A 56,713-nucleotide genomic window follows, 5' to 3' on the forward strand; every position below is an offset into this window, starting at 1 on the left:
CGTGGCTGCTGGCCCACCCCCGGTTCCACCTGCACTTCACACCCACCGGATCGTCCTGGCTCAACCTGGTGGAGCGATGGTTCGCCGAGCTGACGAATAAACAGATACGGCGAGGCGTCCACAAGACTGTCCAGGCCCTGGAGCAGGACATCCGGACCTGGATCGCCGCCTGGAACACCGAACCCAGGCCCTACGTCTGGACCAAGACCGCGAACGAGATCCTCGAACGCCTCGCCTCATATCTGAATAGAATTCCTGACTCAGAAGACTAGGGCAGGGGCGACATGGAGGGTTTGGAAAGTGAACTCATGCCGAATCGAGGGTTTGAAAGTCCAACTCACTGGGCTATGTTACCGACGAGTGTCGGTCCACTTCTCCAACCCAGGAGCTTGTCATGCGTGACGCGGTCATCGTCGAAGCCGTTCGGACCCCGATGGGGAAGGGCAAGGCGGGCGGAGCCCTCTCCCACGTCCACCCCGTCGCCCTCCTCTCGCACACGCTGCGCGCCCTCGTCGAACGCAGCGGCATCGACCCCGCCCTCGTCGACGACGTGATCGGCGGCACCGTCGACCAGGTCGGCGAGCAGGCCATGAACACCACCCGGTACGCCTGGCTCGGCGCCGGATTCCCCGACTCCGTGCCCGCCACCACCGTCGACCGGCAGTGCGGCTCCTCCCAGCAGGCCGTCCAATTCGCCGCCCAGGGCGTGATGTCCGGCGCCTACGACATCGCCATCGCCTGCGGGGTCGAGTCCATGAGCCGGGTCCCCATGTGGTCCAACGTGCCGCCCGGCGCCGACCCCTTCGGGCCCGGCGTCGCCGAGCGCTACCCCGAGGGCCTCGTCCCGCAGGGCGTCAGCGCCGAGCTCATCGCCGCGAAGTGGTCGATCGACCGCGAGGCCATGGACGCGTTCGCCACCGGATCGCACACCAAGGCGGCCCGTGCCTGGGCGGCCGGACTCTTCGACGCGGAGGTCGTGCCGTACGAGAACGTCCGCCGTGACGAGTCGGTGCGCCCCGCGACCACGCCCGAGATCCTCGCCGGCCTCCGTCCCGCCTTCGAGGACCCCGGCTTCGCCGCCCGCTTCCCGCAGATCGACTGGTCCGTCACCGCGGGCAACAGCAGCCCCACCAACGACGGCGCCTCCGCCGTGCTCGTCATGGCCGCCGACACCGCCCGGAGCCTCGGCCTGCGCCCCCTCGCGCGGCTGCACGGCTTCGCCGTCACCGGCTCCGACCCGCTGCTCATGCTCACCGGCGTCATCCCGGCCACCGAGAAGGTGCTGCGCCGCTCCGGCCTCGGGCTCGCCGACATCGACCTCTTCGAGATCAACGAGGCCTTCGCCAGCGTCGTCCTCGCCTGGCAGCAGGAGACCGGCGCCGACCCGGCCAAGGTGAACGTCCACGGCGGGGCCATCGCCCTCGGCCACCCCCTCGGCGCCAGCGGCACCCGCCTCACCACCACCCTCCTCCACGCCCTGCGGGCCCGCGGCGGCCGCTACGGACTCCAGGCGATGTGCGAGGCCGGCGGCCTCGCCAACGCGATGATCGTCGAAGCGCTCTGACGCCGGCGCCCGCCCGCGCCCCGGAGCCTCAGCGGGCGCTGCCCACCGGCTCCGGTTCCGCGGCGGGAACCGGAGCGGGGGCGCGCAGGCCGTGCCGCTTGCGCCAGGCCACGACCGCCCCGGCGAGACCCGAGAGGACGATGAACCCGGCCGAGAAGAGGAAGGCCGGCGAGCCGGGCGCGTCGGCCTGGGCGCCCGCGACCACGTACGCCGCCGTGTTCGGCACCGTGCCCAGCGCCGTCGCGAGGAGGAACGGCACGTACCCCATGCGGGAGACCGCCGCGCAGTAGTTGGCCGCCGCGAACGGCACACCGGGGAACAGGCGGATGGCCAGCATCGAGCGGAAACCGTGCCGGCTCAGCTGCCCGTCCGCCGCGGTCAGCCAGCGGCCGCGCAGCAGCGGGCGCAGCGCGTCCTGCCCCAGGTACCGCCCGAGCGTGAAGGAGATGCCCGCGCCCAGCACCGTCCCCGCGACGGCGGCCGTCAGGCCGAACGCCGAGCCGAAGAGCGCACCCGCCGCCAGGTTGAGCACCGGCCGCGGCACGAAGGCCGCCGTGCACACCCCGTACGCGAGACCGAAGAGCAGCACCGCCCCGGCGCCGTCGGTCCGCGCCGGCCAGCCCGAGGCGAGCAGCCGCTGCGGTTCGTAGGCCACCACGAGGGCCGCCGCCGTGAGCAGCAGCAGCGCGAGCAGGGAGAGCCGCGCGCGGGGCGAGAGCAGGGCCCGGGAGCAGCGGACGGCGAGGGAGCCCGGCGGCCGGGGGACGGGGGCGAGCATTCGGGGAGAGTAACGGACGCGTCCGTATGATCGCCGTAATGTGCGCCATGTCCGTCCGGGCCGAGCCCGCAGCCCGCGCCGTCACCGGGAGCGCCTCATGACCGACCGTGGCCTGACCGAGAGGGCCCCTCATGGCCGACCGCGCCGTCACCGGGAGGGCCTTCATGACCGACCGCGCCCTGACCGAAAGAGCCTCATGACCGACCGTGCCCCCGTCGGCCCCGCCGCTCCCGGCGACCCGGCGCTCCCCGGCGGCACCACGCCGCCGCCCGAGAGCGCCCTCGCCGACACCGTCCTGGACCGGCTCACCGCGGTCTACCCCGCCGCCGGGAACCCGTTCCGGGCGCAGGAGATGGTCGCGTACATGAAGGGTGTGGCCCCGTTCCTCGGGGTGCGCACGCCCGAGCGCCGGGCCCTGTCCCGTACGGTCCTCGACGGCACCCCGCGCCCCGACGAGCGCGACTGCGCCGCCATCGCCCTGCGCTGCTTCGCCCTGCCCGAGCGCGAGTACCACTACTTCGCCGTCGACTACCTGCGCCGCCACGTGAAGCGCTGTTCGTCGGGCTTCCTTCCCGTCGCCCACCGGCTCGTCACCACCGTCTCCTGGTGGGACACCGTCGACCACCTCGCCGCCCACGTCGTCGGCCCCCTCGTCGCCGCCGACCCCTCCCTCGCGGACCGCATGGACGAGTGGGTCGAGGACGACGACCTGTGGGTCGCCCGCACCGCGCTCCTGCACCAGCTCCGCTTCAAGGAGGACACCGACGCCGACCGGCTGTACGCCTACTGCCTGCGCCGCTCCGCCGACACGGACTTCTTCCTCCGCAAGGCGATCGGCTGGAGCCTCCGCGAGTACGGGAAGACCGCCCCCGCCGAAGTCCGCGCCTTCGTCGCCGCTCACGAGGCCCGGCTGTCCCCGCTCTCCGTCCGCGAAGCCCTCAAGAACCTCTGACCGGCCCTGCCGCGGAACTCCGCCCGGAGGCGGAGCGGTCGGCGGGCAGCGGCACAATGAGGGCGTGAACGAGCACATTCCCGTTATTCGCGAGGTCGATCAGGGCACCGCGCGCCTCATGCCCGACGTGGACCGGGAGCGTGCCTGGCTGCTGACGGTCGACGGCGCTCCGCAGTCGTACGTGGACCTGGACGACCCGGCGCACCTGGAGTTCGAGTACGCGCGGCGACTGGCCCATGTCGTCGACGGCACCGCGGACGAGGGCGAGCCGCTGGACGTCCTGCACCTGGGGGGCGGGGGCCTGTCCCTGCCGCGGTACGTCGCCGTCACCCGGCCCGGCTCGCGCCAGGACGTGGTCGAGGCGGACCGGGGCCTGCTCGACCTGGTCGCCGAGCACCTGCCGCTGGCGGAGGGGTCCGGGGTCACCGTGCACGGGGCGGACGCCCGGGGCTGGCTCGAGGCGGCGCCCGCGGCGTCGGCCGATGTGATCGTGGGCGACGTCTTCGGGGGTTCGCGGGTGCCCGCGCACCTCACGTCCGTGGAGTACGCGCGCGAGGTGCGGCGGGTCCTGAGGCCGGGAGGTGTCTACGCCGCCAACCTGGCCGACGGGGCGCCGTTCGCGTTCCTCCGCTCGCAGATCGCGACCTTCGAGGCCGTCTTCCCCGAGCTGGCGCTGGTCGCCGAGCCGGCCGTGCTGCGCGGCCGGCGCTTCGGGAACGCCGTACTCGTCGCCTCGGGCAGGGAGATCGACATCGCACACCTCGCCCGCCGGGTGGCGGCGGACGCCTTCCCCGCGCGCGTGGAGCACGGCGCGTCCCTGGACCGGTTCGCCAAGGGAGCGGAACCGGTCAGGGACGCCGGGGCCGTGCCGTCACCCGTCCCCCCGGACGGCGCGTTCGGCATCGGCTGAGGTTTCTCCCCGGGGCCGTCCCGGCTCAGGGGCCCTGCCGGGCGCCCGGGCTCTCGGCCGAGGGCTCCAGCGGGGGGCCCGCGACCTCCTTCGTGTGCGGACGCCGGGTCAGGTTGCGTACGTCCGGCACCAGGAGGACGAGGGCGGTGACGAGCACCATGAGGGCCGCCGCGCCCCACAGCGCCTGGCTGCGGCCGAAGGCGGTCTCCGCCGGGCCCGCGAGCGCGGTGGAGACCGGCAGGAGGGCCGTCGAGCCGAACCAGTCGTAGGCGGAGACGCGGGACAGTTTGTCCTCCGGGATCTCCTGGTGCATGGTCGTCATCCACGACACGCCGAAGACCTCGATGGCCATGCCGCTGACGAACATCGCGACCGTCAGCCCCGCCGCGTCCAGGGGTACGGCGAGCGCCGCCGAGGGCAGCGCGATCGGGAAGACGCACAGCGTTCCGACGAAGAGGAGCCGGCGGGGCTTCCACCGGGTCATCAGCACGGCGCCCGCGACGGTCCCGACGCCGAACGCGGCGAGGGCGAGCCCCCAGGGCTGCGAGCCGCCCAGGTGGTCCCGGGCGACCAGCGGCCCGAACACCGAGTCGACCGCGCCGATCAGGGCGACCACCACCGAGAACTGCGCCACGATCGACCAGAGCCAGGGCCGGCTGATGAACTCCCGCCAGCCTTCCCGCAGATCGGCGAAGAGGCCGCCGCTCGGCGCGCGCTCCGGGATGCCCTTCACGTCGAGGAACGCACGGAGGCCGCCCGCCACGGCGAACGCGAGCGCGTCGATGGCCAGGACCCACCCGGGGCCCACGAACGCGACCAGCGCACCGCCGAGGGCGGCCCCGCCGATGCTCGCGCCGTGCATGGCCATCCGGTAGACGGCGAAGGCGCGGCTCGCCTGCTCCCCGGTGACGCTGGCCATCAGCATGCCCTCGGCCGCCGGGTTGAAGAAGGCCTGGCCGGTGCCGCACAGCGCGGTGAGCGCCATCATCTGCCAGATCTGCGCCTGGCCGGAGAGGACGAGTGCCGCGAAGGCGGCCTGGGACACGCAGTTGAGGGCGTTGGCGGCGACCATCACCCGGTGGCGGGGTATCCGGTCCGCCACGGCGCCGCCGATGAGCAGGAAGAGGACGAGCGGGAGGAAGCGGGCCATCGCCACGAGGCCCACGTCGCCCGGGTCGCCGCCGGCGTCGAAGACCGCCCAGGTCGTGGCGATCAGCGCGCCGTTCGCGCCGAGGTTGGTCACGATCGTGGCGGCGGTCAGCAGGACGTAGTTGCGGCCCGCCCATTCGGGGCGCCGGGTACGGGTACGGCCGGGGGAGGCGGGGGAGTCGGCGGGATTCGTCACCCCGGGACTATCCCTGCCGCCTCACCTTCCTGCCAAACCGATATCCGGACGGGGCCGGTGGAGGACCGGACGGGGCCGTCGGGAACCCGGGGCGAACCGCCGGGAACCCGACGCGACCGTCAGGAAATGTGCATGCCGGTCGGGAGTCCGGAGCGACCGTCAGGAACCGAGTAGGGCGGTCGGGAACCCGACGCGACCGTCAGGAACCGCGCATGCCGGTCAGGAGTCCGGAACGACCGTCAGGAGCCGGAGAGCCGGACCGTGGAGAGGATCTTCTGGATGGTGGCGTCGGGCAGTTCGTCCTTGACGCCGTCCGCCCCGTAGAGGACCCAGGTGGTGAAGTCGCCCGCCGCGTTCTTGAACGTGAAGGCGATCGACTTGCCGTCCGACTCGCACTTGTTGCGCTTCTTGACGTTCGGCGCCACGGCCGTCGCCATGTGCCCGGTGAGACCGGACTTGGTCGTGTACGCCACGGGCTTGGTGATCTTGATGGTGCTCTGCGGCATGTGCTGCGCGTAACCGCCCCACACCCACGTGCCCGCCTCGCTGCGCGCCGCGTCGGAGGTGCTCTTCGCGCCCTGGCCGCCCTTGGTGCCGGCGGTGCTCAGGCCCCAGGTCTCCTCGGTGCCGTTCTTGTCGGTGTCGTAGGTGCACCACTTGCTCTTGTAGCGCGTGGGGCTGGACATGGTGACGAGCGGGGTGCCGTCGTTCTTCTTCTCGTCGTCGAAGTACGTGATCATCCCCGGCTTCAGCACCTCCCACTCCGGCGGTACGTCGAAGAGGGTGCCGTGCTTGGGGTTGTAGACGACCTTCCAGCCCGGAATCGTCGGCTGCTGGGCGGCGCCGTCGCGCGGGTTCTCGATCGACGGTGAGGCGGTGGGCGCGGTCGTCGGGTCCGTCGGGGCGCCGGTCGTCACGGGCGGCTTGAGGTCGTCGGCGTTCGGCTTCTTGTCGTCGTCCTTGCCGAGCACGAGGTAGCCGGTGACGCCGGCGGCGACGACCACCGCGGTCGCGGCGACGATCGCCACGAGCGTCGTCTGCTTCTTCTTCCCGTCGCCGGGGCCGCCGGGCTGTCCGGGGCCGGGTACCGCGTACTGCGGCGCCGTCGGCTGCTGGTACGGGTTCGGCTGTCCGTAGCCGGGCTGCTGGGCGTATCCCTGCTGCGGGTACCCCGGCGGCTGCTGCGGGTACCCCGGCTGCGTCGGCGGCTGCTGGTACGGGTTGGGCTGCTGGTACCCCGACTGCTGGTAGGGGTTCTGATTCTGGTCCTGCGGGTTCTGCTCGCCCCCGGGCGGCTGCTGTCCTGGCCACATGGCCAGTAACCATAGAGGGGTGGGGGCGGCCGGGCCACGAGAGGGATGGCCAAGGCTGCTACTCGCGGGTAACATCACGGGTCATGAGCGCAGACCAGATGACCGTCGGCGAGATGCTCGCCGCGACGGTTCCCATGGCCGGAACCCTCAACCTGGAGTTCCTGGAGACCACCGCCGAGCGCGCCGTCGTGCGCCTGCCGGACCAGCCCGCCTACCACAACCACGTCGGCGGTCCGCACGCCGGAGCGATGTTCACCCTGGCCGAGTCCGCCAGCGGCGCCATCGTGCTCGCCGCCTTCGGCGACCAGCTGAGCCGTGCCGTCCCGCTCGCCGTCAGCGCCGAGATCGGCTACAAGAAGCTGGCCATGGGCGTCGTCACGGCCACCGCCACCCTCGGCCGCCCCGCCGCCGACGTCGTCGCCGAACTCGACGCCGGGCAGCGCCCGGAGTTCCCGGTGCGGATCGACATCACCCGCGAGGACGGCGCCGTCACCGGCGAGATGACCGTCGTGTGGACCCTCCGCCCGAGCGCCTGACCCGGCTCGCCGCGCGCCGCCCCCGCACCCTTCGAGTGCGGGGGCGGCCGTCTTCCGGCCTCGGGTGACCCAGCCCTCACCGTGGGCGTCGAGGTCGGTCCGTGCTGACCGGATAGGCTGCTGTGGCGTGCCCGACGCGGTGCACGCCGGGCGGCCGACACGGGAGGAACCGCGTTGCACGTGCAGGAATGGCTGGAGACGATCCCGGCGGTCGCGATCTACGCACTGGTGGGCGTGGTGATCGGCCTGGAGAGCCTGGGCATCCCGCTGCCCGGCGAGATCGTGCTCGTGAGCTCGGCGCTGCTCGCCTCTCAGCACGGCGAGATCAACCCCTACGTCCTCGGCGCCTGCGCCACGGCCGGCGCGATCATCGGCGACTCGATCGGCTACGCCATCGGCCGCAAGGGCGGCCGACCACTCCTCGCCTGGCTCGGGAAGAGGTTCCCCAAGCACTTCAGCGAGGCCAACATCGGGCTCGCCGAGCAGTCCTTCCAGAAGTGGGGCATGTGGGCGGTCTTCTTCGGCCGCTTCATCGCCCTGCTGCGCATCTTCGCCGGACCGCTCGCCGGCGTCCTGCACATGCCGTACTGGAAGTTCCTCATCGCCAACGTCCTCGGCGGGATCCTGTGGGCCGGCGGCACCACGGCCGTCATCTACTCGGTCGGCGTCGTCGCCGAGGCATGGCTCAAGCGCTTCTCCTGGCTCGGCCTGGTGCTCGCCGTGCTGATCGGCATCGCCTCGATGCTGGTCGTCAAGAACCGCGCCAAGAAGGCGGCGGCGCAGCGGGCCGCATCCGCCGAGGCGGAGCCGGTCCCGGTCGCGGACTGACCCCGGAGCCCGCACGGCGGAGGGCGGCACCCGGTGCGGGTGCCGCCCTCCGCCGCATCGAGGCTCAGGCGTCGAAGGCCTCGGCGTGGCCCTTCGCGAGCAGCAGGTACATCTCGGCGTTCAGCTTGATGCCCTCCTTCTCCTCGTCGGTGAGCGGGCGGCGCACCTTCGCCGGGACGCCCGCCACCAGCGAGCCCGGCGGGATCTCCATCCCCTGCGGGACCAGCGCCTGGGCGGCGATGAGGGAGCCGGCACCGATCCGGGCGCCGTTGAGGACCGTCGCGCCCATCCCGACGAGCACGTCGTCCTCGATGACGCAGCCGTGCACGGTGGCGTTGTGGCCGACGGTCACCCGGTCGCCGATGGAGACGGGGAAGCCGGGATCGACGTGCACGGTGCTGTTGTCCTGGATGTTGGAGTCCTCGCCGATCGCGATGGGACCGCAGTCCGCCCGCAGCACGGTGTGGTACCAGACGCTGGCGCGGGCGCCGAGCGTGACCTCGCCGAGCACCACGGAGGTCGGGGCGGTGAACGCGGTCGGGTCGATCAGCGGCTCCTTGCCGCCCACACCCTTGATCAACGCCTCTGTCATGGTTCGCTCCTGATCGTCAGCCGTGGTGTCGCGCCCGGGGGAACCCCCCGGCCGCAGCCTATTCCGTGCTCATGACGGACATCACAGCGCACCGCAGTGATCAGGCAGGACGGCGCCGACTACGGTGGCCGGGTGCCCAGGAACAGAAACACGTTCTCATCCCTCGCCGCCTGGCGGCGCCGGGTCGTCGCCCGCGCCGTGCAGGGCGGCTGGCGCTGGGCGCAGCAGGCCGGCTCCGTCACCGCCGAGCACCCCGGGCGGCTGCGCTTCCGCCGGCTCGGCGCGGGCACCCGGCTCGCCTTCCCGCAGGGCACGGTCTTCGGCGAGCGGTGGATCGAGATCGGCGAGTGCTGCATCATCGCCGAGCAGGTCACGCTGACGGCGGGCATGCTGCCCGACCTCGACCTGGGCACGGAGACCGTCCTGACCCTCGGCGACGGGGTCGTCCTCGGTCGCGGCAGCCACGTCATCGCCGACACGACGGTGACCATCGGCTCGAACACCTACTGCGGCCCGTACGTCTACATCACGTCGACCAACCACAGCTACGACGACCCCGACGAGCCCATCGGCCGCCAGTGGCCGCGCTCGGAACCGGTCTCGATCGGCCCCGGCTGCTGGCTCGGCACGGGAGCGGTGATCCTGCCGGGCGCGCGGATCGGCCGCAACGTGGTCGTCGCGGCCGGCGCGGTCGTCCGCGGCGAGGTCCCTGACCACTCGGTCGTGGCGGGGGCCCCGGCCCGGGTGGTCCGCAGCTGGGACCCCGAGAAGGGGTGGCAGCCGCCACTGCGGACCCCGACCCCCAGGCCGATCCCCGAGGACGTGACCCCGGAACAGCTCGCCGCGCTCGCGGCATGGGAAGCCGAACAGACGACCACGTCCTCCTGAACGAGTCACTCCGAACGCCGACGACGTGTCACGTGCTCAGGAGCGCGTGGGTTACGCGGCACGCCGTGCGAACGCGCGGGACGCGCGCCGGCGCTCGGGGTCGAACGCGTCGACCGCGCCCGCGCCCTCGTCGCCCGGGCCGCTGTTCCAGCCGCCGATCTTGCGGGCGACGCCCTTCAGACGCGGGTGGCCGGGCTTGACCGCGATCTCGAAGTGGGACTCCTTCGGCGTCGTGAAGTCGCCGCCCCAGGCGACGACGCCGTCGAGCTCGGCGAGGATGTCCCGGACGACGATCAGCTCGTTCGGGTACAGGTTGCCCTTGGAGCCGACGGGGTACCACGTGGGGCGGATCGCCAGTGCGCTGCCGGACAGGTAGTTCGACTCGTACGGCTCCGCCACCGCCCGGTCGCGGGTCCAGCCGTGCACGTCGCCGGTGCGCAGCGCGTCGATCTCGTAGTGGAATCGCCGGGCCACGTGCAGCAGGACGGTGGCGGCGTCGCCGTCGGCGAGCGAGACGTGCAGGCCGCTGCCCTCGATGGTGAAGGTGTTCGCGTGGGCGAGGACGGGCCAGCCGCTCCTGGACGCCGTCGACTGCCACGTGCGGCTGTCGGCCAGGGCCGGGGCGGCTCCGCCGAATTCGACCAGCGTCGCGGCGATCGCGACACCGGAGGTGGCGCCGATGAACCGGCGCCGTGAGAGCCCGATCAGGTTCATGACTGGTGCTCCTTTCTGGACGGGCTGAGAAGACGAGCGACCGCGAATCGCAGCAGGACGACGAGTGCGGCCAGGGCGATGACAGCGAAGATCACGATGGTCGGGTTGACCCACCCGGGCACCAGGTCGTAGTCCGCGTTGCACTTGTTGTGCAGGGGGAAGAGCTTTCCGAACTCCTCCGCACGGGCCTTCCGGTAGGCCTCGTCGTAGTTCTCGTGGCGCATGTAGAGGCAGGTCTTGCGGGTGTCGAGACCTCCCGCGAAAAGTCCCCAGAGCCACGACATCAGGCCGGCGCAGAGCGAGACGGAGAACACGCGCACCCACCACACGGGGTGCCGCCATTTTCCGTCCCGCAGCCCGCCGGCGATGCGGAAGAGGTTCCATAGGTTCCACAGCGTCCATCCGAGGAGAAGGAGGGCGCCGAGGGGTACGAGGATGTGCTTCATGCCGCTGTTCTCGCTGATCGTTACCGGGCGGACCGCGCTCGTGCGGCCTTGAGATAGTTCGAGTGGTTCGCCCGGAGCGTCGCCACGCTGCTCGTCTCCATTCCCATGCGGGCGAGCAGCGCGTCGACGAAGCCCTGCTCGAACCTCTGGAGCTTGTCGAAGCCGCCCGGGAGGTTCTGGTAATCGGCCGGGAACGCCGCGCCGGCATAGCCGATGAGGTACGCCTGGGCGACGGAGAGCGTTCCGTCCAGAGCGGTCAGGGCATTATGGGCGGAGGTCTTGCAGTCCGTGGCGTTGCCCCACCGCCCGGTGAAGTAGTTGTTGAAGCGGCGCAGACCGCCACCACCGTTGTAGTGGGCCTTCATGGCGTCGACGATGTTCCTGCCGCCTCGCACGGCCTGTGCGAGCAGGTACCCGTCGGCGTCCTCGATGAGGTCGTTGAAGCCGAACGAGGAGGAGACGCCCGGGACACCGAGCCTGGCGTGGGCGAACGCCAGCGGATCGGCGTACTGCTGTTCGGAGTTGCGCCAGTCGGCCCAGAACGTCATCAGGTCACCGGCCCAGCCGCCGACGTCGCCGCCGTTGGCGGACTTCTTGTTGTCCGGCTGGGCGGTCAGCAGGTGGGCGTTGGCCGTGGCCATCATGTGCTCGGAGCCGAGCTGGTACCCGGTGAAGGGGTCGGTGAAGAACTGGGTGATGCTCATGCCCTTGGAGTTGCAGAAGTCGACGAATCCGCCGTCGTAGCCGCCGATGAGGTACCACCAGCCGAGCTTGTTGGCCGTGTCCTTGTTGCCGTACGCGGAGTGACGGATGTACTCCATGACCAGCTGGCTCTGCTTCTGGCCGGTGGCGCCGTACTGGCCCGCCAGGTCGTACAGCTTCTGGACATAGGCGATGAAACCGTCCGCCGGGCCGCCCGTCTGGTTCACCGAGGAGACGCCGGCGTCGAGCCCGGAGGCGACGTCGTTGTCCAGGTCGAACGAGTCGGTGCCGTTGGTGACCTTGAACTCCTTGATCTGGTTGAACGCCCAGTTCCGCGGAATGGGGAAACCGAGGTTCCCGGAGAATCCCCAGGACATGCCGGAGACGAAGGAGAACCGGGCGAACGTCTTGTCGCTGACGGTGCTGCAGACATTCCGCGATCCGTAGACGCCGTGCGTGTACTTCTTGCCCTGGCTGGCGAGGGCCGCCTGCACGCCCTGGAAGTACGGCACGATGGCGCTGGCGATCTCCTCGCTGGTCGCGTCGTAGTCGACGGCGAAGTAGATCGTGGTGCCCCGGTTGAAGCCGTATCCGTCGGCACATTTCTGGGCGTTCAGCCCGTGCTGGTAACCGGTGGTGTAGGAGAAGTCCGAAACCTTGCGGGCGTTGTCCTGGTAGATCGGGAAGACCTTGAGCCCGGCGCGGAAGATGGTGTCCAGTTCCCCCGGCTTGATCTCCTTGTCGAGCGTGGAACCCGGCGGGTCGAATATGTAGCGTCCGACGAACCGGTATCCGTTGTCGAACAGCCACTTGGCGCGTGACGCGGTGATCTCGAACCGGGTGTCCGACGCGGTCGCCTTGCGGTCGGGATCGCCCATGGACACCAGGAGCTGCGCCCATGTCGCGTAATCGCCGGTGCGGTTGTCTGTGAGCTTGTTGAACTTCTGGAACACGCTGACCCAGTCGCCGAGCTTGGAGTCGAACGTGGAGCGCCACGTCGTGACGACAGGGTCGCCGATGGCGTCGAAGGTCGGGGAGTTGAAGAGGCACGCGGCGGAGAACAGCTGGACGAAGACTCCGGACGCCCCCTCGGAGAGGGTGTGGGACCGCAGTCCCGCCTGCGTCGCGGGGCCGAAACTGCCGTTCGGCGCGGCGATGCCCAGCTCGTACTGGAGGGCGATCATCAGCGACTTCTGGACGTCGCGGGAGTAGATCCCGTCACAGGGCCCGATGTTGTAGGCGTCCTTGGCCCAGTAACGGCTGTTCAGCCACTGCTGGACCGTCCGGATCCCGTCGCTTCCGCCGGCCACGACGACATAGGCGTCCATGTTGAGAAGGGCCTTGGCGACCTTGGCGTTGATGACGCCCGCGCCGCCGATTCCCATGTCGCCGCGGAGCTTCGACACGGCATCACGGGTGACGCCGGTGAACCAGCCTTCGCTCTTGGGCTCGACGGCCCAGTATCCCTTGCACCACATGGCGAACTGGAGGATCGCGACGATGTTCCGGTTCTTGTCCCACCCGAAGCCGATGTCGCCGAGCGCGGCCATCTTGGAGTAGGTGGTCGGGCCGAACGAGGCCACGACCGGGGTGATTCCGAGTTCCTTCTGCAGGCCCATGACCAAGGAGTTCATGGTCCCCCAGCCCGTGCGTCCGTCCTCGGGGCATGGCACGTATCCGGCGACACCCGAATAAGTGGAGTTCACCCACTTCTGGGCCCGGAGAACTTGCTCGTCCGCCACAGTTTCATTCCTTTCGTACGTACGGGAGCGGACGTGACGTGGTGTCGGCGCGGTAGCGCTTCCACCGGTCGATGCGGGTTGGTCGATCCCCGCACAAGAGAAATCCGTGCTCCGCCCCCGTGTTGGATTTCCCGGATTCCGAATCTATCCATGCCCCGGTGGCCTGGACGAGTGATCTTCCGGCCACACGGTGCCGGCTACGAAGCGCCTCGGGCTCTGAACGACGCCACCGTCGCCAGGCGCTCCGGTGCGAACGCGTCGATCGTGCCGGCCCCCTCACCGGGAGTGTCCCGCCACTCACGCAGCTTGCGAGCCACGTTCCGCACCTTCGGGTGGGTCGGCCCGAGAGCCAGCTCGAAGTGCGACTCGTGCGGGGTCGCCAGGTCGCCGCCCCAGGCGACGACGCCGTCGAGCTCGGCCAGGATGTCCCGCACCACGACCTGCTCGTGCGGGTACAGCCCGCCGCCGACACCGAGCGGGTAGGCGTCCCGGCGGATGGATATCGCCGTGCCGGACAGGTAGTTCGACTCGTGCGGCAGGCGGATCCTGCGGGTCGTGGAGTGGCCCGTCACGTCCCCCACGCGCAGCTCGTCGATCTCGTAGTGGAAGCGGCGGGCGACATGGAGCAGGAGCGTCGCCGCGTCGCCCTCGGCCAGCTGGACGGAGCGACCGCTGCCCTCGATGGGGTGCGCGGCGGCCGCGTCGAGGATCTTCCAGCCGTTGGCCGAACGGGTGCCGCGCCAGTTGGTCGGCTTCGGTACCGGGCCGGCCGTGGCGCCCGGGACGGCGGCCGCCGCCGGGGTGAGGTCAAGCAGGCCGAGGGCGGTGGCCCCGGCCAGACCGCCGGCGGCGCCGAGCACACGGCGCCTGCTCAGATCGTTCATCACGTGCCCTTCTTGTCGCTACGGCGCCGGACGACGGCCAGTCGTACGGCGTAGGCCAGGCAGAGGACCGCCAGCGCGGGCAGCACGGCCAGGGTCGGGTTGACCCAGGCCGGGACGAGGTCGTATCCGGCGTTGCACTTGTCGTGCAGCGGGTACCACCGCGTGTACTCCTCGAAGTTCGCGCTCCGGTAGAGCGCGTCGTAGGTCTCGCCCGCCCGGTGGCAGGCCTCCTCCGGGTCGAGCGAGGCGCCGGCCAGCGAGCCGACGAGGTACGTGACCCCCGTGGCCGCCAGGAGCAGTAACGCGCTCCAGACGAACCAGCCGGGGCTGCGGCGCCATGTCCCGGAGAACAACGGTCGGCTCCAGAAGAAGAGCCCGGCCAGGAGGGGGATGAGGATGGGGAGGAGGAGGATCACCATGGGCCAAGCCTGCACGTGCGGCGTGCCGCACCGGCCCTATCGCGCCACCTCGCCGTGGTCGCGCCTATCGGCCGGCCCCTCGCTGTGCCGCACGCTGGTCCGCCTGCTTGCGGTAGGTGGCGAGGTTCTGCTTGAACTGGGCGGCCAGGCTGTTCTCCAGGCCGATCAGGGAGAGCTGACGGTCGGTGAACCCCTGGCAGAACAGGGCGAGCTTCTCGGTGTTGCCCGGCAGCAGGACGTAGTCCGCGGGGAGCGCGGCGCCGGCGCCCGTGATGAGCGCGAGGCGGGCCAGGTTCACGGTGGTGTCGGCGGGGCCGGCGAGGACGTCCCAGCAGCAGGCGCGGCAGTCGGTGCCGTTGCCCCAGCGCCGGTCGAAGTGGCTGCGGAAGCGGCGCAGGCCGCCGCCGTTGTTGTAGTGGGCGTTCATCCAGTCGAGGATGTTCCCGCCGCCGTCGACGTGCTTGGCCAGCAGGTAGCCGTCGACGTCCTCGATCATGTCCGTGTAGCCGAAGCTGGAGACCTGGCCGGGGATGGCCAGCTTGGCCTGGGTGAACGTGAGCGGCGAGGCGTACTCGTCGACGTGGTTCCGCCAGTCCGCCCAGAAGGTCATGATGTCGCCGCCCCAGCCGGCGATGTCGCCGCCGACGGCCTCCTTCTTGTCGGACGGGTCCGAGTTGACCAGGAAGCCGTTGGCCGTGGCCATCAGGTGGGTGGCGTCGAGCTGGTAGCCCGTGATGGGGTCCGTGAAGGTGTTGAGGACCGACTCGCCGCGGGCCTTGCAGTAGGCGACGAAGCCGTCGTCGTAGCTGTCCGCCAGCCACCACCACTTCACGCCCTGGTACTTCTCGTGGCGGATGAACTCCATCACGAGACGGCTGGCGTTGGTGCCGACGTTGTTCGCCGTCTTGTAGGCGTTGGCGTGGTTGAGGAGCCGCTGCACGTAGGCGATGTAGCCGTCGGCCGGGCCGCCCGTCTCGTTGACGGAGCCCACGCCGGGCTCGCCGTTCTCCCGCCAGACGTCCCGGTCCAGGTCGAAGACGTCCGACCCGTTGGTGACCTGGAACTCCTTGATCTGGTTGATGGCCCAGTTGGAGGGCAGGGGGTAGCCGAGGTTGCCGGAGAAGCCCCAGGACATGCCGGAGACGAAGGAGAAGCGCGCCCCGGTCTTGGCGGTGACGTTGATACAGACGTTGCGGGAGCCGTAGACCCCGTGGAGGTACTTCTTGCCCTTGCTCGCGAGCCCGGCCACCACGCCGTTGAAGTAGGCGACGACGCCCTGCGGCTGCCCGTCGATCTCCCACTGCTGGGCGTCGTAGTCGACGGCGAAGTAGATCGTGGTGCCCCGGTTGAAGCCGTAGCCGGTGGCCAGCTCGTGTGCGTTGAGGGCGTGCTGGAAGCCCTGGCTGTAGGTGAAGTCGGAGAGCTGGCGGGCGTTGTCCTGGTAGATCGGGAAGACCCGCAGGCCGGCGCCGAAGATGGTCTGCAGCTCGCCCGGCTTGATCTCCTTGTCGAGGGTGGACCCCGGCGGGTCGTACAGGTAGCGGCCGACCATCCGGTAGCCGTTGTCGTACAGCCAGCGGGCCCGGGAGGGCGTGATCTCGAACCGGGTGTCCGAGGCGGTCGCCGTACGGTCCGCGTTGCCCATGGAGACCAGGAGCTGCGCCCAGGTGTCGAACTCGCCCACGCCGTAGGAGGCGTCGCCCTTCCGGTACAGCTGCGCGAACTCCTGGAAGATCTGGACGAACTCCCTGGTCTTCGAGTCGAAGGTGCTCTTGAAGGTCGTCCGGACCTCTTGGTCGTCCAGGCCGCGCAGGATCACCGGCTCGTTGAAGACACAGGCGGCGGTGAAGAGCTCCACGAAGATTCCGGAGTCGCCCTCGCGCACGGGGTGGGACCGCAGGCCGGCCTGGGTGCCGGGGCCGAAGTTGCCGCTGGGGGTGAGGCCCAGCTCGTACTGGATGGCGATGACCAGGGACTTCTGTACGTCCCGGGAGTAGATGCCGTCGCAAGGGCCGATCGAGTAGGCGTCCTTCAGCCAGTAGCGGCTGTTGAGCCACTGCTGGATGTTGCGGATCTTCTCGGTGCCGCCGGCCACGACGACGTACGCGTCCATGTTCAGGATGCACTTGAAGATCTTCGGCGTCACCTGGCCGCCCGCGGTCCCGGTGCCGCCGTCCGGCAGGCCCATGTTGACCCGGAGGGACTTGACCGCCTCGGTGGTGACCGCGCCGAACTCGCCGAAACCGTTGGCGCCCCAGTAGCCCTTGCAGAACAGGCCGTGCTGGATGATCCGCACGATGTTGGAGTTCTGGTTCCAGCCGAAACCGATGTCGCCGAGCGCCTGGACCTTGGCCATCGTGGTGGGGCCGAAGCTCGCCACCACCGGCGTGATGCCCAGTTCGTGCTGGAGGCCCATGATCAAGGAGTTCATGGTCGACCAGCCGGTTCTGCCGTCCTCCGGGCACCGTACATAGCCGGCCACGGCGCCGTAGGTCGCGTTGACCCACTTCTGGGCGTCGAGCACCTTCTCGTCAGCCACGGGATTCCCCCAACGGTCCGCTGCACGCGCCGGGTCGCGAAGCCTCACGACACGGGCCGGCAGTTCTGGAAAGAGCCAGGTGAACCTAAGCCGGTTGCCGCGCGGCTGCAAAGGGGATTCGGCCGCCGTGGCGCTCTTCTAACTCTCTTTTCTCGCAGGAGGGTTGAGGACCGATCGGGACCGGAAGGGGTGCTGCTCGGCCAGTCGTCGCGGGGCAGGAGAGGGCGGCCTTCGAGGCGCTCGATCCCTCGATGCCGCTGGGGGTGGGGGAGGTGGCGGGCGCCGGGCGCGCGTCGCACCCGCCGGGCGTGGGCAGGGTTCCGGCCACGCCGCGGCGGGGCGCGAGAGTGGGAGAAGAGAGCACGGAGTGCCAGATCCACGGGATGTGACGTTGGTCACGCCCGAATCGAGAGGGTGGGGTGGCCGATCAGGCCGCGACCAGCAGGACCGTGCCGCCCAGGGCGAGGAGCGCGCCGACGGCCTGGATCGAGCGGAGGCGTTCCTTGAGGAACGCGAAGGCCGCGAAGGCGGTGACGACGGGGTAGAGGCTGGCGAGGACCGCCGCGAGGGCGACCGGGCCCTGCTGGGCGGCGAGGGCGTACGTGCCGTTGGCGGCGACGTCGGCTAGGCCGACGAACGCGAGGGCCGGCAGCGCCGCGCGGATGATCCCGGGGCCGCCTTCGGGCAGCGCCCGGCCGCCGCGCTTCACCGACGCGTACAGGGCGCCGCCGCCGACCAGGACGTTGGTGACGCGCTGGACGAAGAGGGCCAGGAAGAGGCCGGTGAGGGTCGTGGAGGCCTCGGCGATGAGCGCCATGACCGAGCCGAAGCCGAAGGCCGCGACCAGGGTCAGCAAAACCGCCTGGCGCTGGACCGGCGCCCCGCGCAGTTCGGGGCCGCCGGCGAGTATCACGCCGAAGACCGCCACGCCGATGCCGGCGAACTGGAGCAGCCCCGGCCGGTCGCCGAGGAGGAGGCCCACGGAGACCGGGACGACCACGCCGAGCGAGCCGAGCGGCGAGACGACGCCCATGGGGCCGAGCGCGAGCGCCTTGTAGAAGGCGAGCATGGCCGCGGGTCCGACGACGCCGGCCCCGACGGCGTACCAGAGCTGCGGTCCGGCCTCGCTCCAGGCTCCGGTGGAGAGGACGATCGCGCCGAGGACGAGGACGGCGAGGACCTGGGAGACGACGACGACCGTGAGGGCGGGGATCCGCCGGGTGAGCAGCCCGCCGCCGAAGTCGGCGAGGCCCCAGAGCAGGCTGGTGGCCAGGGCGAACAGGGCGGTCATGGATCCTCGCAGTCGCGTACGGCAGGACGCAGTACAGTGCAGTGAACAATCGGGTACACCCCACCGTAGTTCAGTCCATTGAACTCTGTCATCCAAAATATTGGACGGAAATGTGTCGGACCTCGACCAGCTCACGCAGTCGCTCGCCCGGAACCTGAAGCGCTGGCGCAAGGAGCGGGGCTTCACCCTGGACGCGCTCGCCGCGCGGGCGGGCGTCAGCCGGGGCATGATCATCCAGATCGAGCAGGCCCGGACGAACCCCAGCGTGGGCACCACGGTCAAGCTGGCCGACGCGCTCGGCGTCTCCATCACGACCCTCCTCGACTACGAGCAGGGCCCCCAGGTCCGGCTCGTCCCGCCCGGCCAGGCCGTCCGCATGTGGTCCACCTCCACCGGCAGCCACACCACCCTGCTGGTCGGCACCGAGGCCCGCGGCCCGCTGGAACTCTGGTCCTGGACCCTCATGCCGGGCGACGGCAGCGCCTCCGACCCGCACCCGGACGGTACGACCGAGCTCCTGCACGTCACCGCCGGAGTCCTCACCCTCGTCGTGGACGGCGAGGAGCACACGCTGCCGGCCGGCACCTCCGCCGTCTTCGAGGCGAACGTGGCGCACGTCTACCGCAACGACGGCGACGAGCCCGTCGAGATGACGATGGCCGTCTCCATCCCGCCCGTACGCTGAGACGCCCGTCCGCCGCCCGCCCCGGGTCGTCAGCGTGGCGTGCATGCGCGCACCCGTCGGAGACTTCGCGACGCCCGGCCCGCCCCCGAACGCCGACTTCACCACGCAGGCGGCGAGGGCCGGCGTCAACGGCGTCGTCCCGCGACCGGTCAGCCCAGGCGCGGGATCTCGATCGCGGGGCAGCGGTCCATGACCATGTCGAGGCCCGCCGCGCGGGTGCGGGCGAAGGCGTCGTCGTCGATGACGTCCAGCTGGAACCAGACCGCCTTGGCGCCGATCCCCACCGCCTCGTCGGCGATCCCGCCCGCCTGGTCGCTGTTCACGAACACGTCGACGACGTCCACCGGGAACGGGATGTCGGCGAGGGAGGCGTACCCCTGCTCGCCGTGGACCGTCTCCGCCTTCGGATGGACCGGGACGATCCGCTTGCCGAAGCGCTGGAGGACCGCCGCCACGCCGTACGCGGCCCGCGCCTGGTTGGAGGAGAGCCCCACCACCGCCCAGGTGTCGCCGGTGGACGTCAGGATCCGCCGTACCGTCTCCGCCGCGGAGTACCCGCTCGGCTCCGTGGTCGCTGTGTCGACGCTCATCGTTACTGCTGCCTCTCCTCGGCGCGGTCCGTCCCCCAGGGGAACGAGCCGCGCCGCGCGGTGATTCCCGCCGGGACCCTCAGCCGTCCCAGGCGCGCCGTTCGGCCTCGCGCGGGGCCTCGACCAGGGACGGAGCGCCCGGGCCGAAGGCCATGACCGGCCGGGCGGGATCCCAGGCCCGCCAGCCGGGGTCGCCGGTCGCGGCGAAGGCCACCCAGGCCGCGTGCATCGCCGCGGCCAGGGCGGGGGGCGCGTCAGGGCCCGTCAGCGCCCGGGTCTCCGGCAGGTCGAGCGTGTCGAAGACGAAGCCGAGCTCCAGCGCGTGACAGGCCCCGAGGCCGAGGACCGGCGAGCGCCAGCCGAACTCGTACAGATACGTGCCCCCGGGTGCGCCGGAGCGCAGGCGGGCATCCGCGAGCCGGTTCAGCGGTATCCGCAGCAGCTTGTCCGTCGCGAGCGCGCCGAGCACCTCGCCGGGCTTCTCCCGCGTACGGCCCGCCCGGTACACCCGGGCCGTACGCGACGGCACCCTCGTCTTCCACAGCACGAGCCGCTGCGCGAGGGGCCCCACCCGGTCGACGACCCCGCCCGGCACGAACCAGAGCCGGTACTCCTCGGTGGTCGTGCCCATCAGGACGTCCACCCCGGCCGATGCCCCGGCCGCGAGCGCGTCCGCCGGATCCCGCGGCAGGACCTCGCCGTCCACGGCGATCTGGAAGGAGTACCCGCCCGTCAGCGGCGAGCCCTTGCCGGTCACCTCCGTCTGCGCCGCGAGCAGCCGCTCCGGGTTTACGCGCGCGAGTGCCTCCGCCGTCGCCGGCACCTTGAGCCGCGCGGCCACCGCCTCCGTGGTCCGGCGCGCGCGGTCGAGCGGCAGTGCCATCGGGGCGCCGCTCTGCAGCACCGCCCGCCGGAACAGGCCCTCGGCGAGCGGCGAGGCGAGGAGCGCGGCGATCGAGATCGCGCCCGCCGACTCGCCGAACACCGTCACCCGCTCCGGATCGCCGCCGAAGGCCGTGATGTTCGCCCGCACCCAGGCGAGCGCGGCGATCTGGTCGCGCAGGCCCAGGTTGGCGGGCGCGTCGGGGAAGACCCCGAACCCCTCGACGCCGAGCCGGTAGTTGAGCGAGACGAGCACCACGCCGTCGCGGGCGAACGCGGTGCCGTCGTAGACGGGGACCGACGAGGAGCCGTGGATCAGGGAACCGCCGTGGATCCACACCATCACCGGCCGCCCGCCCTCCGGCGCGGCCGGCGCCGAACCCTCCCACGGAGCCCACACGTTGAGGTTCAGACAGCCGTCGCCCACCACCTCGGGGTCGGGAAGGAGCGCGTCCAGCGGCGGGGAGTACGGGCGCTTGGGCGCCGTAGGACCGAACGCCGTGGCCTCCCGCACCCCGTCCCAGGGTTCGGCCGGCTCCGGCCCCCGGAAACGCAGCTCACCCACGGGCGGCCGGGCATAGGGGATGCCGAGGAAGGCGGCCACCCCGCCCTTCAGGGAACCGCGCAGCACGCCGCCGCGCGTGCGGGCCTCGGGACCGTACTCCGACACCGATTCAGGCCTTTCTCGTGGTCGACGGTGACGCGAAGGCAGGGCGGCGCGCAGGGGGTGTCCCGCCGATCAGGCCCGGCGAGCCGGCCGGGACCTTCCGGACAGGGCCTGACTCCGCTCCACCAGTGCGCGCTTGAGGACCTTGCCCGTCGGGCCGAGCGGCAGCTCGTCGACGAAGCGCACGATCCGGGGGTACTTGTGGCGGCCGAGCCGCTCGCGGGACCAGTCGACGAGCTCGTCCTCGGAGAGCGGGGCGGCGTTCTCCCGGCGTACCACCACCGCGCACACCTCCTCGCCCTTCGCCTCGTCGGGGACGCCGATCACCGCGACCTCCGCGACCGACGGATGGCGGACGAGCACCTCCTCGACCTCCCGCGGGTAGATGTTGAAGCCGCCGCGGATCACCAGGTCCTTCTTCCGGTCCACGATCCGCAGGAAGCCGTCCTCGTCTCGGGTGCCGAGGTCGCCCGTGCGGAACCAGCCGTCGACGACCGCCGCGGCCGTCGCCTCCGGGTCGTCGAGGTATCCGGCGAAGACGTTGTGCCCGCGCACCACGACCTCGCCGACCTCGCCGTCCGCGAGCAGCCGGACCTCCCCGTCGACGGCCGCGTCCGCGACGCCCACCTCGACACCCCACACCGGATGCCCGACCGTCCCCGGCCGGCGGCCCAGGTGCGGCTGGTTGAAGGTGGCGACCGGCGAGGTCTCCGTCAGGCCGTACCCCTCGAGGACCTGGGTGCGGAAGGCCTCCTCGAAGCGTTCCAGGACGGCGACCGGCAGCGCCGCTCCGCCCGACACGGCGGCGCGCAGGGCCGTGGGCCGCAGCTCCGAAGCCGCCGCGGCCTCCACCAGGGCGTGGTACATCGTGGGGACGCCCATGAAGACCGTCACGCCCTCGTCGGCGAGCACCCGGAGCGCCGCGGGACCGCTGAACCGGGGCATGAGCACCAGCGTCGCGCCCTGGCGGAGAGTGCCGTTCATCGCACACGTCTGGCCGTAGCTGTGGAACAGCGGCAGACAGCCGAGGACCACGTCGCCGGCGCCCAGACCGAGCAGGTCCTGGGAGGTCACGGAGGCGTTCATGACGATGTTGAGATGCGTGAGCAGGGCGCCCTTGGGGCGGCCCGTCGTGCCGCTCGTGTAGAGGATCACCGCGATGTCGGACGGCTCGGCCGGCTCCGGCGCGGCGAGCGGCTCCGCGGCCGACGGCGCCCCCTGGAAGGCGCGCACCCCGGCGGCCCGCGCCGCCTCGTCGGCCACCGCCCAGAGCGGCCCGCCGCTGACGATGCCGACCGCGCCGCTGTGTTCGAGGACGTGCCGCACCTCGTCGGCGACGAGCAGCGCGTGCACCGGCACCACCGTCGCGCCGGCGGCGAGGGCCCCGTAGTACACGCGCAGGAACTCGGTCGTGTTCGGCAGCAGCACGGCCAGCCGGTCGCCCGGCTTCACACCGGCCTCCCGCAGCCCCGCGGCGCAGCGCAGCGCCTCCGTCCACAGCTCGCCGTAGGTGAGCCGGGTCGCTCCCTCGACCACCGCGATCCGGTCGGGGAAGTGGCGGGCGGACTCGCCCAGCACACCGGCGACGCTCAGTGACATGACACGCTCCAGGGGGCACGGAGAGGACGACGCCTCGGACACCGCTCGGAGGACGCGGAGGCGACGGCGCCGTCGACCATCGGCTGACACCGCACAGAATCCGCCGCGACCCCGCCCGCACACCATGTGCAGACGCCCACCATGTGACGGAGCGAGCTGGGCAACGGCCCCACCGTCGACCCCGCCCCGTGGCATTCGCCAAATACCGCCGCTACGGTGCCTCGCATGACGCACAGCTCGGCCGCGCCCGGCGAACCCGCGGGGGCGCGCTCAGGCGGAAGCCACACGCCCCTGGGCACCGCCGGAGGCTCCGGCGCGCTCCGCCGCGCCCTCGCCACGACGATGCTGGCCGACGTCGACCGGCTCACCGACCGCGCCGTCGCCGACATCCGCGCCCACTCCGGTACGTACGCCTCCGGCGCCCCCGTCACCCGGGAGGACCTCTGGGAGATCTGCCGGGACAACCTGCTGCGCGCCCTGGAGGACTTCGGCGGCCTCGACGCGACCGGCGGCGACTTCGAGTGGGCGGCGCGAGAGACCGGCCGCCGCCGCGCCGAGCAGGGCGTGCCGCTCGACACCGTCCTCCAGGCCTACCGGCGCGGCGGCCGGGTCCTCTGGCAGGTCATGGCCGAGCACCTGCGCGTCCGGGCCGGACGCGCCTCCGACAGCCGCGACACCGAGCTCGACATGGCGAGCGGCGTCTGGGAGACCATCGACCGCTACTCCGTCGCCATGGCCGACGCCTACCGGGTCGCCCAGCTGGAGCTGCAGAGCCGCCAGGACACCCGGCGCGTCGCCCTCTTCGAGGCGCTGCTCGACGGCCGCGCCGACGACCCGGCCGTGGCCTCGGCCGCCGCGGCCGCGCTCGGCGTCCCCGCGGTCGACCGGTACGTCGCCGTGGTCGCCGCCCAGGACCCGGCCGCACCGCCGCACCTGGCGCCCGCCCTGGAGGCCCAGGGCCTGTGGTCCTTCTGGCGGCCCCGCTCGGGGCGGTACGCCGGCATCGTCCGGCTGCCCCGCCGCGTCACGCCCGCCGACCGGACCCCGACCGGACGCGGCGGCGCCGACCCGGCGGTCCGTACCCTCCTCGCGGCCCTGCGCGAGCGGACCGGCGCGACCGCCGGCGTCTCCCCTGAGTTCGAGCGGCTCTCCCAGGCCGGCCGCGCCCTGCGGCTCGCCGAACAGACCCTGCGCACCCTCCGGGCCGGCAGCGGCGAGGTCGCGGGCTTCGACGCCCGGCTCGCCGAGGTCCTCCTCAGCGGCCGCACCGACATCGCCGAGCGGATCGTCACCGTCCACCTCGGCCCCGTCCTCGCCACCGGCGGCGAGCGGGCCGCGCTCCTCACCACCCTCGGGGCCTGGCTCGACCACGGCTGCTCGGCCTCACGGGCCGCCGAGGAGCTCTACTGCCACCGCAACACGGTCCTCAACCGCATCGGCCGCATCGCCGAGCTCACCGGCCGCTCCAGCGAATCGGGCGAGGCCAGGCTCGGCTGGGCCCTGGCCCTGCGCGCCCTGCCGTACGCGGGCCTCGCGGCCGCCCCCGTACCGGCCGCCGGAGAACGGGACGCCGACGGAACGTAGGCTGGCCGGATGCAGGAGCAGTACCGCACGCCGGCCCGCGAGGGCGTGCACGAGACCGAGATCAACCGCTCGCGCTTCCTGTGCGCGCTGGCGCCCGTCGCCGACGAGCGGGAGGCCCAGGAGTTCGTCGCCCGCATCCGCAAGGAGCACCCGACCGCCACCCACAACTGCTTCGCCTACGTCCTCGGCGCCGACGCCTCCGTCCAGAGGGCCAGCGACGACGGCGAGCCGGGCGGCACGGCCGGCGTCCCCATGCTCCAGATGCTGCTGCGCCGCGAGGTGCGGTACGTCGCGGCCGTCGTCACCCGCTACTACGGCGGCGTGAAGCTCGGCGCCGGCGGCCTCATCCGCGCGTACGGCGGCGTCGTCGGCGAGGCACTCGACGCCCTCGGCACGATCACCCGGCAGCGCTTCCGGCTCGCCACCGTCACCGTCGACCACCAGCGGGCCGGGAAGCTGGAGAACGACCTGCGCGCCACCGGGCGCGCCGTCCGTGACGTCCGTTACGCCGACGCCGTCACCATCGAGATCGGCCTGCCCGACTCGGACGTCCCCGCCTTCCGCGCCTGGCTCGCCGACACCACGGCGGGCACGGCCGCCTTCGAGCTCGGCGGAGAGGCGTACGGCGACGCGTGACGCGCGCCACCCCTCCGCGTACGGCGACGCGTGACGCGCGCCACCCCTCCGCGTACGGCGACGCGTGACGCGCGCCACCCTCCGCGGCCGGCGGCGGAGGGGGATTCCCGGACGGCCCCGGCCACCCCTCCCGCCGGGATAGCGTGGAGGACGGCACGGCACGGGAACGAGCGGCGAGGAGCGGCGCACATGCGGGGTGGGACGGCATCGTGAGGCTCCTGCACACCTCGGACTGGCACCTCGGCCGGTCCTTCCACCGGGTCGGCCTGCTCGAAGCCCAGGCCGTCTTCCTCGACCACCTCGTGGCGACCGTCCGGGCGCACGAGGTCGACGCCGTCCTCGTCGCCGGGGACGTGTACGACCGGGCCGTGCCCCCGCTGCCCGCCGTCGAGCTCTTCGACACCGCGCTGCACCGCCTCGCCGAGGCCGGCATCCCCACCGTCATGATCTCCGGCAACCACGACTCCGCCCGCCGCCTCGGCGTCGGCGCCGGACTCATCGGGCGGGCCGGCATCCACCTCCGGACCGATCCGGCCGGCATCGGCACCCCCGTCGTCCTCTCCGACGGACACGGCGACGTCGCCCTCTACGGCCTGCCCTACCTCGAACCCGCCCTCGTGCGCGAACGGCTCGGCGCCGCCAAGGCCGGCCACGAAGCCGTGCTCGCGGCGGCCATGGACCGGGTCCGCGCCGACCTCGCGACCCGGCCCGCCGGCACCCGCTCGGTCGTCCTGGCCCACGCCTTCGTCGCGGGCGGCGAGCCCAGCGACAGCGAGCGGGACATCACCGTCGGCGGCGTCGCCGCCGTGCCCGCCGGGATCTTCGACGGCGTGGACTACGTCGCCCTCGGCCACCTCCACGGCAGCCAGACCCTCACCCCGCGCGTGCGCTACTCGGGCTCCCCCCTCGCGTACTCCTTCTCCGAGACCGACCACCGCAAGACGATGTGGCTGATCGACCTCGGCGCGCACGGGGCCCTCACCGACGCCGTACGCCTCGACTGCCCCGTCCCGCGCCCCCTCGCCCGGATCCGGGGCCGGCTCGACGACCTCCTCGCCGACCCCGCGCTCACGCCCCACGAACAGGCGTGGGTGGAGGCCACCCTCACCGACCCGGTACGGCCCGCCGAGCCCATGAACCGGCTCGCCGAACGGTTCCCGCACACCCTCCACCTCGTCTTCGACCCCGAGCGGACCGGCGACCACACCGGCGCCTCCTACGCCGAGCGGCTCCGGGACCGCAGCGACCAGCAGATCGCGGAGGACTTCGTGGCCCATGTGCGCGGCGGCGCCGCCCTCGACGGCGCGGAACGGACCGTCCTGTACGGCGCGTTCGACGACGTACGGGTCGACACGGCCGAGCGGGAGGTCGGCCGATGAGGCTGCACCGCCTGGAGATCACCGCGTTCGGCCCGTTCGGCACCACGCAGTCCGTCGACTTCGACGCCCTCTCGTCGGCCGGGCTCTTCCTCCTCCACGGACCCACCGGCGCCGGCAAGACCTCCGTCCTCGACGCCGTCTGCTTCGCCCTGTACGGAAGCGTCCCCGGCGTCCGCCAGACCCCCGGCACCACCCTGCGCAGCGACCACGCCCCCGTCGGCACCTCCACCGAGGTCCTCCTCGAACTCACCGTGGGGGAGCGGCGCCTGGAGATCACCCGGCGGCCCGCCCAGCAGCGCCCCAAGAAGCGCGGCGGCGGCTTCACCACCGAGAAGGCCCAGACCTGGCTGCGCGAGTACGACTCCGCCACCGGGGAATGGGCCGGCCTCAGCCGGTCCCACCAGGAGATCGGCGAGGAGATCACCCAGCTCGTCGGCATGAGCCGCGAGCAGTTCTGCCAGGTCGTCCTCCTCCCGCAGGGCGACTTCGCGAAGTTCCTCCGCGCCGACGCCGAGGCCCGCGGCCGGCTCCTCGGCCGCCTCTTCGACACCCGCCGGTTCGCCGCCGTCGAGGAGCGGCTCGCCGACCTGCGGCGCGCCGCACTCCAGCAGGTGGAGGAAGGGGACACGCGGCTGCTCACCCTCACCCACCGCATGACACAGGCCGCGAGCGGCCTCGAAGCGGCCCGCACCCCCGTCGAGGGGCGCCCTGGCGACCCAGGCCTCGCCGAAGCCGCGCTTACCTGGGCCGCCGTCGCCCGCACCGAGGCCCGCGAGGCCCTCGACATCGCCGGCGTCCGCTTCGGCGCGGCCGAGGCCGACCAGGCCGCCGCCCGCGCCGCCCTCGACGCCGCGCAGGACCTCGCCGCCCGCCAGGCCCGGCACGCCGACGCGCTCCGGCGCCGCGAGCGCCTCACCGCCCACGCCCCGCAGTGCGACGAGCACCAGGCCGCCCTCGACCGGAGCCTGAAGGCCGACCGGGTGGCGCCCGCCCTCGGGCTGCGGCGGGACGCCGAGCGCGAGCACGCCGCCGCGCACGCCGCCCGCGACCGCGCCCGCAGCCTGCTGCCCCCTGACCTTGCCGACGACGGGGCCGAGCACCTCTCGGCCCGTGAACACCGGCTGCGCGACGAGCTCGGCGGCCTCGAAGCGGCCCGCCGCGCCGAGCGCCGCGCCGCCGTGATCGCCGAGGAACGCGCCGGCCTGGCCCGGGAGGCCCGCGCCGACGAGGACGCCCTCCAGGACGCGGCGGGCTGGCTCGCCGGCTGGGAACCGCGCCGCGCCGCGCTCATCGAGCGCGTCGAGGCCGCGACGGACGCCGCCGCCCGCGCCGAGAACCTCGCCGGCCGCCTCGAACCAGCCCGGCGCCGGCTCGCCGCGGCCCGCCGCAGGGACGCCCTCGCCGACTCGACCCGGGCCGCCGAGGCACGCCTCGCGGACGCCCGCGAGCGCCGGAACGCCGCCCACGAGACCTGGCTCGACGTCAAGTCCCGCCGCCTGGAGGGCATCGCCGCCGAACTGGCGGTCACCCTCGCCCCCGGCGACCCCTGCCAGGTCTGCGGATCCACCGCGCACCCCGCCCCCGCCCGCACCACCGCCGGCCATGTCGACCGCGCCACGGAGGACGCCGCCTACGCCGTCTACACCGAGGCCGAGGACACCCGCAACAGGGCCGAACGCGACCTGGCCGGCACCCGGGAGGCCTGGTCGGCGGCCCGCGCGGAAGTCCTGGCCGGACCCGACGGGACGGCGAACACGCCGGTCACCGGAGCCGTCTCCCCGCCCGCCTCCGGCGGTGTGGACGAGCCCACCGTCGGCGAACTCGCCCGCGAGGCCGACGAGCTGGCCCGGCTGCACGCCGAGGCGCACGCCCTGGCCGGACGGATCCACGGAGCGCGGGAGGCGCTCGCGCGGGCCGAGCGCGAGTACGAGGAGCGGGCGGGCGCCCGGCGCGAGGCCGAGCGCCGGGTCGCCGCGCGCACCTCGCGGCGGGAGGCACTGGACCGGGAGCAGTCCTCACTCGACGAGGAACTCGCGCGGGGGCGCGGCGCGTTCGCCAGCGTGGCCGAACACGCCACCCGCCTGGAGCGGCGGATCGCCCTCCTGGTCGACGCCGCCGGCACCGTACGCGCCGCCGAACTCGCGGCGCAGCGCCTCAAGGAGGCCGACGACCGGCTCGCCGACGCGGCCTACCGCGCCGGGTTCACCACCCCGGAGGAGGCCGCGGCCGCACTGCTCGACGAGCGCGAACGCCGCTCCCTCCAGCAGCGCGTGGACGCCTGGCGGGCCGAGGCCGCCGCCGTCGCCGACCGGCTCGCCGAACCCGGCACCGCGGCCGCGGCCGCCCTCCCGCCCGCGGATCCCGGCGCGGCCGAAGCGGCCCACACGGCGGCGGAACGCGCCCTGCGCGAGGCCGCCTCCGCCCTGTCCGCCGCGCGGGAACGGGCCGACGGGCTGACCGCGCTGTCCGGACGGGCCACCGCCGAGGTCCGCCGTCTGGGGCCGCTCCGTGAGGAGTACGACCGGGTGGCCAGGCTCGCGGCCCTCACCGCCGGCACCTCCGCCGAGAACGAGCGCCGGATGCGCCTGGAGTCGTACGTCCTGGCGGCCCGGCTCGAACAGGTCGCCGCCGCCGCGACCGCCCGCCTCCAGCGCATGTCCTCCGGCCGCTACACGCTCGTCCACTCCGATGCCCGCTCGGGCGGCAAGCGGGCCGGCCTCGGGCTGCACGTCGTGGACGCGTGGACCGGAAGCGAGCGGGACACCGCCACGCTCTCCGGCGGCGAGACCTTCTTCGCCTCGCTCGCCCTCGCGCTCGGCCTCGCCGACGTCGTCACGGACGAGGCGGGCGGCGTCCGGCTCGACACCCTCTTCATCGACGAGGGCTTCGGCAGCCTCGACGAACAGACCCTCGACGAGGTCCTCGACGTCCTCGACTCGCTGCGCGAACGCGACCGCAGCGTCGGCATCGTCAGTCACGTCGGCGACCTGCGCCGCCGGATCCCGGCCCAGCTGGAGGTCGTCAAGGCACGGCACGGCTCGGCCGTCAGGCTGCGCACCGGCGGCGAAGCGCTCAGCGGCTGATGGCGCGCCGGGGCAGCGGCGAGGAGTAGACGACGCTCGTCGTCACCGAGCCGAGCGTGGCGATCTTCCCGGAGATCTCCTCCAGGTGCCGCATGGAGCGGGCGGCGACCTTCAGCACGAAGCAGTCGTCGCCGGTGACGTGGTGGGCCTCCAGGACCTCCGGCGTGGTGTCGAGCAGGTCGTGGAACGGCTTGTAGTTGCCGTGCGGGTAGCGCAGCCGTACGAACGCGAGGATGGGCAGGCCCAGCCGGTCCTGGTCGACGATGGCGGTGTATCCGGCGATCACCCCGGCCTCCTCCAGACGCCGCACCCGCTCGGTCACCGCGGACGGTGACATCGACACGGCGCGGGCGAGCTCGGCGAAGCTGGCGCGGCCCTGCGCCTGCAGTGCTTCCAGAATGCGCCAGTCGGTGGCGTCGGGCGTGTAATCGGTACTCATGGAGGAGACATTGCAAGGGAATCCCCGGCTGATCAAGTGATCGGCCGGGGATTCTCACCATGATGAGGGGGTACCGCCGGACCCTCGTCGCGGTCGCTCAGAGGCGGGACAGTTCGTCGACGAGGTCGTCGAGCCCCAGCGGGCCCTGCGACAGGGCGGCCATGTGCCAGGCCTTCGCGTCGAACGCGTCGCCGTGCGCCGCCCGCGCGTTGGCGCGGCCGAGCAGCCAGGCGCGCTCGCCCAGCTTGTAGCCGATCGCCTGGCCCGGCATGGAGAGGTAGCGGGTCATCTCGCTCTCCACGAAGGCCGGCGGGCGGCTGCTGTGCAGCTGGAAGAACTCCTGGGCGAGCTCGGGGGTCCACGTCTCGCCGGGGTGGAACGGCGACTCCGCGGGGATCTCCAGACCCAGGTGCATGCCGATGTCGACGATGACCCGGCAGGCGCGCATCATCTGGCCGTCCAGGTAGCCGAGGCGGCGCTCCGCGTCGGGCAGGAAGCCGAGTTCGTCCATCAGGCGCTCCGCGTACAGCGCCCAGCCCTCCGCGTTGGCGCTGACCTTCCCGAGGGTCGCCTGGTAGCGGGACAGCCGGTCGGCCACGTGCACCCACTGCGCGATCTGGAGGTGATGCCCGGGCACGCCCTCGTGGTACCAGGTCGACACCAGGTCGTACACCGGGAAGCGGGTGGTGCCGTCGACCGGCAGCCAGGTGCGGCCGGGGCGGGAGAAGTCCTCGGAAGGACCGGTGTAGTACGGGGCGGCGGCGCCGCCCGGCGGGGCGATCCGGGACTCCACCCGGCGCACCCGGTCGGCGAGTTCGAAGTGGGTGCCGTCCAGCGCCTCGATGGCCTCGTCCATCAGCTCCTGGAGCCAGACCCGGACCTCCTCCGTGCCCTCGATGTGCGTGCCGTGCTCGTCGAGGTGGGCGAGCGCCTCCCAGGGGCCCGCGCCCGGCAGGATCCGCTCGGCCTCGGTCCGCATCTCGGCGAGCAGCCGGTGGTACTCGGTCCAGCCGTACGCGTACGCCTGGTCGAGGTCCAGGTCCGTGCCGTTGAAGAAGCGCGTCCAGCGCTGGTAGCGCTCGCGGCCCACCGTGTCCGGCGCACCGGCGACGGCGGGGGCGTACACGTCCCGCATCCAGTCCCGCAGCGCCACCACGGCCGCGGTGGCCCCCTGGCCGGCCTCCGCGAGTTCGGCGCGGAGTGCGCCGGGCAGCGTGTCGGGGCCGGAGGTGGCGAACTCCTCGAACCAGCCCGTCCCTCCGCCCGCCCCGCCCGACCACTCGGTGAGCTGGTCGATGAAGGTGGCGGTGGGGCGCGGCCCGCCGAAGAGCTTGCGCTCCAGGCCGAGTTCGAGTGAGGACCGGTACCCCTCGAGGGCGGCGGGGACCGCGCGCAGCCGGGTGGCGACCGCCGTCCAGTCCTGCTCGGTCTCGGTGGGCATCACCGTGAAGACGATGCGGACGCTGTGGGCGGGGGACCGCATGTTGCTGACCGCGCAGAGGCCCTCGTCGGCCTCGTGGACGGCGAGTTCCGCCGTGAGGCGCTCGCGCAGCAGACGGGCGCACCGGCGCTCGGCGTCGTCGTCCGCGCCCGGCACGCGCTCCGCCTCGTCGAGCCGGGCCAGGGTCCGGCGCGCGAGGTCGGCGACGGCGCGCTGGCCGGCGGGCGAGAAGTCCGGCAGCAGTCCGGCGCACTCCGGGACACCCAGGTACGTTCCGGTGATCGGGTCGAGGGCGATGAGTGCGTCGACGTGGGCGTCGGCGACCTGGCGGGGCAGCGGGCTGCTGGAAGTCTCTGGCATGGGGGTCATCCTGATGCCTCCGGCATGCCCGCGTCACCCTCGTCCGACGTCAGTCGGCTGACAAGGAAGGGCTCGGCCCTGGCGGCAGGAGGGGTCCGCACTCCCACTGCTGGAAGATCAGCCGGGTCTCGACGCGGGCGACCTCGCGGCGCGAGGTGAACTCGTCGAGCACGAGTCGTTGCAGGTCGGCGGGGTCCGCCACGGCCACATGGACCAGATAGTCGTCCGGGCCGGTCAGGTGGAAGAGCGCCCGGGACTCCGACAGGGCCCGGATCCGGTCGACGAACGGACCGATCAATTCCCGCCGGTGGGGGCGGACCTGGACGAGAAGCAGCGCTTCGAGCCCCCGGCCGAGTTTGGCCGGATCCAGTCGTAGCTGGTGTCCGAGGATCACGCCCGTGCGGCGCAGTCGGGCCACCCGGTCCAGGCAGGTCGAGGGCGCCACGCCGACATCGGCGGCGAGTTCCCGGTAAGTGGTCCGTGCGTCGTTCTGCAGGAGGCGAAGTATGTGCAGATCGACCGCGTCCAGTACGACAGAATCGGCCATCTGCCGAACGTAGCACGGCGATTTTCCGCTACTTCCCGGTTTCCGTTCACAGTGCCGCCATGGACGCCATGGACCGCGGACCCTCGGCCACCCCGAGGGCTCTCGCCACCGAAGCCGTGCACGCCGGCCGCGAGGACCTCGCCGGACTCGGACTGCACGCCCCGCCGCTCGACCTGTCCACCACCTACCCCTCGTACGACGCCCGGGCCGAGGCCGCCCGGATCGACGAGTTCGCCACCACCGGCGCCCGCCTCGACGGGCCGCCGGTCTACGCCCGGCTCGACAACCCCACCGTCGCCCGCTTCGAGGAGGCCCTCGCCCGACTGGAGGGGGCCGAGGCCGCCGTCGCCTTCGCCAGCGGCATGGCGGCCCTCACCGCCGTCCTCCTCGCCAGGGCCACCCAGGGCCTGCGCCACGTGGTCGCGGTCCGCCCGCTCTACGGGTGCAGCGACCACCTGCTCGACACCGGTCTGCTCGGCACCGAGGTGACCTGGACCGACCCGGCGGGCGTCGCGGACGCGATCCGGCCCGACACCGGCCTCGTCATGGTCGAGACCCCCGCCAACCCGACCCTCGCCGAGGCGGACATCAGGGCCCTCGCCCACTCCTGCGGCTCCGTGCCGCTCCTGGTCGACAACACCTTCGCCACCCCGGTCCTCCAGCGTCCCGTCACCCTGGGCGCCCGCGTCGTGCTGCACAGCGCGACCAAGTACCTCGGCGGCCACGGGGACGTCATGGGCGGGGTCGTGGCCTGCGACGAGGAGTTCGCCCGGACCCTGCGCCAGATCCGCTTCGCCACCGGCGGGGTGCTGCACCCGCTCGCCGGCTACCTGCTGCTGCGCGGACTTTCGACCCTGCCGGTACGGGTGAGGGCGGCGTCCGCCTCGGCCGCGGAACTCGTCCGCCGGCTCGCCACCGACCCCCGCATCGCCCGCGTCCACTACCCGCGGATCGGCGGTGCGATGATCGCCTTCGAGGTGTACGGAGACCCCCACGACGTCATCGCCGGAGTCCGCCTCATCACCCCGGCGGTCAGCCTCGGCAGCGTCGACACCCTCATCCAGCACCCGGCCTCCATCAGCCACCGCATCGTGGCCGAGGGAGACCGGCGCTCGGCGGGCGTCAGCGACCGCCTGTTGAGGATGTCGGTCGGGCTGGAGGACGTCGAGGACCTGTGGCGCGACCTGACCCAGGCCCTCAGCGCTCGGCCCGCCGCACCTCCCCGTGTCGCTGCTCCTGCGGGGGCCGGCCGGACGGACGCGGGGCCGCTGCCAGCCGTGCGGTGATCACCAGGGTGCCCTCCTCGATCTGGTAGTCGAGGGGGAGGTTCAGTGCCCGCATCGCGGCCACCATCCCCGTGTTGGAGGACTGCGTCACGGCGTACACGCTGGCGCAGCCGGCCTCCTCGGCCATCGCCACGAGCCGGACGAGGAGCTCGGAGCCGATGCCGCGGCGCTGCCAGTCGTCCTCGACCATGAGCGCGACCTCCGTCTCGTCGCCGTCCCACAGCAGGTGGCCGAGGGCGACGAGACGGCCCGAGGTCGTCTGCACGGCGAGGGTGCGCCCGAAGCGGGGGCTGAGCAGGTGGTCGAGGTACCGGTCGGCGTCGCCCACCGGACCGTGGTAGCGCAGGCCGAGGGTGCGGGCCGAGCAGCGGTCGTGCATGGCGCGCGCGGCGGGCAGATCGCGCTGGTCGGCGCGGCGGACGGTGATCTCGTTGCCCTCGGGCAGCGTCAGCACGTCCTGGCTGTGCGGGACGCGCGGGCCGAGCCGCGCGTCGAGCTCGACGAGGGCGCGGGCGCGGGCGAACTCGGTCGGCGTGAAGGGGAGGTAGGGCCGCTCGACGATGATCGACCCGCCGTGCGGGTCGCGCAGCCGCATCACGGTCTCCTCCAGGACCCCTTCGACCGGCGCCTGTTCGCCGATGGGCCGGCCGGTCAGCGAGACGGCGGGCACGGAGTGGAGGGTGCAGCGGCCCAGCAGCTGACGCAGCGCGAGCGGCAGTTCGGCCGCGTCGAGGGCGGTACGGGTCGCCAGGCCGAGGACCCGGGTGGGCGTGTCCACCAGGTCGTGGGCGTCGGCCCGCTCCGTCCAGGTGTCACGGCCGCCGGCGGCCGAGGTCTCGCGCGCGAGGTCCTGGGCCGAGATTCCGGCGGGGGCGCGCAGCAGGAACTCGTCGACCGTGCCGTCGGCGAGCGGGTGGGTCTGGAGGGTGAGGATGTCCACGCCGAGGCCGGCGAGGACCGTGCACAGGGAGGCGAGGCTGCCCGGGGTGTCCGCGACGGTGGTCCGCATCCGCCACAGCACCGTCTCGGTGGGCGCCCGGGAACCCTCGGGTGCCGCACCCTCGCTCGTCCGGCCCGCGCCGTCGCGGCCGCCGGCCATCGGGGAGCCCGTGGTGCGCCCGCCGGTGACACCTCCTGTGTCATCGACGGGCGGGGCATGGCTGGCATGGCCGTGCCGCCGCGCCCACCAGGTGTGGAACGTGGCGGTGGCGGCCAGCGCGATCGCCGAGAACACCAGCAGGTAGGGTCCGTCGGGACCCTTGACGATGGTCTTGGCGATCGTGTCGGCCACCACCACGGCGGTGAACAGCGCGGCCAGCTCGATCAGGTCGTGCCGCCAGTGGTGCGGGCGGCGGGTGCTCTTCGAGGACGTCACATCGGTCATGACTTCACTGTGACCCAGTGGTGTTGCGTGATCACGAACGCTTTGTGACTGACGGGTTAAGCGGCGATCTGGCGCCTTAACGACCGATTCGGTCTGGTTGCGTCCGGGTCTGATCGGCCCCGTGGCGGAGTGCGCCCAGCAGCCGCTTCGCCTGGGTGGCCAGCTGCGTGGAACCACCCCGCGCCGCCGTCGCCTCCAGCCCCGACGGTACGCCACCGGCCCCGCACCGCTCGACGCAGTCGGCCGCCACCGCGAGCAGCTCCCCGAGCCCCCGGACCGGCTTCTCCGCGGCCAGCGGCTCCGGCAGAGCCGCCGCGAGGACCGCCCAGACCGTCCCGTACGCCCCGGTGACCGCCGCCGTCCGGGCCGCGTCCGCCAGCCGGTTCGGCTTGACCGTGCCCTCGGCGACCAGCCACCCCAGCTCCGCACCCACCCCGTGGGCGTCCAGATCGCCCCGGGCCGCGAGCACGAGCAGCACGTCCACCGCACGCAGCCGGTCGTCCGCGTCCCCGGCGCCCAGACAGACGGCCAGCGCGACAGCGACGGCGCGGCCGACCCGACCCTCCGCCTCGGCCAGCGCGGGCAGCGGCTCGGTCGTCGCCCGCGCTCCGTTGACGGTCCGCGCCAGCGTCGGCAGCACACAGGCCGCGAGCACTTCACGGTCGGCGGGCAGCACCGCCCCCCAGTGCTCCGAGCCGTCGATCCAGTGCGAGCAGTGTCGCGGTGTGGCCTCCAGCGTGCCGCCCAGCCACCGGAAGGCCGGCGGGAACTCCTCGCGCAGCACCGCACGGTCGGCGATGTCGACGACCAGCCGGTCCCCGATCCACCATCTCAACCGCGCTCGGTCCTCCTCGCGCCCGAGGAACCGCACGGTCGCCGCCATCGGCTCGTCCGTCCCCAGCCATGCGGCCAGGCGCCGCCCGGCGGCGGTGCCGAGCGCCTCGGCCTCCCGGGCGGCCCGCCCGGCCTCAGGTCTGGTCCGAAGGACCCTCAGCAGAGCCTGCGCCAGATCCGCCGGAGCGGGCTCCACGCCCGCGTCCCGATAGGCCCGCACCCTCTCCACGAGCACCAGTGGGTCGATGCCGCCGCCGTCCAGGGTCGGCGCGGCGAGCAGGAAGGGGAGCGCGGCCGAGCCGATCAGCGCGGCCGCCTCCCACAGCCGGGTGTCGGTGATCTCCGTCAGCGCCTGGTGCAGGCAGCCGGGCGTCTCCCGCCCCCGCGCCAGCCGCTCTTCGATCCACCGGGGCCCCGCGATCCCGAGCAGGCCCGCGAGCACCGCGTCCAGCCCTCGGGCCTGGTAGGTGAAGTGATGCGGGAGCTTCCAGTCCTCGGTCGAGAACGCCTCCCGCACCGCCCGCGTCACCCCCTCCCGGTCCCGGTGCGCGTGCCGCACGAGACCGTCGAAGGCCCGCTCGAACCGCACCGGATCGTCGGAGACCCCCTTCGCGAGCAGGTCCTCCATCAGCGCCTCGACCGTCGACGCCGGCGCCGCGACAAGCCGGGGCCCGGGCACGGGCGGCAGCACCTCCTCGTACGGAACCCGACTCTCCGCCGCCAGCGCCGTCCCGAACAGCGCGGCGGCGTCCTGACGGTGCGAAGGACCCAGCAGACCGGCCTGACCGGCCAGTTCGCTCCGCACGGAGGGGGTCACGGCAGACAGGTGCCGACCCACCAGCTTCAGTGCCCGCCCCTGGAGGGCGGTGTCCTCGTGCCCGAACAGCTCCGCCACGGCGGGCAGCAGCGCGTCCGCGGCGCCCGCCTCCCGGGGCAGCACCTTCCCGACGAGGACCAGTTGTGCCTGCACCAGCTTCTTCTCGGTACGGAAGAGCACCGCGCTCGTCATCTCCGCCAGCGCGGCGGTCGACAACGACCCGTCCACCGCCAGCCCCGCCAGGACCTCCTGCGCGTACCCCGCGACCGGCGACGGGGCGTCCGCCGCGATCCCGATCAGGTCCGCCACCCGCTCCCGGAACTCGTCCGCGGTCGGCGCGACCAGCCGCAGCACCTCCAGCGGGAACCGCAGGTCGTGCAGGCGTCCGCCCCGCAGCAGCCGGGAGACGGTGGCGTCCACGACCTCGGTCCGGTCCACCACGCCCTCCCGGACGAGCGTCGCGACCGCCGTCGGCCAGTGCCGCGGGGAATCGGCCTCGACCACCCAGGTCACCTGCTCGGGAGGCTCCGGCATCGCCAGCGCGTGGACCACCAGGAACGGCGTCTGCGGGTCGGCCCGCAGCCGTTCCAGGAGCCGAGTGGAGCCGTCCGCCCGGCGCGAGTGGTAGCGGCTGCCGGGCGTCACCTCGTGTGCCCAGGCTCGGACGTAGCCGTCGGACGCCGGCACCGCGCAGCCGGACCGCTCCACCAGCCCGCGGATCAGCCCGTAGCTGTCCTCCGCCACCGCCGGCCGCGCGGCGAGCCGCCCCGCGAGCTCGGCCAGCCACTCCGGAGCCTGCCCGGAGACCACCCGGAGCACCAGGTCGCCGTCCTGCGAGTGCCACGCCAGCAGATCACGCCCACCGAGCCAGGTCGCCGCCGCCGACACCCCCGGATGACATCCGGCCCCCGCGACGTACAGCGCGCGCCGGACACCGGCGGCCTCCCGCTCGCGCCCGGCCCACCCCCGCACCTCCGTGCGCAGCGCCTTCAACCGCGCGAGCGCCGCCTTCCGCTCGGCCGCACCCAGCGGTTCGAGCAGCACGGGTACCGCCTCGGCCCCTCCCGCCCGCACCGCCGCGATCAGCACCTCGACACCGGGGGCCTGCCCCCTGTCCGGGGCGTGCTCACCGTCAGCGGGCTTCCTGTTCTCCACGGCCTGTTCGCTCTGCGCGGCCGTCCTGCCACCTACGGCCTGTTCGCTTTGCGCGGACGTCCTGCCGCCTGCGGCTTTTTCGCTTTGCGCGGCCGTCCTGCCGCCTGCGGCCTCCTCGATCTCCACGGCGATGTCGTTCCCCTCGCTCCGCGCCGACCCCTCGGCCTGCCCCGTACCCACGGCCTTCTCGTTCCCCCGCACAGCCGCCCCCGCCCCGGTCTCCCGCACCTCGGCCTCCGTTCTTCCCGTCCTTCGTGGCCCGGTGGTCCCTGACCCCGCTCCGCGCTCCGTCATCGCACGCTTCCCGGGCCCGCTCCCGGGCCCGCTCCCGGGCCCGCTCCCGGCACCGCTCCCGGCACCGCTCCCGGATCCGCGGCCGGGACGGATCCCGGCAAAGGTCCCGGCACGGCTCCCGGGCCCGCCGCGGCGGCCGTCGTGCCGCGCCGGACCATCCGTACCGCGAGTGCGTGCTTGCACGGGCCGCGGCGCCCCTGGTGATCGGCCCACCACCGGCACGTGCAGCTCAGCAGGCCGTCCGACTCCCGTACGCGGTAACGCCGTTCCCCTGAGGCGACCGTCGCCAGGACGCCGTCGAGTGCTACCGCTCCCTCCGCCACCAGCCGTCGGGCGTCCACCAGGCGCGGGTTGTGCCGTTCGGCGCGGTCCGCGTCGTAGGGGAGCTCGCGGTGGAAGTAGGAGGCGTCCGCCACGTCGTAGCCGACGCGGCCGGCCGTGCCGAGCCGGATGAGCGCCGCGCGTACCCGGTCGACGGGGAGCCCAGCGCGCGCCGCGAGGTCCGCCGGGTCGATCGTCGGCTCCCATGCCAGCAGCACAGCGACCAGTTCCGCGTCCTGTGCCGCCTCGTCCGTCGCCAGCGCCTCCAGGACCCCGCCCTCGCCGGAGAAGCCCCGCGCCGGGTCGGGCGAGAGCGTCAGGATGAGCCGCATGCCCGGCAGGGTCACCTCCCAGGCGCTTGCCGTGGCCGCTCCGTCCGGCACCGGCCCGTACACGCGCAGCCCCGTCGCGTACCGCAGGACGCGTTCCAGGGCGACGAGCCGCTCCGGCCCCGGCAGACACACCGCGCCCGACCCCGGCCGTGTCGTCGGGCGCAGGGTCCCTCCCGACGGCTGGATCCACAGCGGTCCCCGCCCCCGCCCCTGAGTGCGGGGCAGGGAGCGGAGGAAGCGGACGGCCTCCGGCCCGGTCAGCCCGGCCCGCAGGTCGAACCGAGCCGAGGCCACCTGGGCCTCGGCGAAGCCCCGCAGCCAGCGGTCCGGCAGCGGGACCTTCTTCTCCACGACCGCACCCGCGAGGGTGGTCACCGCCATCTCCTCGGGGCCGACCCGCAGATGCAGCGGCTCGTCCCCCGTGATCCGCGACAGCGCCTGGCGCAGTGGGTCGTTGACGTCGACATTGGTGGTGCCGTGCCCTGTCCGCGCACCGCCGAGCCCCTCGTCGAGGAGGTCCAGGCGGGCGTACACCCCGCCACAGCCGGAGAACGACTCGAACCGCAGCCGGTCCCCGTTCGCCGTCACGACCGGGTCGAGCGCCCCCGGCAGTGTCCGCTGGTGATAGCGGGCCGCTGCCACGTCGGCGACCGCGAGCAGGCCCCGGGCGGCGACCCGCGGCGCGGCCAGGAAGCCGGAGAAGAAGCGGGGATGCGCCTCGGCCCCCCGCGGAGTGAGGCCCCCCGCCGTCTCCAGGCCGAGCCGCCGGCCGGAGCCCGAGGACTCCAGCGCGGAAGGGCGTGCGTAGGCGAGCGCCTGTACGGATCGCGTCATGGGGAAAACGGTAGGGCCCGGCACTGACAGTCACCCGCGCCGGGCTCCGTACCGCCCCCGGCTACTGCCCCACGAGCCCCGGCCGCAGGGTCTTGGCGAACAGCACCGTGCCGCCCTCGGCCCGCAGACGGACCGTCAGCTCACCGCTGTGGCCGTCGATGTCGACCTCGCCGAAGTACTGCGGGCTCTCCATCGGCGACAGGTTCGCCCGCTCCGGCGCCCGGACGAACACCCGCTCGGGCCCGAAGGTGCCGTCCAGGGCGTTCGCCGGGAATCCACCGGAGGCCAGCGGCCCCGACACGAACTCCCAGAAGGGCGCGAAGTCCTGGAACGCCGCACGCTCCGGGGCGTAGTGCTGGGCCGAGGTGTAGTGCACGTCCGCCGTCAGCCACAGCGTGCCGGTGATCCGCCGGTGCTTCACGAACCGCAGCAGCTCCGCGATCTGCAGCTCACGGCCCAGCGGCGCGCCCGGGTCGCCCTGCGCGACCGCCTCGAAGTTCGCCGCGCCGTCGGGCACCACCAGCCCGAGCGGCATGTCGGCGGCGAGCACCTTCCACACGGCGGTGGACGCGGCCAGTTCCCGCTTCAGCCAGGCCAGCTGCTCGGCGCCCAGGATGCCGGTGGTGTCGTCGGCCTGCCGGCCGGGGGAGTTGGCGTTCCGGTACGAGCGCATGTCGAGGACGAACACGTCGAGCAGCGGCCCGTACCGCACCACCCGGTGCATCCGCCGCTCGCGCCCGTCACCGCGCGCGTGGAGCGTGGACACCGGGGTGTACTCGCCGAAGGCGCGCAGGGCACGCGCGGCGAGGACGTCGACGTCCTTCTCCGTGTAGCGCGCGTCGTCCAGGATCTGCCCCGGGTACCAGTTGTTGCGCACCTCGTGGTCGTCCCACTGCACCACCGACGGCACCTGCGCGTTGAAGGCCCGGACGTTGTGGTCGAGGAGGTTGTAGCGGAAGTTGCCCCGGTACTCGTCGAGCGTCTCGGCGACCTTCGACTTCTCCGGGGTGGTGACGTTCCGCCAGATCCGGCCGTCGGGCAGGGTCACGCTCGGCTGGATGACCCCGTCCGCGTAGATCGAGTCACCGCTGCACAGGAAGAAGTCCGGGTCGAGCCGGCGCATCTCCTCGTACGCGCGGAAGCCGCCGATGTCCGGGTTGATGCCCCAGCCCTGGCCCGCGATGTCCCCCGACCACAGGAAGCGGACTCCGTCGCGGCGCCGGTCCGGTGCCGTACGGAACGTGCCCAGGACCGGCTCGGAGGTCCGGCGCGGATCGTCCGGGTCGGCGAGCGTGACCCGGTAGTGGATCCGTTCGCCGGCGGGCAGGCCGCGCAGGGCCGCGGTGCCGGTGAAGTCGGTGCCCGCGCCGATCAGCGGACCGTGGTGCCGGCGCGCCCGCCGGAAGGACTCGGTCGCCGAGGTCTCCACGACCATGCGCGCCGGCCGGTCCGACCGCACCCACACCAGACCGGAGGAGGCCGTGACGTCGCCCGTCTGCACGCCCCATCCGGCCTGGGGCCGGCCCGACAGCGCGAACGCCGGTGCCGTCAGGCCGGTACCGCCGAGCGTGAGCGCGGCCGACGCGGCCAGCGAGCCCCGCAGCAGGCCGCGGCGGTCGGGCGAGGGGGAACCGGGCACGGGATGGGACATGGGAGGGCCTCCGAGGTCGTTGCCGGGCGGTCGTGGTGCGCCGCCCCATGCCTAACGGCCGGGAACGGCGCCCACACGAACCCCGCGTGAACAGATCGCCCGCCACGCGCGCGCGACCCGCCTGACGTCCGACGGCCAGGCACGTCACCCTCCGACCGTCTCACCTCCCGGCACGCCGGCCTGGTCCCCTCCCGCGCGTCCCCTCCTGCGAGTCACGTCCCACGCGTCACTCCCCGACCGTCTCACGCCCCGTCCCACAAGACCGGTCACCTGCCGCGCGTCACGGCCCCCACCGCCTCCGCCGCCAGCCGTACCCCCGTCACGATCGACGACGGCGACAGGTGGGCGTACCCGACCACGAGCCGTACGTCCCCGTCGGAGGGCCGCGCCGTGCCGTACTCCTCCAGGTGCCGCAGCGCCACTCCGGCCTCTGCCGTCCGGGACAGGAACCGCTCGGGAGGTCCGAAGCGCCCCGGCACGCGCGCGATGACGTGGAGGCCGGCGGCGATGCCGCTCACCCGGGTGCCGGGCAAGTGCTCCGCGAGGGCGGCGAGCAGGGCGTCGCGCCGCTCCCGGTAGGCACGTTGGCAGCGGCGCAGCTGCCGGTCGTACCCCCCGCGGGTCACGAACTCGGCGAGCACCGCCTGATCGAGCACGGGGTTGCCGAGGTCCATCGTCCGCTTGCGCTCGACGACCTCGTCGAGCAGTTCCGCCGGGACCAGCATCCAGCCGAGCCGCAGCCCCGGGGCGAGCGACTTGCTGACCGAGCTCGTGTACACGACCCGCTCCGGGTCGAGCCCCTGGAGCGCCCCGACGGGTGCACGGTCGTACCGGAAGTCGCCGTCGTAGTCGTCCTCCAGGACGTAACCGTCCACCGTCCGAGCCCAGTCGAGGAGTGCGGCGCGCCGTTCGGCCGACCAGCTGATCCCGGACGGGAACTGGTGCGAGGGCGTCACCACGACCGCGCGTACCCCGGAGTCGGCGAGTGCCTCCGGGCGCAGCCCCTCGTCGTCCAGCGGCAGCCAGACCGTGTCCACGCCCGTCGAGGCGAACAGCCGCCCGTGCTCGGGGCTGCCCGGATCCTCCACGCCGATCGCGTCCAGCCCACGGGCCCGCAGCACGAATCCCAGCAGCGTCGAGGCCTGCGCCACTCCGGAGCAGACCACGAGGCGCTCCGGATCGGCCACCACGCCCCGCCGCCGCGCCAGCATCGCGGCCAGCGCTTGCCGCAGTTCGGGCAGCCCCCGGGGATCGGGGTAGCCGAGGGCCGGATGGGGCAGCCGGGCCAGGACCGAGCGCTGGGCAGTCCCCCAGGCCGCCCTCGGGAACAGCGAAAGGTCGGGCGTCCCCGGGCGGAAGTCCACCCGCACCCCCGGGACGCCCCGGGCCAGGTCCCGGGCGCCGCGCACCGCCGATCTGGCCGCCCCGCCCACCCAGGTGCCCGACCCCCGGTCGCTGCGCAGGTACCCCTCGGCGGTGAGCTGCTCGTACGCCTCGGTCACCAGGCCGCGCGAGACGCCCAGGTCGGCGGCGAGCTCACGGGTCGACGGCAGCCTGGTCCCGGACGCCAGCCGGCCGGCGCGCACCGCCTCCCGCAGCGCCTCCTGGAGGGCCCGGCCGCGCTTGCGCGGCGGCGCACCCACGGCCGGAAGCAGCAGCTCCCAGGCGGGTTGCCCGGGCGAGCCCGCACCGGGAACGGCGTCCTCTCGTGACGGTGTCATCCGGGGCCGTGGCCCTTTCGCCGCACGATCTCGTCGCCCCCCTGTGGTCCGTTGCCCGCCCCGAGTATGCCGCGACGCGCTGCGCACCCGGCCGACGGCCTTCCCGACGGCGGCCGCCACGTGATCATTACGTACTCTCGACGCGGACGGAGCCCGCGCTGCGGCGGGCGCCGAGGCGGGCCGCGCCGCAGGGCGGGGAGCGGTGTCGACGTGTCAGGGGACGGGGGAGTGGCCATGGCCGAGCAGGGGACGCCCGAGGTGTACCTGGAGGGGTACACGGAGATACTCGAGGGCGCCTGCGCCACGGGGAGGAGGTTGACCCGCGACGAACTCGACGCCCTGCGCGGCCGGGGTGAACGGGCCGCCGAGGCCGGCATCGGGCTGCGGGTCCTGGTCAGGGCGCACCTCGCCGCCGCGCAGGCGCTCAGGCCGGGCCTGAGCCGGGCGGCCGCCGAACACCTCCTCGCCTCGGTGGAGCAGTCCGTCGACGCCTTCGCCGAGGGCCACGAGCGGGCACAGCGACTGGCGGTCCGCCAGGACGAGGCCGCACGACGCGAGTTCATCGACGACCTGCTCTACGGGCGCAGCGACCTGGGCCGGCTCGCCGAGCGCGCCGAGCGCTTCGGTCTGCTCCTCGCCCAGGCCCACGCGGTGGCCGTGGCACAGGGCCGGCAGGCGTACGACGACGGCGACCCCGTGACGCGGAGCGTCGAGGCTTCCCTCGTGGCCCGCTTCGGGCACCGCCGCATCCTGCTCACCACGAAGGAAGGGCGGCTGATCTGCGTCGCTCCGGCCGACGAACCCGACGTGCTGACCTTCTTCGCGAAGCAGGCCCACGCGGCGACGGACGGCGGCCGGGCCGCCATCGGCCGGGCCCACCCGGGCGCGGGCGGGGTCGTCCACTCGTACGAGGAGGCCCTCAACGCCCTCGATCTGGCGGACCGGATGGACCTCGACGAACCGGTCCTACGCGCCGCTGACCTCCTCGTCTACCCCGTGCTCACCCGGGACCGGCAGGCCATGGCCGATCTGGTGCGCAGCGTCCTCGGGCCGCTCAGGGAGGCACGCGGCGGCGCCCGGCCCCTCCTCGACACCCTCGCGGCGTACTTCGACACGGGTTGCGTCGCCGCCGAGGCGGCCCGGCGGCTGAACCTGAGCGTCCGCGCCGTGACGTACCGCCTCGACCGCATCCACCGCCTCACCGGATCCGATCCCGGCGATCCGGTCCACCGCTACACCCTGCAGACGGCGGTGATCGGCGCCCGGCTCCTGGAGTGGCCCGAGCGCGAGGTGTGATCCCTCGCCCGATCCGGCGAAGTGGTCCCCGATGGAGCGGCGGAAGTGGACCTTAACGGGGGCCGCGCGCCTTCCTAGCGTCGGGACCATGAACGCGAACTCCCTGCGTGGGGTCCTGCTCGTGACCCTCGCCTACGCCCTCGTCGGCGCCTCCTTCACCGCGAACAGCCTGCTCGGCGCCTATCCGTACGCGGGTGGGCAGGCGCTCCGCTACGGAGCCGCCTGCCTGCTCCTGATCCCGCTGCTCGGCCGGGGCGGACTGGCTCCGCTGCGGCTCCTGACCGCACGTCACTGGCTGCGCCTCGCCGCCCTCGCGGCCGTCGGCATGGTGGGCTTCAACCTCGCGGTGCTCGCCGCCGAGCGGACCGCAGAACCGGCCGTCCCCGGTGTCCTGGTGGGCTGCGCCCCGGTCGTCGTCGCCGTCCTGGTCCCGCTGACCGAGGGCCGCAGGCCCGCCCCCGCCGTGCTGTACGGGGCGCTCCTCGTGGCAGCGGGGGCCTTCACCGTGCAGGGCTGGGGCCGGACGGACGCGGCCGGGATCGGCTGGTCGGTGGCGGCGCTCGCCGGCGAGGTGGGGTTCACGGTGCTCGCCGTGCCCGTTCTGCGGCTGCTCGGGCCGAAGCTGCTGACGGTCGCCGTGTGTGGGGTGGGCGCGGCGGAGGCGGCGCTCGTCGGCCTCGTCGCGGACGGGGCCGGTTTCGTCCGGATGCCGACCGGCGTGGAGGCGGGCGCCCTGGTCTGGCAGGCGGCGCTGGCCACGGTCGTCGGCTTCGTCCTCTTCTACATGGGTGTCCAGCGGGTCGGCATGGAGAGGGCCACTCTCTATACGGGTGCGATCCCGGTCGCCGCCGCGCTGAGCGCCGCCCTCGTCGGACACGCTTCCTTCGGCCTTCCGCAAGCGGCCGGCGGCCTGCTCGTGGGGGCCGGTGCCGCCCTGGGCACCGGCCTGTTCACGCGGAAGCCCCGGCCGGAGTCAGCGGCTGCCGTCCAGGATCACGCGCGCGACGAGCGCCGGGTCGTCGTTCATCGGCACGTGACCGCAGCCGGGCAGCCGGACGAGCCGCGCGCCCGGCAGGGCGTGCTTGGCGCGGACGCCCTGGCGGCGCAGGAGCAGCCGGTCGCGGGTGCCCCACGCGACCGTGACGGGCACCGGCACGTCGTCGCGGAAGAGCACGGTCCGGCCCGCGGCCAGGGTCTGGTGGAAGCCGGTGGCCCCACGCAGCGCGAGCGTCTCGGCGACGACCGCCTCGGGTGACCGGCGGCCCGGGCGCGCGTAGATGGTGCTGGTGAGCACGGTGCGCCCGGCGGGCGTACGGGAGAGGCGTTCGATCACCGGCACCGGAAGCGAGCGGGCCGCGCCGCGCATGGCCCGCAGCGTCCCGAAGGCGTACCGCCGCTCGCCCTCGGACCAGAAGCCGGCGGGGGAGAGGGCGGTCACCGAGCGCACCCGCTTCTCCCGGCCGAGTTCCAGGGCGAGCAGCCCGCCGAGGGAGTTCCCCGCCACGTGCGGGCGCTCGGCGCCGACGGCCTCGCAGAAGGCGCCGAGCACCGGGACGACGGTGGACAGGTCGTACGGTGAGCCGTCGGGCAGCGCGTCCGACGTGCCGAATCCCGGCAGGTCGACGGCGATCACGTCCCGCTCGGTGGCCAGCACGTCGAGCACGGGCTCCCACGCCTGCCAGTGGTGCCCGATGCCGTGGAGCAGCAGCAGGGGTTCCCCCGCGCCCCTCCGCTCGTACGTCATCGACGTCGGGCGGGGACCCGTGGGGGTCTCGATCGTGAACGCGATCCGTGCGGGCATACCGGCTCCCTGTCCTGAACACCTGGCGTGCGAGGTCCCTTAGACGGCTTGTCAGCAAGAGCATTACCGCTCGGTAGCCAGGAGTTCAAGACCGTGTCCGAAACTGGACAGGAGAGTGATCGTCGGCTGGGATGGACGCGTGCCCACCGATACTCCGATCGACACCCTGACCGATCTCTTCGAGGAGCACCGCCCGACGCTCCTCGGCGTCGCCTACCGGATGCTCGGCCGCGCGGCCGACGCAGAGGACGTCGTCCAGGACGCCTGGCTGCGCTGGGCCGCCGAGGACCGGGCGGCCGTCCGCGAACCCCGTGCCTTCCTCGTGCGGATCACCACCCGGCTCGCCATCGACCGGCTCCGCCACGTCCAGAGCCGCCGCGAGTCCTACGTCGGCCCCTGGCTGCCCGAGCCCGTCGTCACCGAGTTCGGCGCGGCCGCTCCCGACTCCGCCGAGCGCGCCCTGCTCGCCGACACCGTCTCCTTCGCCGTCCTCGTCGTCCTCGAATCCCTCTCGCCCCTGGAGCGGGCCGTCTTCGTGCTGCGCGAGGCCTTCGGCTTCCCGTACGGCGAGATCGCCGGCGTCCTCGACCGCTCCGAGGCGGCCGTGCGCCAGCTCGCCGGGCGGGCCCGCCGCCACGTCGACGAGGGCAGGCCCCGCTACGACGTCGACCCGGCCGAGCGCCGCGACCTCACCGAACGCTTCCTCGCCGCCGCGGCCGGCGGCGACCTCGGCGAGCTCCTCGCCCTGCTCGCCCCGGACGTGCGCCTCGTCGGCGACAGCGGCGGCAAGTCCAAGGCCCCGCTGCGGATCATGGACGGCGCCGACAAGGTCGGCCGCTTCCTCGCCGCCGTGGCCGAAGGCGCGGAGGAGCTGTACGAGTTCCGCTTCGCCGAGCTCAACGGCGGCCCCGCCCTGATCTCCCTCGTCGACGGACGGCCCGACTCCGTCTTCCAGGTCGAGGTGCGCGACGGACGCGTCCAGTGCGTCTACATCCTCCGCAACCCCGACAAGCTCCAGGGCCTCACCGGCCTCTGACCGCACCACCCGTGCCCCGCCCCCCCCGACCCCCGGGAGGCGGGGCACAGTGCTGCGCACGGCCCACGCGCGCGCGAACGTCCTGTGAACGATCTAGGTCAGAGGGTCACATTCGGGGACGTTCGACGGAGGATTGGTCTTGACCAAGGGGTTGGCTCGCCTTATGGTCGCAGAGTTAGTGCAAGAACCTTTAATAAACAAGGGCGCGGAAAAACGCCGCGGGACACGGCGAATTGCGGAGGATCAGGGTGGGGACCACGCAGCTGGCATCGGTACCGGAACCGAAGTACCAGCACCTCAAGACAGTGATCGGCGAAGCGCTCGACACGGACTTCGCCGTCGGGGAGATCCTTCCCAACGAGCGCGAGCTCGCGGCACGCTTCGGTGTCGCCCGCGCGACCCTGCGCCAGGCACTGGAGCAGCTGGAGCTCGAAGGCAGGCTCCAGCGCCGCCGCGGCGTCGGCACCACGGTCGCCCCGCCGCGCGTCGGCGTGGACGTCTCCACCACCCAGCACACCTGGCCCGGCGTCGGCGACGACGCCTGGCAGTCGCTGGACTCCGCCTCCGACGTGGCCCCCGCCGCCGTCGCGCGCGTCCTGGAGACCGGCGCGGAGGCCCGGGTGCACGTCGTCCGCCGCCTCCGCATCTCGCAGGGCCAGCCCGTCGCCGCCGAACTCCTCTACGTGCCCGCGGACTCCGTCCCCGGCCTCAGCGCCATCGACGCGCCCGCGGGACCTTCCCGCGCCCGCGCTGTGCTGCGCGAGCTCCAGCACCTCGCCCTCGACGGCCAGGACCGCGCCGTGGAACTCGGTTCCGCCCGCGCCGACGACGCCAAGGAGCTCGACCGGCTGCCCGGCGCCCCCGTCCTCGTCGTGACGACCCGCTACCTCTCCGGAGGGCGTACCGCGGCCGTCTCCGTGGCCACCTACCGCGCCGACACCTGCCGCCTCACCTTCGGCGACTCCGGCGACCTGGTCATGGCCTCGTAGGTCCGGCCCCACCGCGAGAACCCACAGCAGCGCGCACCGGCCCGCCGCAGGACCGCCCACCGGCGGTTCAGCGGCGGGCCGTCACCGTTCCGTGGACGGGACCGCCTTCCGGCGGTCAGCGGCGGGCCGTCACCGTTCCGTCGACGGCGAAGAGCTGCTCTTCGACGTGGTCGAGGGCGAGCCGCAGCGCACCCGTCCCCACCGCGGCCTCGCCCAGCAGGGACAGCACCACCCGCGGCGGCCGCAGACAGAACCGGGCCAGCTCCTCACGGAGCGGTGGGAGCACGCCGTCGAGGCCGGCCGCCCAGCCCCCGACCACGACCAGCTCGGGGTCGATCGCGAGGACCAGGGCCGCCACGTCGTGCACCAGGCGCTGGATGAACCGTTCCACCGCCGCCTCCGCGCGCGCGTCGCCCTTGCGGGCCAGCGCGAACACCTCGGCGACCGCCTGCTCGTCCAGCGGGTGCAACGGCTCGTCGGTGGTCGAGAGCAGGTGCTCGGGGGTCACCCCACGGCCCAGCAGGTGCAGGGCGCCGATCTCCCCGGCCGCCCCGCCGTAACCGCGGTGCAGCCGGCCGCCGATCAGCGACCCGGCGCCCGGGCTCAGCCCGGCGAGCACGAAGACGATGTCGTCGGAGTCGGTCGCCGCACCCTTCCAGTGCTCGGCGACGGCCGCCGCGTTCGCGTCGTTCTCCACGATCACCGGGCAGCGGAAGGAGCGCCGCAGCCGCTCGCCGAGCGCGAGACCCGTCCAGCCCGGCAGCGCCGTACCGAGGCGCACCGTTCCGTCGGCCTCGACGATGCCGGGGGTGCCGACGCCGACGGCCCGCAGGTTGGACCGGGCGACCCCGGCCCTGCGCAGCACGTCGGCCACGACCGTACGCACCTTGTCCAGGCGTTCGTCCTCCGGCGCCGTCTCCGACACCTCGCGGGATCCGGCGCCGATGATCCGGCCGTCCAGACCGGAGAGCAGCGCCGCCACCCGGTGCGGTCCGATCTCGATGCCGAGCAGATGACCGGCCTCCGCGCGGAAGCGGAACCTCCGCGCCGGACGCCCCTGCCGCCGGGCCTCGCCCTCCTCGGGCGCCGACTCGACGACGAGACCGCCCTCCATGAGCCCCTCGACGACCCCCTCGACCGTGGGCCGCGACAGGCCCGTGATCCGGGTCAGATCCGTGAGCGTGGGCGCGTCGGCGCCGCGCAGCGCATGGAGTACCACCGCGGAGTTGATCCGCCTCAGCAGAGACGGATCTCCGCCGGTCAGCCGCCCCACAGTGTGTCCTCCCAGCTCGTCCAGCTCTTCGGCGGATGGTACTCAATGGTCCCGCCCGCGGCGAGCTCCGCCCCCGTTGCCGCCCCTCCGGGGCGCCTGACGCGACGCCAACTGTCAGTGCCGCGGGCTTTACTGGCTCCATGACCACCACGGCCCGCCACCTGGCGACGATCGACTTACTCCGCGCCCGCGGCTTCGACGGAGACCCGGGCTTCCACCTGGCCGAACTGGCCACCAGCGAGGAGTTCTGGGAGGACGACGGCACGCGCCGGGAAGCCGTCGAGGAGCAGTACGAAGCGGAACGGGACGGGCTCGCCGTCCTGCTCACCGGGCGCTGGGGTCCGCCCGGACGGCTCGTCCTCGGACCCGTCCTGGAGCGGTCCATGGAGGGTGAGCAGATACCCGAGCCGTGGTCCACGCTCAGCGGCCACACCCCGGACCTCTACCTGTGGACGGTCGACGGCGCCTGGATCGGCCTGGGCGTCTCGCAGTGGGACAGGGAGCTGCCGTTCCAGCTCCTCGCCGTGGTCACCACCGTCGACCCACCCGTGCGCACCTCCCGCGCTCCCGGCCGGGACCGGTAGAAGGTCCAGGAGAGCCCCGGCCCGTCCTCCAGCGGCTGGAACGGCCGGTAGTCACCCCACTCGGCGAGCGCTCTTGCCTACGTGCCGGGCGTCTCGGCGGCCTCCCGGAGGCGGGCGTACTCCTCGGCCATCGTCGCCGCGGTCCAATGCGCGTTGAGGCCGCTCGGATTGGGCAGCGCCCAGACCCGGGTGGATCCGATCACGCGCTGCTGCGGCCCGATCGCGGCCTTCGGCTCGCCGAACGCGGTGCGGTACGCGGTGACACCGACCACCGCGAGCCAGCGCGGGGCGAGCCGCTCCACCTTCGCGGTCAGGATCCGCCCGCCCTCGACGTACTCCTCCCGGCTCAGCTCGTCGGCCCGCGCGGTCGCCCGCGCCACCACGTTCGTGATCCCGAGACCGTACGTCAGGAGTTCCTCCTGCTCGTCCGGCCGCAACTGCCTCGGCGTGAACCCGGACAGGTACAGCACCGGCCAGAACCGGTTGCCCGGCCGGGCGAAGTGGTGGCCCGTCGCCGCCGTCATCAGACCCGGATTGATCCCGCAGAACAACACCGAAAGGCCGCCCGCCACCACGTCGGGAACGACGCGGTGGCGAGCGGCCTCCAGCTCCTGCGGAGTGAACCGGGGAGTCCGGGTCAGAGGATCGCCCCGGGGGTGTAGGCGGCGGCCTCCGGGTGCTGCTTGAGGATCTCCTCGATGCGGGCTACGACGACCGCGACCTGGTCGGCGGCGGCGCCCGTGAAGGACAGCTTGTCCGCCATCAGCTCGTCGAGCTGGGCCCGGTCCAGCGGGATGCGGTCGTCGGCGGCCAGCTTGTCGAGGAGCTCGTTGCGCTCTGCACCCTGCTCGCGCATGGCGAGGGCCGAGGCGACGGCGTTCTCCTTGATGGCCTCGTGGGCGACCTCGCGGCCCACACCGGCGCGCACGGCGCCCATGAGGACCTTCGTGGTCGCCAGGAAGGGCAGGTAGCGGTCGAGCTCGCGGGCGACGACGGCCGGGAAGGCGCCGAACTCGTCGAGCACGGTCAGGAAGGTCTCCAGGAGACCGTCCAGCGCGAAGAACGCGTCGGGCAGCGCGACCCGGCGGACTACGGAGCAGGACACGTCGCCCTCGTTCCACTGGTCGCCGGCCAGCTCGCCGGTCATCGACGCGTAGCCGCGCAGGATGACCATGAGGCCGTTCACGCGCTCGCAGGAGCGGGTGTTCATCTTGTGCGGCATCGCCGAGGAGCCGACCTGGCCGGGCTTGAAGCCCTCGGTGACCAGCTCGTGGCCCGCCATCAGGCGGATCGTCTTGGCGATCGACGACGGGGCGGCCGCCAGCTGGACCAGCGAGGTCACCACGTCGTAGTCGAGCGAGCGCGGGTAGACCTGGCCGACCGAGGTGAAGGCGTGCGCGAAGCCGAGGTGGCCGGCGATCCGCTGCTCCAGGTCCGCCAGCTTGCCGGCGTCGCCGCCGAGCAGGTCCAGCATGTCCTGCGCGGTGCCGACCGGACCCTTGATGCCGCGCAGCGGGTAGCGCCCGAGCAGCTCCTCAAGGCGACCGTAGGCCACGAGCAGCTCGTCCGCCGCGGTCGCGAAGCGCTTGCCGAGGGTGGTCGCCTGCGCGGCGACGTTGTGCGAGCGGCCGGCCATGACCAGCTCCGCGTACTCCGCGGACAGCTTGCCGAGGCGGCCGAGGACGGCGACCGTACGGTCCCGCATCAGCTCCAGGGAGAGGCGGATCTGGAGCTGCTCGACGTTCTCGGTGAGGTCGCGCGAGGTCATGCCCTTGTGGACGTGCTCGTGGCCGGCGAGGGCGTTGAACTCCTCGATCCGGGCCTTCACGTCGTGCCGGGTGACCTTCTCGCGCTCGGCGATCGAACCGAGGTCGACCTGGTCGAGAACGCGCTCGTAGTCGGCGAGGGCGGCGTCCGGAACCTCGATCCCGAGGTCCTTCTGCGCGCGGAGCACGGCGAGCCACAGCTGACGCTCCAGCTTCACCTTCTGCTCGGGGGACCAGAGGACGGCGAGCTCCGCGGAGGCGTAGCGGCCGGCCAGAACGTTGGGGATGCGGGGCTTCGCAGTCACAGCTGTCACGTGGACAGATTCTACTGGCGGTTTCTGCAGGCCAGCGCCACCGTCCGATGTGGAGCTTGCTACGAGACGCACGTCACGATCGCGACCCCCGCCGTCCGCTCACGGACCGGCCGGGGCCTCGTACGGCAGCAGCTCGGGGCGCTTGGGCGCGCGGCCGTCGCCGGAGGAGCGGCCGGTCAGCCGGCGTCCGATCCACGGCCCCAGGTGCTCCCTGGCGAACCGGGCGTCCGCGACCCGGCGGCTCGCCCAGCCGGGCCGTTCGGCCGGCGGCAGCGGGATCCGCCAGTCCTCCTCGGGTGCCAGGCCGAGGGCCTGCCAGACCGCCTCGGCCACCCGTCGGTGCCCGTCGGGGGTCAGGTGTAGCCGGTCCACGTCCCACATTCGCGGGTCACCCAGCGACTCGGCCCCGTAGAGGTCGACGACCAGCGCGCCGTGCCGGGAGGCGAGCCCGTCGATGTGGGCGAACAGCTCTTCCATCCGGGGCCGGAAGCGCTCCATGACCGGACCGTTGCGGCCGGGGCTGCGCATCAGGACCAGCTGCCCGCAGGACGGTGTGAGGCGTTCCACTGCCTCGGTCAGCAGGTCCCGCACGCGGACCATGTCGACCTTGGGGCGCAGGGTGTCGTTGAGCCCCCCGACGAGGGTCACCACATCGGCCTTCATGGCTGCGGCCAGGTCGACTTGCTCCTCGACGATCTGTCCGATCAGCTTCCCGCGGACGGCGAGATTGGCGTAGCGGAAGCCGGGCTCGCGGGCCGCGAGCCGGCCCGCGAGAACGTCGGCCCACCCCCGGTAGGAGCCGTCGGGCTTCAGGTCCGACATACCCTCGGTGAAGCTGTCGCCGACGGCGACGAGACTGTTGTACGTGGCATTGATCTCCATGGCGGAGTGATCATACCGCGCGGTATGCGAGGGATGCCGTGGAGAACCCGGGAGGGGAAACCCGATGAGCGACGCGCTTCTGAGCGCCCTGGCCGACGCCCTGGCCGAGCTTGTGGCGACGGTCGACACCTCGGACGACGAGGTCCTCGACCCCGACATCGCGGTGTCATGGCTGGAAGGCACCTCTCGCACCCTCGCCGGCCTCACACCGGCCGACCGGCACGTCCTCGACGGCCTCGTCCACCAGGCGGCCCTCCGCCGGCCCGAAGGCCCACGGCGCGACGCCCTTCTTCGCGTCCCCCGCCACCTCGGCGCCCCCACCCACCGGACCACGGCCGCGTGCACGTCGGCGCGACCGTCGGCGACGACCACCCCGTCGCCGACGGCGCCTGTTGTGGTCTCCCCGAGGGGATCCTCGGCCCCTGCCTCTTCGGTCGAGCCCGCGGCGGCCCAGGCAACGGGCTCGCCGACCGAGCCTCCTGTGGTCTCACGGGCGGAATGCTCGGCCACCGGCTCGTCGTCCGGGCCTGCGGCGGTCTCACCGGCCGCGGCTCCGGACCGTGGCTCGTCGGCCGGGCCCGCTGCGGCTTCACCGATGGAGTGCTCGGCCACTGGCTCGTCGGCCGGGCCTGCGGCGGCTTCACCGGTCGAATACCCGGCCTCCGGGCTCAGGGGTCCCCACGGCCACTCCGAGGGCGGCGCTGCCTGGCTCGCCGCCGCACAGCCCGTCCGGCCTGGTGCGCACCCCGCGTCGCTCGCTGCGGCCCGCAGCGTCTCGCCTGCCGCCGGCTTCGCCGGCTCGTCCGAAGCCGCCCACGCCGCCGACTGCGACGCCGTCGCCGAGCGTGTGCTGCGCTTCGCCGATCTCGTTTGGGACGCCGATCCCGCCACTCCGGTGGCCACGTGTCCCGGTTGGACCGTGGCGGACCTGACCCGGCACCTCGGGGCGCTCCACCGCTGGACAGAGCACCTGGTACGCACCCGGGCCGCCGTCCGAGTGCGAGCGGGGGACCTCCCGCTCGACCTGCCTGGCGATCCGGCCGCGTACGCCGGCTGGCTCATGGCGGGTGCCAAGGAGGCCCTGGCGGCGTTGCGCGCCGCCGGCCCGGACCTTCCGGTCTGGTCGCCGGGCGCGGACCCGCACGCCCGGTACTACTCGCGGCGGCTGCTCTCCGAGGCGGTCGTGCACCTCGCGGACGCCGAGCTCGCGCTCGGCGGCGCCGCGGGTCCGATCGACCCGCGTACGGCCGTCGATGCGATCGACCACTTCCTCGGCGACGCCCCGTACATACCCTGGATCGCGGAGCCCGTCGCCCACCTCGACCGCGATGGCGCCGTCCTCCGGCTCACGGCTCGGGACACCGGCGATGTCCGGACCCTGGCCCTCGGTGGGGGCGGTTTCGTCTGGACCCGCGGGAACGGCGGCACGGAGCCGACCGCAGGCGTCGAGGCGGATGCCGGCGAACTTCTGCTGCTCCTGCACCGCAGGTATGGGGCCGACGACCCCCGGTTCACCCACGCCGGCGACCGGGACCTCCTCGACGACTGGCTGGCCGCCACCGCGCTCTGACATGCCGGGGGCGCCCGGAGCATTGCTCCGGGCGCCCGTCAGGCCACGGCTGTCACGGCGCCGTGGGGCGCCCCACCAGCTCGCGCAGCACGTCTTCCATCGCCACGAGGCCGGCCGGCTTGCCGTCCTCGTCGAGGACGGCCGCCAGGTGCGTCCGGCTGCGGCGCATCGCCGTGAGCACGTCGTCCAGGGGCGTCGCCGCACGGACCCGGGCGATCGGCCGCAGAGCCGACACCGGGAACGGCACGTCGCGTGGCGACACGTCCAGGGCGTCCTTGACGTGCAGATAGCCGAGGATCCGGCGCTCCGAGTCGACGACCGGGAAACGGGAGAAGCCCGTCCGCGCCGACAGCGCCTCCAGCTCCTCGGGGGTCGTGCCGACCTGTGCGTACACGACCTTCTCCGCGGGCATCAGGACGTCCCGGACGGGTCGCCGGCCCAGCTCCAGGGCGTCGTGCAGCCGCTCGGCCGCCCGGTCGTCGAGGAGTCCGGCGTCACCCGCGTCGGTGACCATCCGGGCCAGCTCGTCGTCCGAGAAGGTCGCCGAGACCTCGTCCTTGACCTCCACGCGCAGGAGTTTGAGCAGCGCGTTGGCGAAGGCGTTGATCGCGAAGATCACCGGCCGCAGCGCCCGCGCGAGCGTCACCAGCGGCGGACCGAGGAGCAGCGCGGAACGCGTCGGTTCGGCGAGCGCGATGTTCTTCGGGACCATCTCGCCGAGCAGCATGTGCAGGTAGGTCGCGACCGACAGGGCGATCACGAACGAGATCGGGTGCACGAGGCCGTGCGGGACGCCGACCGCGTCGAAGACCGGCTCGAGCAGGTGCGCGATGGCCGGCTCGGCGACGATGCCGAGGACCAGGGTGCACAGCGTGATGCCGAGCTGAGCCGCGGCGAGCATCGCGGAGACGTGCTCGAGGCCCCAGATGACGCTGCGCGCCCGCCGGTTCCCGGCCTCGGCCATCGGCTCGATCTGGCTGCGGCGGACCGAGATCAGGGCGAACTCGGCGCCGACGAAGAACGCGTTGACCACCAACGTGAGCAGACCGATCAACAACTGGACCACGATCATCGACGGGCCTCCCCGGTCTCGTTGCCCGTCTCGCCCACGGTGCCGTGCGCGGGGGCGTGCATCAGCACGCGCGCGGCACGCCGGCCGGAGGCGTCCACGACGTCCAGCCGCCAGCCGGCCAGCTCCACGCTGTCGCCGACGGTCGGGATGCGGCCCAGCTCGGTGGCCAGGACACCCGCGAGTGTCTCGTACGGGCCGTCCGGCACGCGGAGGCCGATCGCCCCCACCTGGTCCGTACGGGCGGCGCCGTCCGCGGACCACAGCTCGCGCCCGTCCGCGTCCTCGCCCGCCCGTGCCAGGTCCGGCGTCTCGTGCGGGTCGTGCTCGTCGCGGACCTCGCCCACGACCTCCTCGACGATGTCCTCCAGGGTGACGACGCCGGCGGTGCCGCCGTACTCGTCGATGACGACGGCCATCGTCTGCTTGCCGGAGAGCCGGTCCAGGAGCCGGTCCACGGTCAGGGTCTCCGGCACGAGCAGCGGCTCGCGCAGCATCTCGCCGATGCGGCGCCGCGGCCGCTCGGCCGCCGGTATGGCGAGCACGTCCTTGATGTGCGCGATGCCCACGACCGAGTCGAGGTTGCCCCGGTAGACCGGGAAGCGGGAGAGTCCCGTGGCGCGGGTCGCGTTCGCCACGTCCTCGGCGGTGGCCTGCACCTCCAGTGCGGTGACCTGCACGCGAGGCGTCATCACGTTCTCGGCGGTCAGCTCGGCCAGGTTGAGCGTACGGACGAAGAGCTCCGCCGTGTCCGCTGCGAGGGCCCCTTCCTTCGCGGAGTGCCGGGCGAGCGCCACCAGCTCCTGCGGGGAGCGCGCGGAGGCCAGCTCCTCGGTCGGTTCCATGCCGATTCGGCGCAGCAGGCGGTTCGCCGTGTTGTTGAGGTGGCTGATCAGCGGCTTGAAGGCCGCGGTGAACACCCGCTGGGGTGTGGCCACCGCCTTCGCGACCGCGAGGGGCGAGGAGATCGCCCAGTTCTTCGGGACCAGCTCGCCGACGACCATCAGGACGACGGTCGACATGGCCGTACCCAGCACCAGCGCCACGGAGGACGCGACCGAGGGGGAGAGGCCGAGAGCCTCGATCGGGCCGCGGATCAGCTTGGCCACCGACGGCTCGGCGAGCATGCCGACCACGAGGTTGGTGACGGTGATGCCCAGCTGTGCGCC

At 73.2% G+C, this 56,713-nt stretch carries 46 protein-coding genes and 2 pseudogenes (1 of these 48 cut by a window edge); 19 read left to right on the plus strand and 29 right to left on the minus strand.

The window, feature by feature from the left end; translation table 11 throughout:
* Window positions 1-272: pseudogene (locus MRBLMG1_RS06505) on the plus strand (IS630 family transposase); the annotation flags it as partial.
* A gap of 122 nt (window positions 273-394) precedes the next feature.
* A complete protein-coding gene (locus tag MRBLMG1_RS06510; protein WP_367821639.1) occupies window positions 395-1,564 on the plus strand; it encodes a thiolase family protein in 1,170 nt (389 codons plus the stop codon).
* A 28-nt stretch (window positions 1,565-1,592) separates the two neighbouring features.
* On the opposite strand, the gene MRBLMG1_RS06515 is transcribed toward MRBLMG1_RS06510, so the two are convergent.
* Window positions 1,593-2,342 (minus strand): TVP38/TMEM64 family protein, encoded by a 750-nt coding sequence (locus tag MRBLMG1_RS06515; RefSeq protein WP_367821641.1) that lies wholly within the window; start codon window positions 2,340-2,342, stop codon window positions 1,593-1,595.
* A gap of 196 nt (window positions 2,343-2,538) precedes the next feature.
* On the opposite strand from MRBLMG1_RS06515, the gene MRBLMG1_RS06520 reads away from it, so the two are divergent.
* Both MRBLMG1_RS06520 and MRBLMG1_RS06525 read left to right on the plus strand, forming a co-directional pair.
* A complete protein-coding gene (locus MRBLMG1_RS06520) occupies window positions 2,539-3,294 on the plus strand; it encodes a DNA alkylation repair protein (RefSeq protein WP_367821643.1) in 756 nt (251 codons plus the stop codon).
* Between the two features lie 64 nt (window positions 3,295-3,358).
* Window positions 3,359-4,204: a spermidine synthase gene (locus MRBLMG1_RS06525; protein WP_367821645.1), complete on the plus strand. Its 846-nt coding sequence runs from the start codon at window positions 3,359-3,361 to the stop codon at window positions 4,202-4,204.
* Between the two features lie 25 nt (window positions 4,205-4,229).
* Here MRBLMG1_RS06525 and MRBLMG1_RS06530 read toward each other — a convergent pair whose 3' ends face one another.
* Both MRBLMG1_RS06530 and MRBLMG1_RS06535 read right to left on the minus strand, forming a co-directional pair.
* Window positions 4,230-5,549 carry an MFS transporter gene (locus MRBLMG1_RS06530; RefSeq protein ID WP_367821646.1) on the minus strand — a complete coding sequence of 440 codons (1,320 nt, stop codon included), beginning with the start codon at window positions 5,547-5,549 and terminating at the stop codon, window positions 4,230-4,232.
* 239 nt (window positions 5,550-5,788) lie between these two features.
* The gene (locus tag MRBLMG1_RS06535) at window positions 5,789-6,862 is read right to left on the minus strand and encodes a hypothetical protein (RefSeq protein ID WP_367821647.1); all 1,074 of its coding nucleotides are present in this window, start codon (window positions 6,860-6,862) and stop codon (window positions 5,789-5,791) included.
* A gap of 98 nt (window positions 6,863-6,960) precedes the next feature.
* Between MRBLMG1_RS06535 and MRBLMG1_RS06540 the strand changes: the two genes are divergently transcribed.
* Together MRBLMG1_RS06540 and MRBLMG1_RS06545 are read left to right on the plus strand one after the other, a co-directional pair.
* A complete protein-coding gene (locus MRBLMG1_RS06540; RefSeq protein ID WP_367821895.1) occupies window positions 6,961-7,398 on the plus strand; it encodes a DUF4442 domain-containing protein in 438 nt (145 codons plus the stop codon).
* A 174-nt stretch (window positions 7,399-7,572) separates the two neighbouring features.
* On the plus strand, window positions 7,573-8,226 hold the full coding sequence (locus MRBLMG1_RS06545; RefSeq protein WP_367821649.1) for a DedA family protein: 654 nt from the start codon (window positions 7,573-7,575) through the stop codon (window positions 8,224-8,226).
* A 64-nt stretch (window positions 8,227-8,290) separates the two neighbouring features.
* On the opposite strand, the gene MRBLMG1_RS06550 is transcribed toward MRBLMG1_RS06545, so the two are convergent.
* Entirely contained in the window at window positions 8,291-8,818 is a 528-nt protein-coding gene (locus MRBLMG1_RS06550) for a gamma carbonic anhydrase family protein (protein ID WP_367821651.1), read from the minus strand.
* A 132-nt stretch (window positions 8,819-8,950) separates the two neighbouring features.
* Here MRBLMG1_RS06550 and MRBLMG1_RS06555 point away from each other — a divergent pair, with 132 nt between their 5' ends.
* Window positions 8,951-9,706 carry an acyltransferase gene (locus MRBLMG1_RS06555; protein WP_367821653.1) on the plus strand — a complete coding sequence of 252 codons (756 nt, stop codon included), beginning with the start codon at window positions 8,951-8,953 and terminating at the stop codon, window positions 9,704-9,706.
* A 51-nt stretch (window positions 9,707-9,757) separates the two neighbouring features.
* Here the strand turns inward: MRBLMG1_RS06555 and MRBLMG1_RS06560 are convergent, their stop codons facing one another.
* The 7 genes from MRBLMG1_RS06560 to MRBLMG1_RS06590 all read right to left on the minus strand — a co-directional run bounded on the left by MRBLMG1_RS06560 (window position 9,758) and on the right by MRBLMG1_RS06590 (window position 18,443).
* A complete protein-coding gene (locus MRBLMG1_RS06560; protein WP_367821655.1) occupies window positions 9,758-10,420 on the minus strand; it encodes a hypothetical protein in 663 nt (220 codons plus the stop codon).
* A complete protein-coding gene (locus MRBLMG1_RS06565) occupies window positions 10,417-10,866 on the minus strand; it encodes a hypothetical protein (protein ID WP_367821657.1) in 450 nt (149 codons plus the stop codon). The genes MRBLMG1_RS06560 and MRBLMG1_RS06565 overlap by 4 nt, the downstream gene beginning before the upstream one ends.
* A 20-nt stretch (window positions 10,867-10,886) precedes the next feature.
* Window positions 10,887-13,202 carry a glycoside hydrolase domain-containing protein gene (locus MRBLMG1_RS06570; protein ID WP_367821659.1) on the minus strand — a complete coding sequence of 772 codons (2,316 nt, stop codon included), beginning with the start codon at window positions 13,200-13,202 and terminating at the stop codon, window positions 10,887-10,889.
* Between the two features lie 305 nt (window positions 13,203-13,507).
* Window positions 13,508-14,194 (minus strand): hypothetical protein, encoded by a 687-nt coding sequence (locus MRBLMG1_RS06575; RefSeq protein ID WP_367821661.1) that lies wholly within the window; start codon window positions 14,192-14,194, stop codon window positions 13,508-13,510.
* On the minus strand, window positions 14,194-14,613 hold the full coding sequence (locus MRBLMG1_RS06580) for a hypothetical protein (RefSeq protein WP_367821663.1): 420 nt from the start codon (window positions 14,611-14,613) through the stop codon (window positions 14,194-14,196). Before MRBLMG1_RS06580 ends, MRBLMG1_RS06575 begins: the two co-directional genes overlap by 1 nt.
* 64 nt (window positions 14,614-14,677) lie before the next feature.
* Entirely contained in the window at window positions 14,678-17,152 is a 2,475-nt protein-coding gene (locus MRBLMG1_RS06585; protein WP_367821665.1) for a glycoside hydrolase domain-containing protein, read from the minus strand.
* A gap of 427 nt (window positions 17,153-17,579) precedes the next feature.
* On the minus strand, window positions 17,580-18,443 hold the full coding sequence (locus tag MRBLMG1_RS06590) for an EamA family transporter (protein WP_367821667.1): 864 nt from the start codon (window positions 18,441-18,443) through the stop codon (window positions 17,580-17,582).
* A 112-nt stretch (window positions 18,444-18,555) separates the two neighbouring features.
* On the opposite strand from MRBLMG1_RS06590, the gene MRBLMG1_RS06595 reads away from it, so the two are divergent.
* Entirely contained in the window at window positions 18,556-19,128 is a 573-nt protein-coding gene (locus tag MRBLMG1_RS06595; protein WP_367821669.1) for a helix-turn-helix domain-containing protein, read from the plus strand.
* A 149-nt stretch (window positions 19,129-19,277) separates the two neighbouring features.
* On the opposite strand, the gene MRBLMG1_RS06600 is transcribed toward MRBLMG1_RS06595, so the two are convergent.
* From MRBLMG1_RS06600 to MRBLMG1_RS06610, 3 genes are all read right to left on the minus strand, one after another.
* Complete coding sequence (locus MRBLMG1_RS06600; protein ID WP_367821671.1) at window positions 19,278-19,718, minus strand: CoA-binding protein; 441 nt, start codon at window positions 19,716-19,718, stop codon at window positions 19,278-19,280.
* A gap of 79 nt (window positions 19,719-19,797) precedes the next feature.
* A complete protein-coding gene (locus MRBLMG1_RS06605; RefSeq protein ID WP_367821672.1) occupies window positions 19,798-21,270 on the minus strand; it encodes a carboxylesterase/lipase family protein in 1,473 nt (490 codons plus the stop codon).
* A 69-nt stretch (window positions 21,271-21,339) separates the two neighbouring features.
* Window positions 21,340-22,866: a long-chain-fatty-acid--CoA ligase gene (locus tag MRBLMG1_RS06610; protein WP_367821673.1), complete on the minus strand. Its 1,527-nt coding sequence runs from the start codon at window positions 22,864-22,866 to the stop codon at window positions 21,340-21,342.
* A gap of 225 nt (window positions 22,867-23,091) precedes the next feature.
* On the opposite strand from MRBLMG1_RS06610, the gene MRBLMG1_RS06615 reads away from it, so the two are divergent.
* The 4 genes from MRBLMG1_RS06615 to MRBLMG1_RS06630 all read left to right on the plus strand — a co-directional run bounded on the left by MRBLMG1_RS06615 (window position 23,092) and on the right by MRBLMG1_RS06630 (window position 29,548).
* The gene (locus MRBLMG1_RS06615) at window positions 23,092-24,450 is read left to right on the plus strand and encodes a PucR family transcriptional regulator (RefSeq protein ID WP_367821675.1); all 1,359 of its coding nucleotides are present in this window, start codon (window positions 23,092-23,094) and stop codon (window positions 24,448-24,450) included.
* A 9-nt stretch (window positions 24,451-24,459) separates the two neighbouring features.
* The gene (locus tag MRBLMG1_RS06620) at window positions 24,460-25,086 is read left to right on the plus strand and encodes a YigZ family protein (protein ID WP_367821676.1); all 627 of its coding nucleotides are present in this window, start codon (window positions 24,460-24,462) and stop codon (window positions 25,084-25,086) included.
* 209 nt (window positions 25,087-25,295) lie between these two features.
* Window positions 25,296-26,465 (plus strand): exonuclease SbcCD subunit D, encoded by a 1,170-nt coding sequence (locus MRBLMG1_RS06625; RefSeq protein WP_367821677.1) that lies wholly within the window; start codon window positions 25,296-25,298, stop codon window positions 26,463-26,465.
* Window positions 26,462-29,548, plus strand: coding sequence for an AAA family ATPase (locus MRBLMG1_RS06630; protein WP_367821679.1), 3,087 nt, complete (start codon window positions 26,462-26,464; stop codon window positions 29,546-29,548). The genes MRBLMG1_RS06625 and MRBLMG1_RS06630 overlap by 4 nt, the downstream gene beginning before the upstream one ends.
* Here MRBLMG1_RS06630 and MRBLMG1_RS06635 read toward each other — a convergent pair.
* The 3 genes from MRBLMG1_RS06635 to MRBLMG1_RS06645 all read right to left on the minus strand — a co-directional run bounded on the left by MRBLMG1_RS06635 (window position 29,538) and on the right by MRBLMG1_RS06645 (window position 32,335).
* Complete coding sequence (locus tag MRBLMG1_RS06635; RefSeq protein WP_367821681.1) at window positions 29,538-29,987, minus strand: Lrp/AsnC family transcriptional regulator; 450 nt, start codon at window positions 29,985-29,987, stop codon at window positions 29,538-29,540. The genes MRBLMG1_RS06630 and MRBLMG1_RS06635 overlap by 11 nt on opposite strands.
* A gap of 97 nt (window positions 29,988-30,084) precedes the next feature.
* A complete protein-coding gene (locus MRBLMG1_RS06640; RefSeq protein WP_367821683.1) occupies window positions 30,085-31,788 on the minus strand; it encodes a DUF885 domain-containing protein in 1,704 nt (567 codons plus the stop codon).
* Between the two features lie 49 nt (window positions 31,789-31,837).
* On the minus strand, window positions 31,838-32,335 hold the full coding sequence (locus MRBLMG1_RS06645) for an Lrp/AsnC family transcriptional regulator (protein ID WP_367821685.1): 498 nt from the start codon (window positions 32,333-32,335) through the stop codon (window positions 31,838-31,840).
* Window positions 32,336-32,394: 59 nt separating this feature from the next.
* Between MRBLMG1_RS06645 and MRBLMG1_RS06650 the strand changes: the two genes are divergently transcribed.
* Window positions 32,395-33,621: a trans-sulfuration enzyme family protein gene (locus MRBLMG1_RS06650; protein ID WP_367821687.1), complete on the plus strand. Its 1,227-nt coding sequence runs from the start codon at window positions 32,395-32,397 to the stop codon at window positions 33,619-33,621.
* Here MRBLMG1_RS06650 and MRBLMG1_RS06655 read toward each other — a convergent pair.
* The 5 genes from MRBLMG1_RS06655 to MRBLMG1_RS06675 all read right to left on the minus strand — a co-directional run bounded on the left by MRBLMG1_RS06655 (window position 33,533) and on the right by MRBLMG1_RS06675 (window position 42,964).
* Complete coding sequence (locus tag MRBLMG1_RS06655; RefSeq protein ID WP_367821689.1) at window positions 33,533-35,005, minus strand: GNAT family N-acetyltransferase; 1,473 nt, start codon at window positions 35,003-35,005, stop codon at window positions 33,533-33,535. The genes MRBLMG1_RS06650 and MRBLMG1_RS06655 overlap by 89 nt on opposite strands.
* Window positions 35,006-35,081: 76 nt before the next feature.
* Entirely contained in the window at window positions 35,082-37,991 is a 2,910-nt protein-coding gene (locus MRBLMG1_RS06660; RefSeq protein ID WP_367821691.1) for a DUF6493 family protein, read from the minus strand.
* 110 nt (window positions 37,992-38,101) lie between these two features.
* Window positions 38,102-39,592 carry an SWIM zinc finger family protein gene (locus MRBLMG1_RS06665; RefSeq protein ID WP_367821693.1) on the minus strand — a complete coding sequence of 497 codons (1,491 nt, stop codon included), beginning with the start codon at window positions 39,590-39,592 and terminating at the stop codon, window positions 38,102-38,104.
* Between the two features lie 61 nt (window positions 39,593-39,653).
* Window positions 39,654-41,243, minus strand: coding sequence for an alkaline phosphatase D family protein (locus MRBLMG1_RS06670; protein WP_367821695.1), 1,590 nt, complete (start codon window positions 41,241-41,243; stop codon window positions 39,654-39,656).
* A 266-nt stretch (window positions 41,244-41,509) separates the two neighbouring features.
* Complete coding sequence (locus MRBLMG1_RS06675; protein WP_367821697.1) at window positions 41,510-42,964, minus strand: PLP-dependent aminotransferase family protein; 1,455 nt, start codon at window positions 42,962-42,964, stop codon at window positions 41,510-41,512.
* Between the two features lie 234 nt (window positions 42,965-43,198).
* On the opposite strand from MRBLMG1_RS06675, the gene MRBLMG1_RS06680 reads away from it, so the two are divergent.
* Window positions 43,199-44,260, plus strand: a complete 1,062-nt coding sequence (locus tag MRBLMG1_RS06680) for a PucR family transcriptional regulator (protein ID WP_367821699.1) — start codon at window positions 43,199-43,201, stop codon at window positions 44,258-44,260.
* 88 nt (window positions 44,261-44,348) lie between these two features.
* A pseudogene (locus tag MRBLMG1_RS06685) lies at window positions 44,349-45,185 on the plus strand (EamA family transporter); the annotation flags it as partial.
* A 48-nt stretch (window positions 45,186-45,233) separates the two neighbouring features.
* Here MRBLMG1_RS06685 and MRBLMG1_RS06690 read toward each other — a convergent pair.
* Window positions 45,234-46,061, minus strand: coding sequence for an alpha/beta fold hydrolase (locus tag MRBLMG1_RS06690; protein ID WP_367821701.1), 828 nt, complete (start codon window positions 46,059-46,061; stop codon window positions 45,234-45,236).
* A gap of 139 nt (window positions 46,062-46,200) precedes the next feature.
* Here MRBLMG1_RS06690 and sigJ point away from each other — a divergent pair, with 139 nt between their 5' ends.
* Window positions 46,201-47,097, plus strand: coding sequence for an RNA polymerase sigma factor SigJ (sigJ, locus tag MRBLMG1_RS06695; RefSeq protein WP_367821703.1), 897 nt, complete (start codon window positions 46,201-46,203; stop codon window positions 47,095-47,097).
* A gap of 248 nt (window positions 47,098-47,345) precedes the next feature.
* Window positions 47,346-48,086 carry a GntR family transcriptional regulator gene (locus MRBLMG1_RS06700; protein ID WP_367821705.1) on the plus strand — a complete coding sequence of 247 codons (741 nt, stop codon included), beginning with the start codon at window positions 47,346-47,348 and terminating at the stop codon, window positions 48,084-48,086.
* 115 nt (window positions 48,087-48,201) lie between these two features.
* Here MRBLMG1_RS06700 and MRBLMG1_RS06705 read toward each other — a convergent pair whose 3' ends face one another.
* The gene (locus MRBLMG1_RS06705) at window positions 48,202-49,359 is read right to left on the minus strand and encodes an ROK family transcriptional regulator (RefSeq protein WP_366301013.1); all 1,158 of its coding nucleotides are present in this window, start codon (window positions 49,357-49,359) and stop codon (window positions 48,202-48,204) included.
* A gap of 140 nt (window positions 49,360-49,499) precedes the next feature.
* Here MRBLMG1_RS06705 and MRBLMG1_RS06710 point away from each other — a divergent pair, with 140 nt between their 5' ends.
* Window positions 49,500-49,943: a hypothetical protein gene (locus MRBLMG1_RS06710; RefSeq protein ID WP_367821707.1), complete on the plus strand. Its 444-nt coding sequence runs from the start codon at window positions 49,500-49,502 to the stop codon at window positions 49,941-49,943.
* 77 nt (window positions 49,944-50,020) lie between these two features.
* On the opposite strand, the gene mug is transcribed toward MRBLMG1_RS06710, so the two are convergent.
* The 3 genes from mug to MRBLMG1_RS06725 form a co-directional block, all read right to left on the minus strand.
* Window positions 50,021-50,518: a G/U mismatch-specific DNA glycosylase gene (gene mug / locus MRBLMG1_RS06715; RefSeq protein ID WP_367821709.1), complete on the minus strand. Its 498-nt coding sequence runs from the start codon at window positions 50,516-50,518 to the stop codon at window positions 50,021-50,023.
* A 62-nt stretch (window positions 50,519-50,580) separates the two neighbouring features.
* Window positions 50,581-52,023, minus strand: a complete 1,443-nt coding sequence (purB, locus tag MRBLMG1_RS06720) for an adenylosuccinate lyase (RefSeq protein WP_367821711.1) — start codon at window positions 52,021-52,023, stop codon at window positions 50,581-50,583.
* Between the two features lie 99 nt (window positions 52,024-52,122).
* On the minus strand, window positions 52,123-52,905 hold the full coding sequence (locus MRBLMG1_RS06725) for an SGNH/GDSL hydrolase family protein (protein WP_367821713.1): 783 nt from the start codon (window positions 52,903-52,905) through the stop codon (window positions 52,123-52,125).
* A gap of 64 nt (window positions 52,906-52,969) precedes the next feature.
* Between MRBLMG1_RS06725 and MRBLMG1_RS06730 the strand changes: the two genes are divergently transcribed.
* Window positions 52,970-54,475, plus strand: coding sequence for a maleylpyruvate isomerase N-terminal domain-containing protein (locus MRBLMG1_RS06730; protein WP_367821715.1), 1,506 nt, complete (start codon window positions 52,970-52,972; stop codon window positions 54,473-54,475).
* Window positions 54,476-54,527: 52 nt separating this feature from the next.
* Here the strand turns inward: MRBLMG1_RS06730 and MRBLMG1_RS06735 are convergent, their stop codons facing one another.
* Entirely contained in the window at window positions 54,528-55,547 is a 1,020-nt protein-coding gene (locus MRBLMG1_RS06735) for a hemolysin family protein (protein ID WP_367821717.1), read from the minus strand.
* Window positions 55,544-56,713: the 3' portion of a hemolysin family protein gene (locus MRBLMG1_RS06740; protein ID WP_367821719.1), read on the minus strand. The gene runs 183 nt beyond the window's last position; 1,170 of the gene's 1,353 nt are visible here — the last part of the coding sequence; the start codon falls outside the window, past its right edge; its stop codon occupies window positions 55,544-55,546. The genes MRBLMG1_RS06735 and MRBLMG1_RS06740 overlap by 4 nt, the downstream gene beginning before the upstream one ends.

It is taken from the genome of Streptomyces sp. LMG1-1-1.1 (assembly GCF_040815545.1).
Lineage (GTDB): Bacteria > Actinomycetota > Actinomycetes > Streptomycetales > Streptomycetaceae > Streptomyces.

Excerpts from the sequence above, each read along its gene's own strand:
- MRBLMG1_RS06510 (WP_367821639.1), top strand. The coding sequence starts at position 395 with ATGCGTGACGCGGTCATCGTCGAAGCCGTTCGGACCCCGATGGGGAAG.
- MRBLMG1_RS06515 (WP_367821641.1), bottom strand. The coding sequence starts at position 2,342 with ATGCTCGCCCCCGTCCCCCGGCCGCCGGGCTCCCTCGCCGTCCGCTGC.
- MRBLMG1_RS06520 (WP_367821643.1), top strand. The coding sequence starts at position 2,539 with ATGACCGACCGTGCCCCCGTCGGCCCCGCCGCTCCCGGCGACCCGGCG.
- MRBLMG1_RS06535 (WP_367821647.1), bottom strand. The coding sequence starts at position 6,862 with ATGTGGCCAGGACAGCAGCCGCCCGGGGGCGAGCAGAACCCGCAGGAC.
- MRBLMG1_RS06540 (WP_367821895.1), top strand. The coding sequence starts at position 6,961 with ATGACCGTCGGCGAGATGCTCGCCGCGACGGTTCCCATGGCCGGAACC.
- MRBLMG1_RS06550 (WP_367821651.1), bottom strand. The coding sequence starts at position 8,818 with ATGACAGAGGCGTTGATCAAGGGTGTGGGCGGCAAGGAGCCGCTGATC.
- MRBLMG1_RS06560 (WP_367821655.1), bottom strand. The coding sequence starts at position 10,420 with ATGAACCTGATCGGGCTCTCACGGCGCCGGTTCATCGGCGCCACCTCC.
- MRBLMG1_RS06565 (WP_367821657.1), bottom strand. The coding sequence starts at position 10,866 with ATGAAGCACATCCTCGTACCCCTCGGCGCCCTCCTTCTCCTCGGATGG.
- MRBLMG1_RS06570 (WP_367821659.1), bottom strand. The coding sequence starts at position 13,202 with ATGAACTCCTTGGTCATGGGCCTGCAGAAGGAACTCGGAATCACCCCG.
- MRBLMG1_RS06575 (WP_367821661.1), bottom strand. The coding sequence starts at position 14,194 with ATGAACGATCTGAGCAGGCGCCGTGTGCTCGGCGCCGCCGGCGGTCTG.
- MRBLMG1_RS06580 (WP_367821663.1), bottom strand. The coding sequence starts at position 14,613 with ATGGTGATCCTCCTCCTCCCCATCCTCATCCCCCTCCTGGCCGGGCTC.
- MRBLMG1_RS06590 (WP_367821667.1), bottom strand. The coding sequence starts at position 18,443 with ATGACCGCCCTGTTCGCCCTGGCCACCAGCCTGCTCTGGGGCCTCGCC.
- MRBLMG1_RS06600 (WP_367821671.1), bottom strand. The coding sequence starts at position 19,718 with ATGAGCGTCGACACAGCGACCACGGAGCCGAGCGGGTACTCCGCGGCG.
- MRBLMG1_RS06610 (WP_367821673.1), bottom strand. The coding sequence starts at position 22,866 with ATGTCACTGAGCGTCGCCGGTGTGCTGGGCGAGTCCGCCCGCCACTTC.
- MRBLMG1_RS06615 (WP_367821675.1), top strand. The coding sequence starts at position 23,092 with ATGACGCACAGCTCGGCCGCGCCCGGCGAACCCGCGGGGGCGCGCTCA.
- MRBLMG1_RS06620 (WP_367821676.1), top strand. The coding sequence starts at position 24,460 with ATGCAGGAGCAGTACCGCACGCCGGCCCGCGAGGGCGTGCACGAGACC.
- MRBLMG1_RS06630 (WP_367821679.1), top strand. The coding sequence starts at position 26,462 with ATGAGGCTGCACCGCCTGGAGATCACCGCGTTCGGCCCGTTCGGCACC.
- MRBLMG1_RS06635 (WP_367821681.1), bottom strand. The coding sequence starts at position 29,987 with ATGAGTACCGATTACACGCCCGACGCCACCGACTGGCGCATTCTGGAA.
- MRBLMG1_RS06640 (WP_367821683.1), bottom strand. The coding sequence starts at position 31,788 with ATGCCAGAGACTTCCAGCAGCCCGCTGCCCCGCCAGGTCGCCGACGCC.
- MRBLMG1_RS06645 (WP_367821685.1), bottom strand. The coding sequence starts at position 32,335 with ATGGCCGATTCTGTCGTACTGGACGCGGTCGATCTGCACATACTTCGC.
- MRBLMG1_RS06650 (WP_367821687.1), top strand. The coding sequence starts at position 32,395 with ATGGACGCCATGGACCGCGGACCCTCGGCCACCCCGAGGGCTCTCGCC.
- MRBLMG1_RS06655 (WP_367821689.1), bottom strand. The coding sequence starts at position 35,005 with ATGACCGATGTGACGTCCTCGAAGAGCACCCGCCGCCCGCACCACTGG.
- MRBLMG1_RS06665 (WP_367821693.1), bottom strand. The coding sequence starts at position 39,592 with ATGACGCGATCCGTACAGGCGCTCGCCTACGCACGCCCTTCCGCGCTG.
- MRBLMG1_RS06670 (WP_367821695.1), bottom strand. The coding sequence starts at position 41,243 with ATGTCCCATCCCGTGCCCGGTTCCCCCTCGCCCGACCGCCGCGGCCTG.
- MRBLMG1_RS06675 (WP_367821697.1), bottom strand. The coding sequence starts at position 42,964 with ATGACACCGTCACGAGAGGACGCCGTTCCCGGTGCGGGCTCGCCCGGG.
- MRBLMG1_RS06680 (WP_367821699.1), top strand. The coding sequence starts at position 43,199 with ATGGCCGAGCAGGGGACGCCCGAGGTGTACCTGGAGGGGTACACGGAG.
- MRBLMG1_RS06690 (WP_367821701.1), bottom strand. The coding sequence starts at position 46,061 with ATGCCCGCACGGATCGCGTTCACGATCGAGACCCCCACGGGTCCCCGC.
- MRBLMG1_RS06710 (WP_367821707.1), top strand. The coding sequence starts at position 49,500 with ATGACCACCACGGCCCGCCACCTGGCGACGATCGACTTACTCCGCGCC.
- MRBLMG1_RS06725 (WP_367821713.1), bottom strand. The coding sequence starts at position 52,905 with ATGGAGATCAATGCCACGTACAACAGTCTCGTCGCCGTCGGCGACAGC.
- MRBLMG1_RS06730 (WP_367821715.1), top strand. The coding sequence starts at position 52,970 with ATGAGCGACGCGCTTCTGAGCGCCCTGGCCGACGCCCTGGCCGAGCTT.
- MRBLMG1_RS06735 (WP_367821717.1), bottom strand. The coding sequence starts at position 55,547 with ATGATCGTGGTCCAGTTGTTGATCGGTCTGCTCACGTTGGTGGTCAAC.